We start from the raw sequence: 57,671 nt of genomic DNA on the forward strand, positions 1-57,671 counted from the left end.
CTTGGAGGCGGCGATGCGACGGATGACAGCGTTGGACACGGATGAACCTTCCGCAGGGGACAAGGGCGGTCGCCGCATGTCGAGGACATGCGTGAGCCACTCACGCAGAGGAGAGGGGTTCGTCGGCGGCGGGTGAAGCACCCGTGCCGCCCGGCGACTCATCCAGTTCTACCGACCCCCGGATCCCCTGGCAACGACGCCTCCTACTAGCGGTCCTCGCAGCCGGGGGCGTGCCACCCTGCTGGGCGCCGTGGGTGTCCGCGCAGGTGCCAAGCGGGGGAACGGGGATCCGCGGAACCGTGAGGGCCTACTATCCCGGTTCGTGTGTGACCTGGGCCCCGTGGGGCGGGTCACCCGCGAAACACCCGAATGTCACGCTCCGAAAGCAGTCGATCGCTGTGCCCGCGTGATCGACTCCGCACGACGGGGAGGGCGTGGCGACGGCATCAGACGCACGGGCGGGGCTGAATTCCACCGCTGCCATGCGTTCCCGTGAAACCCGGTCGAGCAGCACCACCGAGACCGCCTCCCGCACCGCAGCCGAGCCGTGCAGGCACAGTGTCCCGAGCAGTCGGCCCAAACCCTGCCGATGTCGCTCGAACACCCGGCCGAGGCCCATCGAGCCCGCGCCTCCTGCCCGGCCAGGGCCTCGGCCGCTCCGACGTCCAACAGGACAACGTGCAGCTCACCGCCACGGAGCCCTGCCAGCCAGGACAGCCACCGCCGCATCCAGGTCCGGCTGCCGCAGTCATGGACCAGCAGCGGCCCCCCGGAGCGGACTTCGGCGCAAACCAACCGGAAGTGCCTGAGCCGAGCCCACGGCCGGTACACCGCGTACGGCAGCCACGCGGGCATCACTGCCTCGCAGGCGACGTGCGAGGCCCGGGGGTCGACGGCGGGCGCCACGCGTGACCAACGGCGGAGCAGGGTGCTCTTGCCGCTGCCGGGCAGTCCGGACACCACCACCACGGCACCGGCCGGGTACGACATCAAGACCGGCCCTCCGCCTTGCCCCCGTAGGTCCACCAACCCGCGCGGGCGTATGTGCACCCGACACGGAGCGATCGCCACGTGCGTCGCAAGCCCCCGCGAAGGAGCGGTCACGCCTTCCTGCGGCGCCGCCGGACGGCGAAGACGATCACGGCGATGACGAGCAGAACGAGGAGCACGGTGCCGACAAGAGCGGCGGTGCCCAGCTTCTTGAAGAAGCTCTTCTTCTTGCCCTTCTTGTCCTTCTTCTTGTCGCCCTTCTTGTCGCCGTCGACGAGGCTGGCGGAGCCGGCTGCCGAGTGCCGGCCCTGCACGGACGCCGCTTGGGCCGGTGCACCCTGGGCCGGAAGCTGCGCCACAGCAGCCGCGACCGGTCGAGCCGTCACCGGCGCGGCCTGAGCCTCCGCCTGCCCACTCAGCAGCAGCCCGGCCAGCGCGAGTGCGGGTATTGCACGGACGATCCAGCGACTGATCATTTGCTTCTTCTCCTTCGGCCCGTTGTTATGTCCACGATCATTGCAGGCCGGTCGGCCGCCTTTTACCGGGTCCGCGCACGGCGCCGACGAGCCCACCTACAAGGTTCGCGCCGGGACGGTCGTCGGCTTCGCGATCTACGGCCCGCATCTGTCCCACTTCGCCCACCTGACGACGTACGAGGAACTCTTGGCCGCGTTCGGCAGACCCGGCCGGGCACGTGAAGACGAGGCGTACGGCGACCTCATGGGCTACGACACCTACTACGAGTGAGTCTGATCGACCTGGGCGACTTCGAGGGAAACGCAGGCCCGTGACCGCCGCATCGGCGAGCAGCGCTGCATCTACACTCTGGGCTGACAGCGGGGACACTCCGGTGGGACCGTCGGCGAGCAGTGGTGGGGGCGGGATGGCACGGAACGGTCCGGCGGAGATAGGCCTGACGCCGGCGGAAGCCGCCGGCCGCCTGCTCGACAAGATCCGGCAGGGCAACGAGTACGCCCACGGGAAGAAGAGGCGCTTCCGCCGGTCCTCGTCGGTGATCAAGATGCTGACACTCACGCTGTCCGCGGCGTCCACAGTGATCCTCGGGCTGCAGAACCTCAATGTATGGGCGGGTTTCGCCTTCGCGCTCGTGGCGCTGGGGACCCTGCTGGCGGCTGTCGAGCCGTTCTTCAACTGGAGATCGCGCTGGGTTCTCATGGAAGAGACGCAGTACCGGTTTCAGCGTCTCGCAGACGACCTCGAACACTTCCTGGCAACGACCGCCGTCGACGACCTCACACACGACGGGCTCCACCCGATGTACCTGGAGTACCAGGAAGTCTGGACGGACCTGAGTCGACGCTGGCTGGAACACCGCAGAGGACCGATGTCGTCCGAGTAGCCTCTCGACGCCCGTCCGCTGACGCGGGCCGGGCAGACCGTGGCGGGCATACCGCGACGATGCGCACAGCCACCGGCCGGAACCAGCACGAGGTCGTCGCACGACAGTGGCCTAGGCGGAGCCGGCCGGAATCGAACCGGCGTCCTCGCGGTTTTGGAGACCGCGCGCGACGACCTCTGCGCTACGACCCCGCCCGGGCCACATCGTACGAGGTCTGGCGGCCACCGGAGGCCCCGGTCAGCCGCGCCAGATCTTCTCGTACGCCGCCTGGTAGCCCTGGGGGTTCCAGGAGGTGGCCCCGCTGCTGTTCGCCGCCGTGGCGATGTGGACGGGAGCCACGTAGCCGCTGGCGGGTTGTCGGGCGAAGGCTCGGTTGAACTCGTCGACGATCTGCCAGCCCTGCTGCGAGAGCGGTTCCGGGACGGTCGCGGACTGGAACTGCTTGTTGTTGATGCGCCGGAACGCGGAGGGGTCGCCGTCGCCGGCGCCGATGTTGAAGGGCGGCCCGGCGCCGGGCCTGCCCGTGGCGCGGAAGGCCGGGGCGGCATCGTCGAAGTACAGGTCGTTGATGGCGACGGAGTGCGTCCAGTCCTTCGGGAAGCGGGACAGCAGCGAGGAGACCTCCTGGGGGGTGCGCCGGCTCGCGTCCGGGATCGGGATGTTCGCGTGCGCCAGGAGCTTCACGCCGGGGCAGGCGGCGAGCCGCCGCTCGATCAGCTGGGACTTCGTACCGGCGAACGGGATCGAGTCGTCCGTGAACACGACGACCCCGGCGTCGCCGTCGGACTGGGCGATGACCCAGTCCGCACTGGCCTTCGCCACCTCCTCCACCTTCGTGGTGATGTTGGTGAAGAGCTTGGGACTCGTGCTCGGGCCGGGGGAGCTGACCGCATGCCAGCCGATGAGCGGGATCCCCGCCTCCTCGGCCCGCGCCACCTGCTGTGAGGTCAGGCGGGGATCGAAGCCGCCGATGACGATGCCCGAGGGCTTGAGGGTGACGGCCTGGCTGAGTGCCGCCTGGATGCCGGCCGGGGTGCCCTCCCCGTCGATCACCCTGACATCCCAGCCGATGGCCTGCGCGGCTTCCCTGACGCCCTTCGCGACTCCGGCGACGCCGGGGTTGGTCATGGTCTGCGCGACGTAGACGATGGTCTTGCCGGGGACCGCCGCGGGCCCGGTGGTGGGGCCGTTCCACGAGGTGTCCTTGCTCTCGGCCCGCTGCACGGCCGCCTTCGCTTCCTGGAGGACGGCCGGGCAACCGGCGGCCGGGGAAGGGCCGGTGGCGTTCGACGAGCCGCTCTCGCAGCCGGTGGCGGCGGTGGCGGCCGTTGCCAGCAGGACGGCGGCCGCGAGGGCGGTCTTGCGGTTCGGGTACACGGTGCTCCTGAGCTGGTGTGCGCTGCGAGGTGTTCTCCGGGAGGTTCAGCGGGCGCCCCCGTCGGCGTCGCCCGCCGCCGCGGCCGGTCGTTTCGCGGGGGGCGGGCCGGTGGCCGTGGCGTCGGCGCGCAGCCGCCGGCGGGCCGAGTAGCCGGCCAGCCCGACCGCGATGAGCAGAGTGCTGCCGTTGAACAGCGGGGTGGCCCAGAAGTCGGCGCCGAGCTGGCCGATCCCGGCGAGGCCGACGGCGAGTACGGTCACGGCCACCAGCGTGCCCAGGGCGTTGGCCCGGCCCGGCTTGATCGTGGTGGAGCCGAGCAGGACGCCGACGAACGCGGGCAGCAGGTAGTCCAGGCCGACACTGGGGTTGCCGATCTGCTGCTGCGCGGCGAGCAGCACACCGGCGAAGCCGACGACCGTGCTCGAAGCGGCGAAGGCGTAGACGCAGTACCGGTGCGTGGGAATGCCGATGATCTCGGCGGCGCGGGGATTGGAGCCGATGACGTACAGGTACCGGCCGAACGGCAGCCGCTCGAGCACCAGCCAGAGGACGACGACGAGGCCGAGTACGTAGAAGGCGGGTAGCGGCAGGCCGAGGAACCGGGAGTCGTAGAGGCCGGTGAAGGCGGCCGGAAGGCCGTCGGGGCCGGGGACGATCCGGCTCCCGTCGGTGATCCAGCCGGTGACGGCGTACATCATGCTGCCGGTGCCGAGCGTGGCGATGAAGGAGTCGATGCGGCCGAACTCGACGACGACACCGTTCACGGCGCCGGCCAGGGTCCCCCCGAGGACCACCGTGAGGCAGGCGAGCGGCCAGGGCCAGCCCGCGTCGACGATGAGGTACAGCACCAGGACGTGCGCCAGGCCCAGGCCGTAGCCGATGGACAGGTCGAACTTGCCGCTCGCGATGGGGATCGTCGCGCCGAGCGCCAGCACGGCCGGGATCGACTGGTTGGAGAGGATCGAGGCGACGTTGTCCCGCGTGGGGAAGGTGTCGGGCAGGACGAGGGAGAAGACGAGGAAGAGCAGGACGGTGAGGACCAGGAGTCCGTACGTGCCGATGAAGTGCCCGTGCAGACGCCTCGACGGGGATCGGCGCGACGCCGAGGAGGGTGCGGGGCTCACCGGCTCCCCGCGCTTCCGGTGATCGCGGGCAGGGCCGAGGCGGTGCGGGTGAGTTCGGTGACGCTCAGGGTCTCACCCGCCAGCTCGGCCACCACGCTCCCGCGCCCGAACACGAGCGCGCGGTGGCACACGTCGGCGACCTCCTCGAAATCGGTGGAGATGAGCAGGACCGCCAGGCCGGCGGCCAGCGCCTCGTCGAGGAGCCGGTGGATCGAGGCCTTGGCGCCGACGTCCACGCCGGCCGTCGGCTCCTCGAGGATCAGCAGGCGCAGCTTCCCGCGGAGCCGGCGGCCGACCATCACCTTCTGCTGGTTGCCGCCGGACAGGGTGGCGATCGGCACCTCGCTGTCGCGGGGGAGTACGTGGAACCGCTCGATCAGGGCGGCGGCCTCGGCGCGCTCGCGCCGCGGGGCGATCCAGTGCCACGCCGGTACCCCGGCTGCCCGGGGATTGGCCAGGAAGTTCTCCCGTACCGTCAGTTCCGCGGCGCAGCCCTCCTCCTGCCGGTTCCCGGCGACGAAACCGACCCCGGCGCGGAGGGCGGCGGCGACCGAGCGCGGGTGGTACGGACGGCCGTCGAGCAGTGCCCGGCCGCCGAGGAGCGGCAGTGCGCCGGCGAGGGCGCGGCCCAGGTGCATGTGGCCGGCCCCGGTCAGCCCCACCACGGCGAGGATCTCGCCTTCGCGCAGCTCCAGACTGACCGGGTCGGTGCGTTCCGTCGTCACGCCGTCGAGGCGCAGTACGGGCGGGCGGACGGGCGCGGAGCGGGGAGCAGGGGCGGAAGGGAACCCGGGGGCGGCTGCGGGGGGTGGTCCGCCGGCCGGTTCGGGGCCCACGATGTCGTGCACCAGACGCACGGGGCTGTACGGGGCGAGGGGGCCGTGGCTGACGAGCCGTCCGTCGCGCAGGACGGCGAACGCATCGGCGACCTCGTACACCTCGTCGAGGCGGTGGCTGACATAGAGGATGCCGTGCCCCCGGTCGCGCAGGGCGTGCAGTACTTCGAAGAGGCGGGCGCAGTCCGCGGCGGGGAGGGTGGCGGTCGGCTCGTCCAGGACGAACAGCTCCGCCTGCCTGGCCAGGGCGCGGGCGATCGCGACCAGTGAGCGTTCGGCGGGGGCGAGGTCGGCGATGCGGGCGTCGGCGTCCAGGTGTCCGGCGACGATCCGCAGGGCCTCGGCGCAGTTCCTCCGGGTCCCGCGCCAGGAGATCAGGCCGCCGCGGCGGGCGTATCCCGTCCCCAGGGCGATGTTCTCGGCGACGGTCATCCACTCGACCAGGCCGAGGTCCTGGTGGATGAAGGACATGGTGCGGCGGGCCGCGTCGGAGCCGAGCGGGTGCCCGGCGACGGTCACTTCGCCCGCGTCGGCACGGAGGACCCCGGCGAGCACCTTGATGAGGGTGGACTTTCCGGCGCCGTTGGGGCCGAGGAGGGCGAGGACGCTGCCGCCGTGGACGTCGAGGCCGACCCCGTCCAGGGCGACGGTGCCGCCGAACCGTTTGCCGAGACCGCGTATGCGGACGAGGGGTTCTCCGCCGGAGCGCGAGGGCGGGCTCGTCGAGGTGACGGGAGTGTCATGCACGGACTTCTCCGGGGCCGCCTGGGGAGGTGGTTCCTGAAGCGATGAGGACATCGCAGAGGGACATCGCTGAGGGACATCGGTGATGCTACTGGTGACTATCGCCATATGGGCGATATGCCGCTTTCTGTGCCTCCGATGGTCGAGTACCGGGAGGACCGAGGGGTGACGATCAGGCCGCTTCCAGGGCGCATTCGGCCCAGATGACCTTGCCGTGGGTGGTGTAGCGGGTGCCCCAGGCGTGGGCGAGCTGCGCGACGAGGAACAGGCCGCGTCCGCCCTCCTCCGTCGTGGCCGCCCGCCGCAGGTGCGGGGCGGTGCTGCTGCCGTCGGCGACCTCGCAGATCAGGGTGCGGTCGTGGACCAGACGTACCTGGATGGGCTCGGTGCCGTAGCGGACCGCGTTGGTGACCAGCTCGCTGAGCATCAGCTCGGCGGCGAACGCGAGCTCGTCCAGCCCCCAGTCGGCCAGCTGGCGGGTGGCGGCGGCGCGGATGCCCGAGACGCGGGCCGGGTCCGCGGCCACCTCCCACGTGGCGATCCGGTCGGCGGGCACGGTCCGGGTACGGGCGACGAGCAGGGCGATGTCGTCCGCGGGGTGGTCGGGCGCAACGGCGTCGATGACCGCCTGGCAGGTGTCCTCCGGCGTGCGGTCCGGGTGGGACAGGACACGGCTCAGCTGGTCGAGGGCGACATCGATATCGCGATGGCGGTCCTCGATGAGCCCGTCGGTGTAGAGGACCAGCGTGCTTCCCTCGGGGAGCTGGATCTCGGCCGTCTCGAAGGGCAGACCGCCCAGGCCCAGCGGCGGTCCGGCGGGCAGGTCGGGGAACGTCACGACGCCGCCGGGGTGGACCAGGGCGGGCGGGGGGTGGCCGGCGCGGGCCATGGTGCACTGCCGCGTCGTGGGGTCGTAGACGGCGTAGAGGCAGGTGGCACCGACGATGCCGGTACTGCCGGAGTCGTTCTCGCCGCCCTCCTCCCGGTCCAGCCGCACCAGGAGGTTGTCCAGGTGGGTGAGGAGCTCGTCCGGGGCGAGTTCCAGTTCGGCGAAATTGCGGGCGGCGGTACGCAGCCGGCCCATGGTGGCGGCGGCGTGCAGGCCGTGGCCCACGACGTCTCCGACGAGCATCGCGACCCGGGTGCCGGAGAGCGGGATGACGTCGAACCAGTCGCCGCCCACCCCGGATTCGGCGGGCAGGTAGCGGTGCGCGACCTCGACGGCGCCCTGCTCGGGAACGCCGTGCGGGAGCAGGCTCTGCTGCAGGGCCAGGGCCAGGGTGTGCTCACGGGTGTAGCGGCGGGCGTTGTCGATGCAGAGCGCGGCGCGGGCCGCGAGTTCCTGGGCGAGCCAGCTGTCGTCGTCCCCGAAGGGGGCGGGGTCCTCCGAGCGGTAGAAGCTGGCGACCCCCAGCAGGACGCCGCGGGCGAGCAGGGGGACGCAGACGAGGGAGTGCACGTTGTGGGCGAAGATCCGCCGAGCGTGCTCGGGTTCCTGGTCGATCCAGCCGATGCCGTGCCTCAGGTCGGCCTCCAGTACCGCCTGCCCGCTCTCCAGACACCGCACGTGGGGAGTGCCCGCGCGCAGCTCCACGCGCTGCCCGACGGGGTAGAAGGGGCAGTCCTCGCGTATGCCGTGGACCACCGTGCGGTGCAGCTCGGTCCGGGGATCGGCGGACTCCTCGCCACGCAGCACGGCCTCGGGCACATCGATGGTGACGTAGTCGGCCAGGCGCGGAACGGCCGTCTCGGCAAGCTCCCAGGCGGTGCGGGCCACGTCCAGCGTGGTGCCGATGCGGGTGCTGGCCTCGGCCAGCAGCTCCAGGCGACGGCGTGCCGCGACGGCGTACTTCCCCACTTCCGGCTCGCCGACCAGCACCAGTCCTCTGACCTTGCCGCGGGTGTGGCCGACGGCGGCCGGAGCGGCGGGAGGCGCGAGGGGGCCGGGCGGCGGACCGGAGGGCGGTCCGGTGCGGGGCAGGAGGGAGAGGTGGTGCACCGGCGCCGCCTCCCCGCTGAGCACGGCCTCGACCACGACGCCCTCCACCCCGGAGCGGCTGACGAGCGGGCTGCTCATGAGGGTGACGCCGCGCCCGTGGGGCAGGGACACCTCTACGGCTGCGCGCTGGGTCGAGGAGATGAGCTCGGTGGCCTTCTCCTTGAGGATCATCTGATCGCTCCGGTCCAGCCCGCTGTCGCCGAGCTCGTCCAGTCCGATCAGATGCCCGTTCCCGGCGGCCGAGCCGGTCCGGGCGAGGTGGCTGGCGTCGAGGTACGTCCGCAGCAGTGCGCGCTCGCGCTCCGAATGCTGCTCCATCAGCCGCCGCTCGATGGTCTCGGCCGCCCGGCGGACCAGGGTCGGCAGTGCCGGGTCCTCGTAGCTGTGCGGGTACCCGAAGCACAGGACGCCGACGACGTGTCCGCTCAGCTGGTCGCGGATCGGGGTGGCGGAGCAGGCGTTCGCCTGGGAGCGCTCGGCGAAGTGCTCGGCCCCGAAGACCTGGACGAGCCGCCGCTCGGCGAGCGCGAGACCGATGCCGTTGGTCCCCGCGAACCGCTCGGCGAAGACGAAGCCGGGGACGCTCTGGATGGGCGGGAGGTCATGGGCAAGGGCGGGCTCCCCGAAGCGGCGCTGCAGCACCGTTCCGTTCCCGTCGGCGAGGGAGACGTTCATCTGGCTGCCCGTGAAACGGGATGCCAGCTGGTCGAGCACGGGCGCGGCCGCACGGACCAGCCGGCTGTCCGGATCGAAATCGTCCCGGTAGGGAAGTTCGGTCTGGTCCGGTGACAGTCCCAGGGACTGGCAGCGCAGCCAGGAGTTCAGGATCGGGCTGCGTACCCCGCTCGCGACCGGCTCGCCCAGCAGGAAACGCTCACGGGAGCGTGCGGGGCCGATCTCGTCTCCCGTGACCCCCATATGCATCACTTCTCCTTACCGGGCCCTCGGCCTCGGCCGTACCGGAGCACTTGCCCCGAGTAAGCGTCTTTCGAGTATATTCCTCCCGGTTTATTAGGATCATTAGGATCATTCGAATCAGAGGATCCCGACCGGATTGACGGGCGAGCCGGTCCCGCCCGGCACGTTCAGCGGCGTCACGACGATCATGAACTCGTACCGCCCCGCCTCGGCGCAGGCGGCGGAGAGCGCCTCGAGGTCCAGGTTGTCCAGCAGCGGCACCCCCATGGCCGCCACGGCGAGGGCGTGGACGGGGGAGTGGACGCCCTCGACCGGCGAGGGCCGCAGGTCACTGTCCCCGTCGCCGCCGAGCAGGGCGATGGCGCGCTCGGCCAGCAGGGGCACGGCGTCCACGTGCAGACCCGCGCTCGCGGCGTCCGAGTCCCAGGGACCGAGTTCCCGGCGGCGCCGGAAGCGGCCGGACCGCAGCAGCACCGCGCAGCCGCCGTCGATCGTCACTCCCAGTGCCCGCTCCGCAGCGGCGACGTCCCGCGCGTGGACCGCATGCCCGGGCTCCAGCCAGTCGACCCCGAGGACGGCCGGCAGGTCGAGGAGTACCCCCTTGGTGACGAGGGGGCCGAGCGCCGCCACCGAGCCGAAGCGCGCCCCTCCGGCGCCGACGGCCTCGCGTGCCGGGCGGCCGTCGTAGAGCCGTCCGCCGTACGCGACGTGCGACAGGGCGTCCAGGTGGCTCACTGCCTTGCCGTGGTAGTCGACGCCGATGAAGTCCTTGTACGTGGCGGGTTCCGCGGGCTCCACGTCACCGAGATCGGACATGTAGTGCAGCGCGGGCTTGCCGTTGTCCGGTCCGGGCCGGGTGTCCCAGGGCAGACCCAGCGGGACCGCCGTGCCGGAGCGGATCAGGGCGGCGGCCCGCCGTACGTGGTCCGGGGTGACCCGGTTCCATGCGCCGCGGTCGGCCTGGGCCCAGCGGCCCCACGTGCGCACCGCGGTGAAGATCGCGTCGAACTCCTGACGGGAGACTGCGGGCTCCCTGCCGGCAGGAGCCGGCGGGGGTGTCGGCGGCGTCGGGTCGTCCGCGGGGCTGCTGCTCATCCGAACTCAGCGCTCCAAGGCTCGGAGGGGCCCTCGCCCTGGGGCGGGACCGGGGGACGAGCGCCCCGACGCCCGCACCGCATCACATGCCCGGCGGCCCCGGTCCCTACGCCTGAGAGGCCCCGCACGGGCGAAAGGTGGCGACAAGCAGCTTCGACGGGGCACGCTGGATCCATGCGGATGCCCTTCCGCTCACCTCCTCGACCGGGAGCGGGCGGTCGTCACCAGGTCCTTTTCGTACTCGCGGAGTGTCTGCCCTTCGTGATCGCGCTCTCGGTGCTGATCATCGAATTCACACCGGCTCACGTCCTCTACACCGGACCCCTCCTGGTCGCGACGCCGGCGCTGGCCGCGGTGGCGATGGGTCCCAAGGGCACCCTTGCGGCGGTGGCGCTGGCCGTGGCGGTGAGCGTGACCACCGCCACCTACAACGGGGCGTGGGGCAGTCAGCAGGTCTACACGAACTTCCTGGCCCTGTTCCTGGTGTCGCTGGCGAGCCTCGCGACGAGCAGCACCGTCCGCAGGCGGCGGGAGGGCGAGCTCGACCAGGTCCGCCGGATCGCCGTCGCGGCGCAGGAGGCCGTCCTGCGGCCCGTCCCGGCCCGGCTGGGCCCCGTACGCGTGGCCGGCATGTACCTCGCGGCCGAGACGGGGGCACAGATCGGAGGCGACCTGTACGAGGCCGTACAGACGAAGTACGGGGTCCGCGTGATCGTCGGTGACGTTCGGGGCAAGGGGCTGCCGGCCGTACGGGCGGCAGCCGCCGTGCTCGGCGCGTTCCGGGAGGCCGTGCACTACGAGGACGAGCTGGTGGGAGTCATTCACCGCTGCGAGGCGGCACTGCTGCGCGATGCCGTGCCGGGCGTGATCGACCCGGACGTACTCCTGGAGGGTTTCGTCACCGCGCTGGTGGCCCAGGTGCCGGACGGGCCCGTCGTCGAGGTCGTCAACCGCGGTCATCCGCCTCCGCTGCTCCTGCGTGACGGAACGGCCGGCGCCCTGATGCCCAGCTGCCCGCTGCCGCCGCTCGGACTGGCGGAGTTCATCACCGGTCCCCCCGGCAGGGCGGACCGCTATTCGTTCGCACCCGGAGACCGTCTGCTCCTGTACACCGACGGCGTCATCGAAGCCCGCAACGGCGGCAACGAATTCTTCGCCCTGCCCGAGGCGATGGAGGCGGTGAACGCGATGCCCGGCAGCGGTCCCCAGGAGTTCCTGGACCAACTGCACCGGGGGCTGCTCCGCCACACCCGGGATCGCCTGGCCGACGACGCGGCCATGTTCCTCGTCGATCGGTGACGATCCGTCAGGTTGCCCCCGACGGGCGGGTGTTCGACCGGGTTCGAACCTCGCCGAAGCGGGCCGTAAACGCCCTGCCGCAAGATCACCGCATCGAGGTAATGGCAGCGGCTTCCTGAGCTGATGTGCCGCTCCGACGGTTAGTGTGCTCCCGGATCCGGATGGAATGCCCGGATTTTCGCCCTCTTTTTCTTCTTTCACCGGTGACGTGTGCCCGCATGCCGTTCACCGCCCTTACGAAGGAGAGCCTGCCCGATGACCGTGGACACCAGCCCGGAGGCGCAGCTTGAGCCTCCGCAGACCAGCCTGGGCACGGCGGCCGCCCGTAACCTTGCCACCACGACCAAGTCCGCCCCGCAGATGCAGGAGATCACCTCCCGCTGGCTGCTGAAGATGCTCCCCTGGGTGGAGACCAAGGGCGGCACGTACCGGGTGAACCGGCGGCTGACCTACACCGTCGGCGACGGGCGCATCGACTTCGTCCAGGACGGTGCCCAGGTCCGGGTGATCCCCCGCGAGCTCGGCGAACTCGCCATGCTGCGCGGCTTCGACGACATGGACGTGCTGACCGCGCTCGCCGGCCGCTGCGTCCAGCGTGACTTCCGCGCCGGTGAGGTGCTGGTCGAGCGCGGCACCCCCGCGAACGACATCCACCTGATCGCCCACGGCCGGGTCGACCAGACCTCCGTCGGCAAGTACGGTGACGAGGTCGCCGTCGCCGTGCTCGCCGACGGCGACCGGTTCGGCGAGCACGCCCTGCTGGACGGTGCCGGGGGCTGGGACTACACCGCCACCGCCGCCACGGCTGGCACGCTGCTCACCCTCTCCCGCTCGGACTTCGCCGCCGTCCTGTCCACGGCGCCGCACCTCCAGGCCCACGTCGAGCGGTTCGGCTCGCTCCCGCACCAGCGGCAGAACAAGCACGGCGAGGCCGAGATCGCGATGTCCGCCGGCCACACCGGCGAACCCGAGCTGCCCGGCACGTTCGTCGACTACGAGCCGCACCCGCGCGAGTACGAACTCTCCATCGCCCAGACGGTACTGCGGGTGCACACGAGGGTCGCCGACCTCTACAACGAGCCGATGAACCAGACGGAGGAGCAGCTCAGGCTCACCATCGAGGCGCTGCGCGAGCGCCAGGAGCACGAGCTGGTCAACAACCGGGAGTTCGGCCTCCTCCACAACGCCGACTTCAAGCAGCGGATCCAGACCCACTCCGGCCCGCCCACCCCGGACGACCTCGACGAGCTGCTCTGCCGCCGCCGCGGGTCCAAGCTCTTCCTCGCCCACCCCAAGGCCATCGCGGCGATCGGGCGTGAGTTCAACGCCCGCGGACTCTACCCGGACCACGTCGACCTCGGCGGACAGCAGGTCCCGGCCTGGCGCGGGGTCCCGATCCTGCCCTGCAACAAGATCCCGATCAGCAAGGAGAACACCAGCTCGATCCTGGTGATGCGAACCGGAGAGGACAACCAGGGCGTCATCGGCCTGCGCCAGACCGGTCTGCCGGAGGAGTACGAGCCGGGCCTGTCGGTGCGCTTCATGGGCATCGACGAGAGGTCGATCATCTCCTACCTGGTCTCCACCTACTACTCCGCCGCAGTCCTGGTGCCCGACGCGCTCGGCGTGCTGGAGAACGTGCAGATCGCCCGCAGGCACGACTAGAGGACCTGCCCCACGGCCACGACCCACGGCCACTTCACGGCCACTTCACGGCCGCCATGGCGGCCACGACAGCCACGCCGGCCACGGCCCGGGCCATCCCGGGCCGGCCGGGCATGCCCGGGATCCGGGACAGCCCAACCACCTCACCAAGGAGTTACGGATGCCCGATCCCGGGCCTTCCCCTCTGCAGTCGAGTCTCCCTGCAGCCGCGGCCCGCTTCGGGGCCCACGGTCACGGCCGCGGCATCGAAGCCGTCGGCTGCGTCCGGCCTGCCCTCTTCGCCCCGCCCGCCCAGCCCTCGGCCCCCGTCGGCGCGCCGGGCCCCGCCCTGGAGCGGATCCTGCGCGGCCCCAGCGGTCTGGGCGCGGCGGGGCTGTCCCTGGCCCGGCGCGAGGAGCCGCCCGCGCCCGAGGAGGAGCCCCCGGCGGCGGCGGGCCGTCCGATCCCGGGTCTCTACTACCACCCGGTGCCGGAACCCGACCCCGTACGGGTCGAGGAGCTCAGCCGAAGGATCAAGGCGTGGGCGGTGGACGAGGTCGAGCTGTACCCCCCGGAGTGGGAGGACCAGTTCGACGGCTTCTCCGTGGGCCGCTACATGGTCGCCTGTCATCCGGACGCGCCCACGGTCGGCCACCTGATGCTCGCCACGCGCCTGATGGTCGCCGAGAACGTCGTCGACGACTGCTACTGCGAGGACCACGGGGGCTCGCCCGTCGGCCTCGGCGGACGCCTGCTGCTGGCGCACACCGCCCTCGACCCCCTCCACACCACGGCGGAGTACCAGCCGGAGTGGGCGCAGTCGCTCCACTCCGACGCCCCGCGGCGCGCCTACCGGTCGGCCATGGAGTACTTCGCCCAGGAGGCCACCGCCTCCCAGGCCGACCGGTTCCGGCACGACATGGCCCGTCTGCACCTGGGGTATCTCGCCGAGGCCGCCTGGGCCGAGACGGACTACGTCCCGGAGGTGTGGGAGTACCTGTCGATGCGCCAGTTCAACAACTTCCGCCCCTGCCCCACCATCACCGACACCGTCGGCGGCTACGAACTGCCGGCAGACCTGCATGCCCAGCCCGCCATGCAACGGGTCATCGCGCTCGCCGCGAACGCGACCACCATCGTCAACGACCTGTACTCCTACACCAAGGAACTCGCCAGCCCCGGCCGGCACCTCAACCTGCCCGTGGTGATCGCCGAACGCGAGGGCTGCTCCGTCCGCGATGCCTATCTGAAGGCGGTCGAGGTCCACAACGACCTCATGCACGCGTTCGAGGCCGCGGCCGCCGACCTGGCAGCCGCCTGCCCCGTCCCGAGCGTGCTGCGCTTCCTGCGGGGCGTGGCCGCGTGGGTCGACGGCAACCACTACTGGCATCAGACCAATACCTACCGCTACAGCCTGCCCGACTTCTGGTAAGGATGGATTTATCTGTGACCAACACCGAGCTCACCATGTCCCCCGCCGCCGCGTTCATCCCTGCACCGGCGACGCCCTACCAGGATGACATCGCCCGTTACTGGGACCACGAGGCCCGGCCGGTGAACCTGCGTCTCGGCGACGTCGACGGCCTCTACCACCACCACTACGGCATCGGTGACGTCGACCACGCAGCCCTCGGGGACACCGGCGACAGCGCGTACGAGAAGAAGCTGATCGCCGAGCTCCACCGGCTGGAGTCGGCGCAGGCCGACGTCCTGCTGGACCACCTCGGCCCCATCGGGCAGGGCGACACGCTCGTGGACGCCGGCTGCGGCCGCGGCGGATCGATGGTCATGGCCCACCAGCGGTTCGGATGCAAGGTCGAGGGCGTCACCCTGTCGGCCAAGCAGGCCGAGTTCGCGAACGAGCGCGCCCGCGAACTCGGCATCGGGGACTCCGTCCGCGCCCGCGTCTGCAACATGCTCGGCACGCCCTTCGAGACCGGGCAGGCGGCCGCCTCGTGGAACAACGAGTCGAGCATGTACGTCGACCTGCACGACCTGTTCGCGGAACACTCGCGGATCCTCGCCGTCGGCGGCCGCTACGTGACCATCACCGGCTGCTGGAACCCCCGTTACGGCCAGCCCTCGAAGTGGGTCTCCCAGATCAACGCGCACTTCGAGTGCAACATCCACTCCCGGCGGCAGTACATGCGGGCCATGGCCGACAACCGTCTCGTACCGCAGGCCGTCATCGACCTGACGCCCGCGACCCTGCCCTACTGGGAGCTGCGGGCCACGTCCTCCCTGGTCACCGGCATTGAAGAGGCGTTCATCAACTCCTACAAGGACGGCTCGTTCCAGTACGTCCTGATCGCAGCCGACCGCGTCTGATCCGAAGGAAGCCCGAAAGGGCGGCCGGGCCCGTGACCCACGGGCCCGGCTTTTGCGTACCTCATGCAGACCGGTGCGGCGCCGCCGCGGGCGGGCCGGTCGAGGCGAGCAGGCTCAGTACCGTGGCCTCCATCGCGTGCCGCGCCTCCTCGGGGCCGAGCCCGGTGGAACGCCAGTGGTGCCAGGCGCCCCACGTGGTCACCGCGTCGAGCCCGTTGACCAGGTCCGTACGCCGCCGGCCCGGCAGTCGGTCGAGTTCCTCGGCCAGCACGGCCTCCATGCGTCGGCGGGCATAGGCGAAGGTCTCCTCGGTCACCTGGCGGATGCGCTCCGAGGGATGGTCCATGCGGATCATCGCCAGGCGGGCCGGGGTGATCCATTCGAGGATCCGGGCCCGCTGTTCGACCAGGGCCGCCACTCGGGCTGCGCGCGGCCCCTCGGTGGGCAACGGCCTTATCTGCTCGGCCAGTTGTTCCAGCCGCCGGGTGATGGCGGTGTCCACGAGCTGGGCCATGTCGTCGAAGTGGTGGAACACCGACCTCCGTGAGACCCCCGCGTACTGGGCCACCCGGTCGGCGGGGAAGTCCGTCATGCCTTCGTCGAGGAGCGCGAGCAGCGCGTCGGCGATCTTCTCGCGGGTCTGCCGGCCGCGCTCGGTCCGGCCGTCCGCGGCGCCGGCGGCCGGCGGGCTGCCTGGATCCGGCCGCCGCGGGGTGTCCTGCTCGGGATGTCGTCCCACCTGGGGCTCCTCTCTCCGGTTGACATTATTGCACTCCGAGTGCAACGGTAAATATGCACTCGGAGTGCAACTTCATTCGTGGAGGGAAGCGCAGCACGATGTTCCTTGCCCTGGGCCGCTGGTGTGCCCTCAGACCGAGACGGATCCTCGCCGTCTGGGCGGCCGTGACGATCGCCGTCGCCGCCGTCGTGATGCTGTACGGCCGGGTCACCAGCGAGGCGGTGGCCATTCCCGGCAGCGACAGCCAGGCGGCCCGGGACGCGGCCGACTCCTTCCACGGGCCCGTCTCCGGCAACCAGCCGCTCGTCCTGCACACGGCCCCGGACGGGCCGGTGCTCACCTCCGCCACCGCGCAGCAGGCGGTCGAGGCGGCGGCCGGGGGCGTGGGCCGGGTGGACCACGTGGTGAGCGTCGCAGCGCCGTACGGGCCTTCGGGCCCGGCGGCCATGAGCCCGGACGGCCACACCGCCTACATATCGGTCGGGCTGGACGTGACCGGGCGCGACATCACGCCGGAGATCAGCGAGGCCGTGCTGTCGGCCACCGAGCCCGCCCGGCAGGCGGGCATCGAGGTCACGGCCGGCGGCGACCTCGCGGCCGCCGCCGACAAGGGGTCCACCGGCCACAGCGAGCTGATCGGTCTCGCAGCGGCCGCGGTCATCCTGTTCCTCGGGCTGCGCAGAGTCCTCGCAGCCGGCCTTCCCCTGCTGGTGGGGGTCGTCGGGCTGGTGATCTCGCTCTCGGCGATCGGGCTGGTCGGGCACGTCCTGGACATGCCCTCGGCGGGTGCCACGATCGCGGCGATGATCGGCCTCGGCGTGGGCATCGACTACACCCTCTTCTGTCTGACGCGCTTCCGTGAGCTCCTGGCCGAGGGCCACGGCGTGGTGGACGCTGCCGGATACACCACGGCGGGCGCAGGCAAGGCCGCCGCCTTCGCCGGCTGCGCGGTGGCGGCCGCGCTGGCGGGTCTGGCGCTCGGCGGGCTGCCACTGCTGTACGCGCTGGCGCTCGCACCGGCGATCGCCGTACTCGTCGCGGTCCTCGCGGCCCTGACCCTGCTGCCGGCCCTGCTCGCGCTGCTCGGCCACCGGCTCGGCCGGAAGGCGGGCCGCCGGCCCGGCCCTGCGAAACCTGCCGAGACGGCCGACGTGGCCGAGACGGCCGACACGGCCGAGACGGCCCGTGCGGCCGACCCCGCGGGCGTGCGCTGGCAGCGGTTCGCCGCGCACGTGGCCGGCCGCCCCTGGCGCTACCTGCTCGCGAGCCTGGCTCTGGTGGGCGTACTGGCCGCGCCGGCCGCCGGGTTGACGTTCGGCCAGCTCGACGCGGGGGACAAGGCGGCCGGCACGTCGAGCCGTACTGCGTACGAACAGCTGGCCGAGGCCTTCGGGCCAGGCGTGAACGGCCCCCTCCAGGTGGCCGAGACCTTGCCCACGGCGGCCGGCGGACCGTCCGACCACCGCATCTCGACGGTCACCGAGACCCTCGGGCAGACCCCCGGCGTGGCCGCTGTGAGCCCGGCCCGGCTCGGCCCGGACGGTCGAACCGTCCTCTGGCAGGTCACCCCCACCACCGGCCCCGGCGATCCGGCCACCGTCGCGCTCGTGGACCGGCTGCGGGACACCGCCCTGCCCGAGGCCACTGCCGGCACCGGGGCCACCACCCACGTCGGCGGCCCGACGGCCGCACAGGCCGACCTGAACGCGCGCCTCGCCGCCCGGATGCCGGCGGTCATCGCCACCGTCGTGCTCGTCGCCGGCCTGCTGCTCCTGCTGGCCTTCCGTGCGCCGGTGGTCGCGGCCAAGGCGGCCGTGATGAACCTGATCTCGGTCGCGGCCTCGTACGGGGTACTGACCGCCGTGTTCCAGTGGGGCTGGGGGGCGGGCCTGCTCGGTCTCGACGGCCCGGTGCCGATACCGGGATACGTCCCGCTGCTGATGTTCGCGGTGCTGTTCGGGCTCTCCATGGACTACGAGGTGTTCCTCCTGAGCGCCGTACGGGACTCCTACCTCCGGCAGCGGGACAACACGCGCGCGGTCGTCGAAGGACTTGCCGGGACGGCCCGGATCATCACCTCGGCGGCGATGATCATGGTCTGCGTGTTCCTCAGCTACCTGCTGTCCGACGACCCCGTGGTGAAGATGTTCGGCATCGGACTGGCCACGGCCGTTGCCCTGGACGCCACCGTCGTCCGCGGACTGCTCGTCCCGACGAGCATGGTGCTGCTCGGCGAGCGCAACTGGTGGCTGCCCGCCCGGCTCGACCGGATCCTCCCCCGGGTGGACATCGAGGGCACCCCGACACCCCCCGTACACGGCCGGTCCCGGGCCGTCGCCACCGCTCCGGTTCCGCCCGCCGCATCCACCGCCGCGCCCGGCCCCGCCCGGCTTCCCGCTCCCTGAGGTAGGTACGCACCCATGCCCCTGAAAGCCCCGCACACCCCGACAACCGAGAAGAACCGGACCCCGCGTACGGCTCCGCCCCGGCGACGGGCCCGGCGACTGGCCCGGCGCGCCGTCGCCGTGGCGGTGCTGGCGGGCGCCGTGCTGCTCACGGTCGACACCGTCGCCCGCCAGGTGGGCGAGGAGAGGTTCGCCGACCGTATCGCCGCCCGCCGGGGCGTCGGCCTGGCGTCGCCGGAGGTCACCATCGAGGGCTACCCCTTCCTGCTCGACGCCGCCCGCGGCCGCCACCCCGAGGTGCGGGTCAAGGGAGACGCCCGTACCGGCGACGGCATCCCGGTGAAGGCCGCGGTCGACCTCCACCAGGTGTCCGAGCACGCCGGTGGCTACGCGGCGCAGTCTTTGGACGCCGCGTTCACGGCCCCCTTCGACTCGCTCGGCTCCCGTGGCGACCGCAGCGTCCGGCTCTCCGATGCGGGCAACGGCCGGGTGCGGATCGAGGCCGCCGTCGTGGGCATGCCGCTGGTCATCACGGCCGAGCTCCGCCTCGACGCGGGCGCCGTCACCCTGAGCGCGGACAGCGCCTCCCTGGGCGGCCGCCCGATCGACCCGGCCGTCCCCGCCATCGGCAGGGCGCTGTCGGAGCGCAGCCGGGAGATCCCGCCCCTCCCGATGGGCCTGGAGCCCACCGCCGTATCGGTGGGCCCCGGCGGGGTGACCGTGCACGCCCGGGCACGGCGCACGGAACTCAGCTGACGTGGTCGGCCGGGCTGCGGCCCCAGGCGATGATCATTCCGGGTGACAGCGCGGCGCAGTCCGGAGAATCGAGGTACCGGATCGCCTCGTCGACCGTCGTGTCGTCGACCAGTCCGGTGGCCACGATCGCCTCCCTGGCCCGGTCCCATGTCCCGGCCCAGAAACGGCTGATGGGACTGTGCGGGACCAGGGGTGGCACCCGTATCTCGGCGGCGACGGACACAAGTCCCGCATCGCGCAAGTGCTGTGGGTAGTCCGGGACCCACGAGACGTCGGTGCCGATGGTGTCCCGCAGCCCTTGCCACATGGCCTGCATGACCCGGGTGTACGGGGTCGGCGGTGCGGTCCGGGTGGTCAGGTCGACGGCGTCGCCGAGGACCAGCACCCCGCCCTCGGCCAGCAGGCCGGCGAGCCCGGCGATCAGGCGCCGCCACGACGGCAGGTGCATCAGGACGAAGCGGGCGTGGACGAGCTGGAAACGGCGGCCGGGGTCGAACCCCGGCCCGCTGATGTCCGCCTCCAGGAGGTCGAGCCCCGGCAGGGGCCGGGTGCTGAGGAAACGCACGTCGCGGTCGACCGCGAGCACGTTCTGCACCCCGGCCTCCTCGATCAGCCGCCGGGCGATGCTGCCGGTGCCGGCCCCCACCTCGAGGCAGTTCCAGCCCGGCCCGGCCCCCAGGGCCAGCAGGCGGTCCATCGTCATGTCGTCGTACGCGAGTGCCCCGAGGTCGATCCGATCGTCCTCGCCCGCCAGCTCGGGCCGGAACACGGCCTCGCCGTAGCGGCCGTGCCTGTCACCTGTGCTCATGCGTCGGTCACCACCTCTGCGCCACCGGGGGACAACCGGTCACCGCCGCGGCGCGTGCCCTGCCATTATCGCCGGGGTGCCCCGGCCGCGCCCGGCGTGTGGACGACGACTCGCACGTGAGGGTCGTGCGTACCCCGTCAGCCCCGGCCACCCTCAACTCCCCGCCGTCCACTCGACGAGGTCATCGCGGGTCGGCGGGTCCGCGCCTTCACGGGTGCAGGTCAGCGCGGCCGCCCGGGCGGCCAGGGAGAGGGCCGAGGCCACGCGCCGGTCGAGGTGTGCCGAGGTCGTGGCCCCGCGCAGTGCCGCACGGGCGCGGGCGGCGCCGGGTGCTCCGGGCAGGCCGGCCGAGGCCAGCAGGCCCGTGTGGAGCAGACCGCTGACCAGGGCCGGGGTGGTCGGGGCGGGGCCCGCCGTCACGGAGTGACCAGGATCTTGCGGCCCTGGCCGGCCCGGAACCGCTGGAGCGCGGCCGCGTAGTCGGTGAGCGGCAGCCGGTCGCTAATGAAGACCTCCGGGTCGAGGACGCCCGCGGCGAAGAGCTCGGCGGCCCGCTCGTAGCTGTGCAGGACCGCCATCGACCCGGTGATGGTGATCTCCCGGTTGTAGATGCGGTACGGCTCGATCGTGGCGCGGGCCGCGTAGTCGGCCACCCCGAACTGGAGGTACGTACCGCCTCGGGCCACCCGGCCGAGGGCGTCCTGGATGGCCCGTTCGCTGCCGGTGGCGTCGATGACGAGGTCCCATCCGCGGGGCCGGTCGATCTCGTCCGGGGAGCCGACGGCGTGGGAGCAGCCGAGGGTGCGGGCGGTCGCCAGGCGCTCGGGGTTGATGTCGACGACGTCGACGGCGATGGCGCCGGTGCGTTTGGCGAGCTCCAGCATCATCAGGCCCATCGTGCCGGAGCCGTAGATCAGGACGCTGCTGGCGAGTTGGGCGCGCAGGACGTCGTACCCGCGCACCGCGCAGGAGAGCGGCTCGATCAGGGCGGCGTCCTCGGGGCGGACGTGGTCGGGAAGTCTGACGCAGTTGGCCGCGGGCGCGACCGCGAACTCGGCCGCGGCTCCCGGGACGGTGACGCCGATCGCCGCGTAGCGCTCGCACAGGTTGTTGCGTCCGATGCGGCAGTAGTGGCACGCATTGCAGTACAGCGACGGGTCCACCGCCACCCGGTCGCCGACGGTCAGCCCGGTCACCCCGGGGCCGTAGGCGACGACGGTACCGGCGAACTCGTGGCCCGGTACGAGCGGCAGGCTGGGCGCGAACTCGCCCTGGAGGATGTGCAGATCGGTTCCGCACAGGCCGCACGCGGCGACCTGGACCACCACCTCCCCGGGGCCGGGCTTCGGGTCGTCGACGGTCTCGATCGTCACGACGCCGGGAGCGCTGATGAGGGCTGCTTTCACTTGACTGCTCCAAGGGAGAGGCCCTGGACGAGCTTGTCCTGGGCGGCGAACCCGGCGACGAGAACCGGTAGCGAGATGCACACGGCGGCGGCGCACACCTTCGCGAGGAAGAGCCCCTGGCTGGTGACGAACCCGGTGAGGAAGACGGGTGCGGTGCCGGCCACGACCCCGGTCAGAACGCGGGCGAAGAGAAGCTCGTTCCAGCTGAAGATGAACGAGATGAGCGCGGTGGCGGCGATACCGGGCGCGGCGACGGGCGCCACGATCCGCACCAGGGTCGTCGGCAGTCCGGCGCCGTCGATCGAAGCCGCTTCCAGGATCTCCCTGGGCACCTCGGCCAGGAAGGAGCGCATCATCCAGACCGCGATCGGCAGGTTCATCGAGGTGTAGAGGATGACCAGGAGCCAGATGTTGTCCAGCATCCCGGTGTTCTGCGCGATGAGGTAGAGCGGCAGCAGCCCGGCTACGGCGGGCAGCATCTTCGTCGAGAGGAAGAAGAACAGCACGTCGGTCCACTTCCGGACCGGCTTGATGGACAGGGCGTACGCGGCGGGCAGGGCCAGCGCCAGGACCAGCAGGGTCGACACGACGCTCGCCGTGGCCGAGTTGAGCAGCGGCGGCCAGGGGCTCGTCCCCGTACTGGCTCCGAAGAACTCCCGGTAGCCGTCCAGGGTGAACCCGGCGCCCACGGCGGGCGGGTTGGCCGCGGCGTCCTGCTCGCCGTGCAGCGAGGTGAGGACCATCCACCCGAACGGGAGGAAGAACAGCAGGCCGCACGACCAGGTCAGCAGGCCCCAGATGCTGCGGCGGACGAGGGCGGTCACAGCGCCTCCTCGCGGAACAGGGACGAGACGGTACGCAGGGCGAAGGTGGCGATGACCATCGAGCAGACGACGACGAGTACGCCCTCGGCGGAGGCCTGGCCGTAGTCGTGGGCCTGGTAGAAGGTCTGGTAGACGGTGTAGGGCAGGTTGGCGGTGCCCAGGCCGCCGGAGGTGAGGGTGAAGACCGCGTCGAAGTTCTGGACGACGTAGATGCTGCCGAGCAGGGCGGCCAGCTCCAGGTAGCGGCGCAGGTGCGGGAACGTGAGGTGACGGAAGACCTGCCAGGTGCCGGCCCCGTCCACCTGCGCGGCCTCGACGATGTCAGGCGGGCGGCTCTGCAGCCCGGCGAGCAGGATCAGCATCATGAACGGCGTCCACTGCCAGATCAGCGACACCTCCACGGCGACCAGGGGGAGGCTGGACATCCAGTTGGGCTGCGGGGCGCTGTCGCTGCCGAACAGGCTCCAGATCCAGGTGAGCGAACCGTTGATCAGCCCGTACGAGGCGTTGTAGAGGGCGTGCTTCCAGAGCAGGGCGGACGCGGCCGGGACGACGAGGAAGGGCGCGATGAGCAGGGTCCGGACGATGCCGCGGCCGGGGAAGTTCCGGTCGAGCAGCAGGGCCAGCCCGAGGCCGAGGAGGAGGCTGGTGAGCACCACCGCCGAGGTGAGGACGACGGTGGTCAGGAGCGAGGACCTCAGCGCGGGGTCGGTCAGGGCGTTGCGGTAGTTGGCGAAGCCGCCGAAGCCGCGGTCGTCCGGCGACAGGGCGTTCCAGCGCATGAACGAGATCACCAGGGTGGCGACGAACGGCAGCTGGGTCACCGCGATCAGGAAGACCAGCGCCGGCAGCAGCGGGGCGCGCCGGGCCCAGGCGCCGCGGGGGCCCGATCCGGTGGGGCGGGCGGCCCGGTGCAGGCCGCCGCGCAACGCGGTGCGAGGGGGTTCGGCTGTCAGAGGGGCGGTCATGGGGTGCCTCCGTCCTGCCGCTCAGTTGCCCGCGTACTTCTTGGCGACGGCCTCGGCGCGGGACTGGCCCGCCTTGAGGGCTTCCGCGACGCCGGTCCGGCCGGCGATGGCGGAGCTGATCTGCTGGGAGACCTCGGTGCCGAGGTCGGTGAACTCGGGGATGCCGACGAACTGGATACCGGGAGCGGGCCGGGGCTGCACGCCCGGATCGGCGGGGTCGGCGGTGGTCAGCGCGGACTTGGTGGCGTCGGCGAAGGCGGACGCGGCGGCGACGTACTGCGGGTTGGCGTACGTGGAGGTGCGCTTGCCGGCTGGGAGACGGGACCAGCCGAGCTGCTCGCCGACGAGGTTCTCGTACTCCTTGCTCGACGCCCAGGAGACGAACCGCCAGGCGTCGTCCTGGTGCTTGCCGGCCTTCTGCAGGCCCCAGGCCCAGGTGTAGAGCCAGCCGGAGCTCTTGGTCCGCTCGACGGGGGCGGGTGCGTAGCCCACCTTGCCCGCCACGGGGGAGGCCTTGTCCTCCAGGGGGCCGGCGGCGGAGGTCGCGTCGTACCACATGGCGACCTTGCCCTGTTCCATCTCGTTGAGGCATTCGGTGAACCCGGCCTGGGGGGCGCCGGCTTCGCCGTGGTCGCGGACCAGGTCTACGTAGAACGTGACGGCCTTGGTGAACTCGGGGCTGTCGAGCCGCGCCTTCCAGTCCTTGTCGAACCAGGTGCCGCCCATGGTGTTCACGACGGTGGTCAGCGGGGCCATCACCTCACCCCAGCCGGGCAGGCCGCGCAGGCAGATCCCCTTCATGCCCGGCCTGGCCCCGTCGGCCTTCGCCGCCAGGTCGGCGACCTGGGCCCAGGTGGGGTTCGCGGGCATGGTCAGGTTCTTCTCGGCGAAGACGTCCTTGCGGTACATGAGGAACGAGGACTCGCCGTAGAACGGCTCGGCGTAGATCTCGCCGGAGGCGGTGAGGGACTGCTGGATCGGGGGAAGGATGTCGCCCTGGTCGAAGGCGGGGTCGGCCTTGGCGCGGGCGGTGAGCGGGGAGAGCCAGCCGTTCCTGGCGTAGATCGGGGTCTCGTAGTTGCTGATGGTGGCGACGTCGTACTGGCCGGCCTGGCTGGCGAAGTCCTGGCTGATCTTGTCCCGTACGTCGTTCTCGGGCAGCGTGGTGAAGTTGACCTTGATACCGGTCGCCTTGGTGAAATGGCCGGCGGTGAGCTTCTGAAGGTCCGCCATCTGAGGGTTGTTGACCATCAGTACGTTGATGGAGCGGGCCCCGGAGCCGCCTGAGGTTGCGCCCGCGCCGGCGCCGGCGCACGCGGCGAGCACGGCGATGCCGAGTCCGACGGCTCCCGCGCGGGCAGCGGTTGCCGCTCCTCTGGTCGTCATGGTGGATCCCCTTTGCGGTAGTGGTTTTCGGGCACGCCGAAGACACGCGTGGCGTGTGTGCGGGGCACTCTCCGTCGCCGGCCGGAATCGGGCCGGAGCCGGGTCAGACGCGGATGACCTGCGGGCCGAGAAGGGTGTACCGGTGGGCCTCGGCGGCGGACAGTCCGGTGTCGGTGACGATCGTCTCGAAGTCGGACACCTCGGCGAAGCGGCAGAAGCTGCTCGCCCCGAACTTGCCGTGGTGTCCCATGAAGATCCGTCTGCGGGAGACCTCCAGCGCCTTCGCCTTGACGTCGGCCACGACCGGATCGGGGGTGGTGAGGCCGGAGTCCCGGGAGATTGCGTTCGATCCCAGGTAGGCCAGGTCGATGACGAAGCCCGAGAGCATCGCACAGGCCCAGGAGCCCACGTTGGCCAGCGTCCGGGCGCGGACCCGGCCGCCCAGGAGCAGGGTGGTGTGGGGCGAGTCGGCCACCGCCGCGGCCGTCGACAGCGAGGCGGTGACCAGGGTGAGCGGTCGGTCGGTGGGCAGCAGGGTCGCGAGCAGCTGCGGGGTGTACCCCTCGTCGATGAAGACGGTCTCCGCTCCGCCGAGCAGTTTGGCACCCTGCGCGGCGATCCGGCGCTTGTTCTCGACGTGCAGCGTGACGCGCTGCGCGAGGTTGGTCTCGAAGCCGGCGCTCTCGACGGGATACGCGCCGCCGTGGGTGCGGCGGACCAGGCCCCGGCGTTCCAGTTCGCTCAGGTCCCGGCGGATCGTCTCCGGCGCCACCCCGAAGTCGGCCGCGACACCCGCGACCTCGAGCCGTCCCTGCTGCCGGGCCAGGGTGAGCAGCCGCTGGTGACGTTCCTCTGACCGCATCGGACGTACCTGCCCTTCCCTCGCCCGTTCGGGCACCGGCGGCCCGAACGGCCCTGCCAAAGATTTATACCGCCGGGCGTGAGCGGCACACCGGCCCGTTCCGGGCAGGACATGGCTTGGATGCGCCCGTTCCGGAATCGGGCCGACAGCACGTCGGAGCCCGCTGTTCGGTCATTCCGGGCGCCGGTGGTGCCCGTTTGGCGGCCTGTGCGTGCCGGATCCCCGTCGGAAAGAAGCGCCCGTACTGGACAGGGGTTCGAAATTCCCCGGGCCGCAATCGGACCGGCGAAACCCGCCGTTCGGGCACCCGGTACGGGCAACAAGCCCTGCGGATCACCTCTGAACTGGGGGTTCGCGCCCGTCCGGGCGGTCGCACCCGGGCGCGATCCGCCCGGTAACGGGCCAGGTCCGGCTGCCCGTTCGGGACTACAACTGGATCAGAGATCAGGTGCGGCAGCCGCCGCTGCCGGCGCCGGACCGGAGGGAACCGCCTTGCACGACTCACTGACATCGACCCCGCAGGCATCGCAGCGTCACTCCGCGGAGCCGAGCGACGCCTTCCTGAGAGCGCTCTACGAGAACCACGGATACGCGCTGATGCGTTTCGCGGCCCGGCTGGCCGGCGGCGACTGGCACCGGGCCGAGGACGTGTTCCAGGAAGCGGCCATCCGCGCCTGGCAGCACGCCGCGGAGCTCGACCCCAGCGCCGGGGCGCTGCGCCCCTGGCTGTTCGCCGTGGTCCGGGATCTGGTGATCGACGGCTACCGGGTCCGCCGGGCGCGCCCGCCCGAGGCCGACGACGAGGGCCTGGGCCGGCTGCCCGTACCGGACGGGGTCGACCGGGCCCTCACCACGCAGGTCGTGGTCGACGCCATGCGCGACCTCGCGCCGTTCCAGCGGGAGGTGCTGCTGCACATGTACTACATGGGGCGCAGCGTGAGCCAGACCGCGAAGGTGCTGGGCGTGCCGCCGGGCACGGTCAAATCGCGTACGCACTACGCGATGCGCGCCCTCCGGGAAGGCCTGAGCAGCCGGGGCCTCAGCGCGGCCTGACCCCGGCCGCCGAGGCGCCGTCGCCCCGCCCGGGCCGGGTGTCCCGGCGGGAGGGCCGATCCCGCTGGTCGTCCCGGTCGTCCGTGTCGACGAATGCGGCGGGCGCACCTCGTCCGGGAACTCGCCGGCGCCCCGGAGGCCCTCGGCGCGTGGCTACCGGAGGACGGGGCCGTCTGCCTGGAGCCTTCTGCGCAAGGGGCGCCCGCCGGCCCGCATCAACCGACCCGGCTGCCCGTCCGGTACGCCGTGCGAGGAGAACTCCCATGGCCGACACTTCCGCCCGCCGCCCCGTACTCGAGCCGGCGGCCGCTCAGCTCGCAGAGGGGTCGGCGAGCCCGCCGTACCTGTTCGAGCTGGGGCCGGCCGAGGGCCGCAAGGCCGTCGACGAGGCCCAGTCCGGCGACATCGCCATGCCCCCCGTCGACGAGGAGTGGATCACCGTCCCCGGCGGTCCCACCGGCCAGGTCAAGGCACGTGTCGTCCGCCCGGCGGGCACGCCCGGCCTGCTGCCGGTCGTCCTCTACGTCCACGGGGCCGGCTGGGTGTTCGGCAACGCCCACACCCACGACCGGCTCGTGCGCGAACTGGCCGTCGGTGCGGGCGCGGCCGTCGTCTTCCCCGAGTACGACCTCGCGCCCGAGGCCCGCTATCCCGTCGCCATCGAGCAGAACTACACGGTCGCCCGCTGGGTCGTCACGGAGGGCGCCGGGCACGGGCTCGACGCCTCCCGCATCGCGGTCGCCGGCGACTCCGTCGGCGGCAACAGGAGCGCAGCGCTCACGCTGATGGCCAAGGAACGCGGCGACGTTCCCCTCGTCCAGCAGGTCCTCTTCTACCCGGTCACCGACGCCTCGTTCGACACGGGCTCCTACCACCAGTTCGCCGAGGGCTACTACCTCCGCCGCGACGCCATGCAGTGGTTCTGGGACCAGCGGGCCGAGATCACCGCATCCCCGCTGCGGGCCACCACCGAACAGCTGAGGGACCTGCCCCCGGCCCTGGTCATCACCGCCGAGGCCGACGTGCTGCGCGACGAGGGCGAGGCCTACGCCGACAAGCTCCGCCAGGCCGGTGTCCCCGTCACCGCCACCCGCTACCCGGGCGCCATCCACGACTTCGTCATGCTCAACGCCCTGCGCGAGACGCACGCCGCCGAGGCCGCGATCCAGCAGGCCGTCGACACCCTTCGCACGGCGCTCCACAACTGACCCTCGGCGCCGCCGAGTACCGGTCAGGGCAGTGTCCAGATCTTCGTCGTCACGACGTAGAAGACGAAGACCCAGAAGAGGTTCGCCACCGCGACGATCCCGAGGCCGATGAGGTTGGTCTTCAGCGCCGGTTGGTGCGGGTCGGGGCGCAGCCACCGCCCCAGCAGCGGGTTCACGTAGAACGGCATCGTGAAGAAGCTCATGATCAAACTCGAGAGGAGGTTTCCCAGGAGCAGCCCGATCCAGAGCGGCAGCTTCAGCGGCGACAGGGCGAGCGCCAGCAGCACGACGGTCGGGTACAGGCCGACCCAGATCGCGATGGCGGTCTTGGTGACCGACGGCGGCGGCGCTTCCCTGCCGTTCTCGTCGAAGGCGAACCAACTGCCGAACGAGTTGTCGATGGTGCGCATCTTGTAGTCGCTGAACTTCTCGCCCTCGGCGAGGACGTCCTGCCGCTCGGCCGACGTCAGCCAGGCGTCGAGGTGCTCGGCGTTGTCGAACCGGTACAGCGTCGTCCATTCGTCCTGGACTCCCTCGACCGGCCTGAAGAGCTCGGTTCCGCGGAATCCCTCGAATCTGCTCTCAGCCTCGCTGATGTGCTGCTGCCACGCGAGGAAGTCGTCGACGGACTCCGGGTGTACCTGGTGGCTGACCACCACGGTCACCAGCGGATCCACCGGCCGGGTGCCACCGGTGAGCACCTGCTGGGTCGCCGGGCCGTCGAAGAACGCGCTGCCGGCATCGAGGAGCCGCTGCCTGGTGGCGCTGTTGATCCACGTCTGCAGATGGGGTATCGAGTCGAAGCGGTACACGGTGACCCAGTCGGGCTGCAGCGCGGTCGGCGGGGAGACCTCGGAGCCGAGGGCCCCGGGGTAGTCCGCGGCCGCGGCGTTGACCTCCTCCTGCCACGTCTCGTACTCCCGGTCCCGGCCGGGCAGGACCTTCTGGCCGATGATCGCGGTCGCCGTGGATTCGTGGTGCCTCTCGGTGTTCATGTTCTCAGGCCGTCTGTACCGACCGGCTCTCGCCCAGCCGGCTGTAGATGCGTTCGGGGGTCAGGGGCAGTGCGCGGAACCGGACGCCGGTGGCGTCGTGGAGTGCATTCGCCAATGCGGGGGCCACCGGGTTGATACAGCATTCCGCCATGCCCTTCGACCGCATGGGCCCCACGGAATCCGAGGAGTTCACCAGGAGCACGTCGGTGCGCGGGACATCGGCATAGGTGGGGATGCGGTAGTTGCGGAGGTTCGGGTTGACCATGACACCGGACGCGTCGACGTGGAAATTCTCGGTCAGCGCGAAGCCGATTCCCTGGGCGACGCCACCCTCCACCTGCCCGCGGACCTGCGCCGGATTGATCACGACGGCGGCGTCGGTCGCCTGGACGCTGTACAGGATGCGGATCTCGCCCGTCACCGGGTGGACGGCGATCCGGAAGCCCTGCGTATTGGAGACGACGCTCCGGGGCGAGCCGTAGGCCTTGCGGGCAGCGGTGAACCGGATGCCGCGGGCCCGGGCCAGGGCGACGAGCTCGGCCAGCGACACACGCTGGTCCCCGCAGACGACTCCGTCGTCGGCCATCGAGCACATCACGAGGTGGACGCCCGTATGGGCGGCGGCGAATTCCAGGATGCGGTCGCGCACCGCGTTGGCTGCGCGAAGGACCGCATTGCCCGATACGAAAAGGCCCGCACTCGCGAAGGCGCCGGTGTCGAATCCCGTGCGGTCGGTGTCGGACTGCACCAGATGGATCCTCGACGGCGTCGTACCCAGCTGGTTGGCCGCGATCTGGACGTGGGCCGTCGAGGTACCCTCGCCGAATTCGACGGTCCCGACGGCCAGTTCGTAGATGAGGTCGTCGCCGAGCGTGACCCAGGCCTCCGAGACGTGTTCGGTCGGGGGCGCGGTCTCGTGCAGGGAACTCGCGATGCCGGCCCCGACGAGCCACCCGGGGCCGGGCGACGGCTGATCGGCTGTCCGGGCCATGGCCCGGTCCACGAGGTCGATGCACTTCGAGAGTCCGTCCTCCGCGAAGATCACGTCGTCCGGGCCGTCGTGCAGGGCGGCGAGCGGTTCACCCGGCCGCACGATGTTGCGCCGACGCAGTTCGAGCGGATCCATGTGCAGCGCGCGTGCCAGTTCGTGCATCGCCGATTCCACGGCGAACGCCGGCTGCGTCATCCCGTACCCGCGCAGGGCCCCGCTCGGCACGGTGTTCGTGTAGACCGAGTACGCGTCGTACTTCTTGTTCGGGCAGCGGTAGATCATGACGGCAGCGCCGCCCGCGTACAGCGTTTCACCGCCGTGGTTGCCGTACGCGCCCGTGTTCGACACATTGCGGACCTGGAACGCCGTGAGCCTGCCGTCCGCCTTCGCACCGAGCTTGACCGTCAGCTTCATCGGGTGCCGCGGCGACGCCGTGGTGAACTCCTCCTCGCGGGTGTACTCGAAGCAGACGGGCCGCCCGGTGTCCAGGGTGGCGAGCGCGGCCAGATCCTCCGAGATCACTTCCTGTTTGCCGCCGAAGCCGCCGCCCACACGCTTGCAGAACACCCGGAGCTGGTCGGGGCGCAGCGCGAACAGATAGGCGATCTTGACCTTGGCGATCGACGGCGACTGCGAACTGGTGCGGATGTTCAGGCGGCCGTTCTCCATCCACGCGATCGAGCCGTGGGTCTCGAGGTGCGCGTGCTGTACGCGCGGGGAGAAGTAGGTGCCCTCGTGGATCACATCGGCCTCGGCGAAGCCGGCGTCGACATCGCCGATGCGGGAGTGGATTTCGAGCAGGATGTTGTGGGCGGGATCGCGGGCGAACGGATCGTCCGTGCCGTGCAGCTGTGGTGCGCCCTCGGCCATCGCCTCTTCCGGATCGAACACCGCCGGCAGCACCTCGTACTCGACGTGAACCCTGCGGCAGCCCTCCTCGGCCGCCGCGACCGTGTCGGCCAGGACCGCAACGACGCGTTGGCCGACGAAGCGGACCGTGTCGTCGAGGATGAAGGTGTCGTCCGGATCGACCAGGTGGTCGGTGTGGATCGCCGTGGTGAAGCGCCTGCGCGGCACGTCCTCCCAGGTGTAGACGCGTTGCACGCCGGGAACGGCGAGTGCGCCGGTCTTGTCGATCGAGACGATCCGGGCGTGCGCGTGCGGGGAGTGCAGCACCTTGAGGTGCAGCATGCCTTCGATGTGGGTGTCCATCGTGAACTCGGCGCGACCGGTCACCACGTCGTCGGCGGCCGGCGCGCCGACGCTCGTCCCGACGGCCTTCCCCGGCGCGGCGCTCTCCACGCCGACGACGCCGTTCACGGCGTCCTCGATCCCCCGGTAGCCGGTGCAGCGGCAGAGGTTGCCCTTCAGCGCCCGCGGCAGGTCCGCCTTCTGGGCCTCGGTGAACGTCGCCGAGGTCATGATCATCCCTGCGGTGCAGAAACCGCACTGGAACCCGGGGGCGTCGCGGAACCGGCGCTGCATCGGATGCAGGTGGCCCGGTGATCCGAGCCCCTCGATCGTGGTCACCGCACGACCGTCCGCGCGGAACGCGGGGGTGATGCAGCTGTGGACGGGGCTGCCGTCCAACCAGACGGTGCAAGCGCCGCAATCGCCCGCGTCGCAGCCCTTCTTGACACCGTAGTGACCGAGGGAGCGGAGGAACGTACGCAGGCACTGCCCGGGTTCCGGTTCCTCGTCGAAGCTCTTGCCGTTGACGGTGTACGTCATGCCGGGCCCCCGATCATGAGTTCGCGGCGCATCTCTTCGGCGAAGTGCTTCGTCAGGTGGCGACGGTGGTCGGGGGTTCCGTTGGGGTCTGCGAACCAGGCGTCGGCGGGGATGACGTCGATGCTCTGCTGCAGGGTTGCGGCATCGGGCATGCTGTCGAACGCCATGCGCACCGGGCGTGTGGTGCCGGCCGTGACGGTGAGCAGCAGGTCGTCCGTCCCCGGCGTCTGCGTGCCGATGAGGAACACCGTCGAACGGCCGAGCCGGGTCAGTGTGAAGCGGCGGTGCGTGGTGCGTTTGCGCAGGGCGTGCGCCGGAATCTCGATGCGCCGCAGGATTTCCCCGGGCGCGAGGATGTTCCGATGGTCGCCGGTCACGAAATCGAGCGCATCGACGATGCGGGCGGACCCGTCAGGGGCCCACAGCTCGTACGTCGCCTCGAGGGCGACCGTCAGCGTGATCATGGGGCCGGCCGGCAGGGACATGCAGATGTTGCCGCCGACGGTCGCCGCGTTCCAGACCTTGAAGGAGGAGAGGAACGCCTCGCAGCTCGTCGCGAAAAGGCCACCCGCGATCCAATCGGCGGGCGCCGCAAAGGCATGCAGGTCGCAGATGGTGCACGTCGCGCCGATCTCGAGGCCCCTGTCGTGCGGGACGAGCGGATCCCAGTGCAATGCCGTCAGGTCGATGAGGCGGCGCAGGTCCGGCTGCTCCGCCGAGAACAGCCACGTGCCCCCGGCGAGCCAGGCGTCGCCTTCGCGCCAGTCCACGCCCGGACGCTCGGACGGCCGCCGGACGACTTCGGTAACGGTGTTTAGATCCATGGGAACTGATCTCCCTCGGCGCTCTTCAAAGGATATCCCGGTACGTGTCAAGCTGGCCAAGCGAGCGTGAGGGCCGGCCCACGCAGCCCGGCCTGCGCTCATATGAGCATGGATTGCGGCTCTTCCCGGCCACTGATCGGTTCGGCCAATGCCCCCACCAGCATTGGATAGTTGAACTATCCTTCTCCCCGTGGATCAGCTGATCGCCGAAGACCCGCCGCGCATTGGCCCGTACCGATTGATCGCCCGGCTGGGCGCAGGCGGCATGGGCCTGGTCTATCTGGGCCGCTCCGAGGGCGGCCGTACCGTCGCCGTGAAAGTCGTCCAGGCCGAGTACGCCGGGCACCCCGAGTTCCGCAGGCGCTTCGCCCGCGAGGTGGCCGCTGCGCGCAGGGTGGGCGGGAGTTGTACGGCGGCCGTGCTCGATGCCGATCCCGAGGCCGCCATCCCCTGGGTGGCGACCCAGTACATCCCGGGGCCCGACCTGCACGCCGTGGTCGCCAAGCACTTCGGGCCGCTGCCCGAGCCCTCGGTGCACACCCTCGCCAACCGCCTGGCCCTCGCCCTCCAGGCCGTGCACGGGGCGGGCCTGATCCATCGTGACCTCAAGCCGTCCAACGTCCTCGTCACCGTCGACGGCCCCCGCGTCATCGACTTCGGCATCGCAAGGGCGATGGACAGCCTCGCCGAGGACCACAGCCTGCACACCCGTACCGGCATGCTCATCGGTTCCCCCGGCTTCATGTCGCCGGAACAGGTCCGCGGCCTCGAACTCACCCCCGCCAGCGACGTCTTCTGCCTGGGCGCCGTTCTCGTCTACGCCGCCACCGGGCGACTCCTCTTCGGCGCCACCGACACCGGGCTCAACGCCCACCTCTTCCGGGTCGCCGAGGAGGAGGCGGACCTGACCGGCATGCCCGAGACACTGGTCGACCTCGTACGCGCATGCCTGCACAAGGATCCGGCCCGCCGGCCCACCCCCCAGGAGGTGGCCGAGCGTACGGCGACGGACCAGGCTTCGGAGTGGCTGCCGGGCGCGGTCCTGGCGCAACTCGGTCGCCATGCCGCCGAGTTGCTGGACTTCGCCCCAGCGGTGCATGCCCAGGCTCCCGCCGAAACCGCCGAAACCGCCGCGCCGCAGCCCGCGCCGCTGCCGCCCCCGCCGCCCGAGTACGCCCCGACGGCCCCCGGGCACTTCGATCCCGCGCAGGGATTCGGACCGCCCCCGGGCGCGCCCGCGAGCGACTGGACCGTACCCCCGCCCCGGTCCGCCCTCCCGGACCCGGCGTCTGCGCACCCCAGGCGCTGGTGGGGCCTGGCGGCGATCGCCCTGGCGCAGCTGATGGTGCTGTTCCAAGCGGCGAACTTCAACATGGCGATCCCTGCCATCCAGGCCGACCTGGGCCTCTCCGGCGACGGCCTCGAGCCGATGACCAACGCCTATTTCATCGCCTTCGCCGCGGTGCTGCTGGCCGGAGGGCACATCGCGGACCTCGTGGGACGCAAACAGACCGTGATCGTCGGCCTGCTCGGCTGCGCAGCCGCCTCGGCGCTCGGCGGATCGGCCGGCGAGTCCGGCACGCTGGTCTGGGCCCGCGGCCTGCAGGGCGTCTTCGGCGCGCTGCTGACGGCCGCCGCGCTGTCCCTGGTGGCCACCGGTTTCACCGACCCGAAGGAACGCGGCAGGGCCTTCGGGATCTACGCCGCGGTCACCGGCGGCGGCTGGGCGCTCGGGCTGGCCGCGGACGGCTGGCTCCTGGAGGTCCTGTCCTGGCGCGGGTCCCTGTACGCCGCCGTCCCCGTCGCCGTGATCGCTCTGATCGGCGCGCTCACCCTGCTCCCCGACCGCGCGGTCCGCACCTCCGGCCACTTCGACCTGCTCGGCGTGCTGCTCGGCTCCGGCGGAGTCGCCGTGCTCGTCTACGGCCTCGGCGAGGGCCGGCCGAGCGGCTGGACCACCCCCCTGGTCCTGGCGCTGCTCGCGGCGGGCGTCCTCCTGCTCGTGGCCTTCGTGTGGTGGCAGACGGCGACATCGACCCCGCTCCTGCCGCCGTACGTCTTCAAGGACCCGGACCGCGCCGGCAGCATCCTCAGCATGACCCTGGCCGGCGCCGGCATCCTCGCCCTGTACCCGGCCGTCGGGTACTACCTCCAGAGCATCTGCGGATACGGCCCCCTCATGGCCGGGCTGGCCTACCTGCCCATGGTCGCCGCCCTCGTCATCGCCTCCACCCAGGTCTCCGCCCGGCTGCTGCGCCGCGCCGCGCCGCGCGTCCTGATCCTGGCGGGCATGGTGCTCACGGCCGTCGGGCTGCTCCTGCTGACCGGCCTGAGCGGCGACGGCTCCTACGCGACCGAGGTACTGCCCGGCACGCTCCTGGCCGGCTTCGGCATCGGACTGGCCTTCGTACCGATCTTCGCCACCGCGACCGGGGGAGTCGCCGCCGAGCACCGCGGTGGTGCCTCGGGAGCGATCAGCACGGCCCAGGAGGTGGGTGCGGCGATCGGCGCGGCACTGCTCAGCAGCGTCCTCTCCAGCCACCTGCGCGATGCGGAGACGTCCGACTCGGTCGGCGACGAACTGCTGGGCGGCTACACCGCCACGCTCTGGTGGGCGGCGGCCAGCGTGCTGCTCGCGGGCCTGGTCGCCGGCCTGATGGTCAGGGGCCGGGCACCACGGGACGACGCCCGCCTGCCGCTGTGATTCCCACAGTGGCGGGCGGGCGTCGTCCGGCCGTCAGACTCCCAGGGCCCGGCGCAGACCGAGCCGGTCCGTGCCCAGCTTGGTGAAGACCGCCGACAGCAGCTCGGACACCGCTTGGGCGTCGGTGTGCATCTTCGCCGCGATCGCCGTGTTGTCGAGGCCGAGGGCCGCATGTCCGGCCGCCGTGTTCTCGGCGACCGTCAAGGTGTCCTGTTCGAACGTGTGCAGCCGGCGGGGGCGCAGCCCGGCCGACGCGAGCTGGGAACGGGCGCGGCGTGCAAGGGCATCGGCGCCGCAGGCGGCGGCCGTTTCCATGCCCCGGTAGAGCTGCTGCGCCGCCCGGTGCGGGTCACCGAGGGTGTGCAGGGCGGTGCCGTGATCGACGAGCGCATGGGCGAGTTCGCCGGCGGCCGGGGACTGTTCGAGATGGTCCACCGCCTCCTGCAGCAAGGCGGCCGCCTGAGCCGGGTCCGTGGCGGCCGCCGACACCCGCAGGGCGTGGCCGATCACGCTCGACGTGCCGAACGCACGTGCCCGGGACACCGCTTCGGCCGCCGTGGCGCGCGCCTGCTCGGGGTCGCGGGCCACCTGTGCCAGCGCCAGGTCGAGTTGCCAGGGGCTCCACGACGGATTGCGGGTGCCGCGCAGGTCCAGGCGCTTGCCCGCCGCGGCGAGGTGCTGCACCGCCTCCTCCATCCTGCCCTGGGCCAGGAGGAGCTTGCCCCACACGGCTTGGGGGTCGGGGTAGACGACGGCCTGCGGGAAGCCGTCCCCCAGCTTGTACGTGTGGGCGACCCGCTGGGCCTCCTCGGTGTTCCCGCGGGCGAGCAGCGTCTCGATGAGGGTGCCGATCGCGTACCACTGCGCCGGGGTCCCGTGTCCGATGCGGTCGGCGATCTGCAGGCCGTTGCGTACGAAGTCCTCGGCTTCGGCGAGGCGCCCGCGCCGGTACCGGACGTATCCGAGCAGGGTGTACACGAACGACAGGTGCGCGCCGCGCCAGCCCTTCGCCTCGAACTCCACGATGCCGGTGTTGAACAGGTCCTCGGCGCGGCCCGGCTGGTCGCAGTACATGAGGGTGACGGCGACGGAGGCCGGCACCTCGAATCCGAAGTCCTGGTCGGTCCAGCTCATGCCGCCGTCCAGCGCCTGTTCCGCGTACTCCAGGGCCGTGGTGGCGGGTTCGCCGCGCATGGCGGCGTCCCAGGCCCGCAGGCCCAGGATGTGCCGCTCGGCCAGGCCGCGGCCGGTGAGCCGCTTGGCGAACTGGGCGAGGAGCCGGGAGCGGGCGGGCGAGTTCTCCTCGTCGACCCGGACCGAGTTCCACTTGAACTGTTCGGCCTGCATGCGCAGCCGGGTACGGGAGCTCGTGGCGCGTTTGGCCTCCTCCGAGAGGAGCTCGGCGGCGTCCGCCAGCTGACCCGTGTGGGCCAGGGCCTGGGCGAGCCGGTACGTGATCGCCTCCCGCAGGCCCTGTTCGGCCTTGGGCTCTTCCAGCGCGGCCCTGAGCTGGTTGATGGTCGTCACCGGATCGTGCAGGAGGTTGGCGGAGCCGAGTTCGAACAGCACCTCGGCCCGGTCCTCGACGTCCGGCGGCTCGCGCAGCGCCCGGGCCAGATAGCGCCGTGCGGCATCGGGCGCTCCCGCGGAGAAGCTGTCGCGTGCGGCCTGGCGCAGCTGCTGCACCACCCAGGGATCGCCGTCGGGGTGCATCTCGAGCAGGTGGCGGGCCGCGGCGGCGGCACCCTGCCCGTCGTCGACGAGGGCCTGCGCGGCCATACCGTGCATGGCCACGCGGACACTGGGCGGGATCGAACGGTAGACGGCGGTGGCGATGAGCGGATGGAAGAACTCCACGACCTCCTTGCGCCGCAGGCTCGTGAGGACGGTCAGGATGCGGGCGTTGCGCAGTTGGTCGATGGCCTCGGAGAGCTGGGCCTCACCGAGCGCCGCCACACTGCCGACGATGCTGGTCGGTACCGCGGTGCCGAGCACCGCGGCGGCCCAGGCGAACCGGACGGTGGACGGTCCGAGCTGTTCGAGGCGGGTGATCAGACCGCTGCCCTTGACGGCGGAGGCCAGATCGCGGAGCTCGGGGATGCTGTCCTGGTGCGGCTTCAGCTCGCGGTCGCGGCCCTTCATGGCCAGCTCGACGACCTCGAAGGGGTTTCCGCCGGTGATGGCCCAGCACTCCCGGCAGAACACGTCGTCGGCGCTCTGGCCGAGGGCGTCGCGCACTATCCGGGCCACCGCGCTCGTGGTGAGGGGAGCCAGTTCGTGCGGACGCGTCCCCTGGCGCCCCATCAGCGCGCGCAGGGCGCCGGCGCCGGCGGGGATCTCGTCCGGCCTGCAGGCCACCATGATCAGCATGGCCAGTTCCTCGGCCCGCGCCGTGAACGCGGTCAGCCACGCCAGGGACTCGGCGTCCGCCCAGTGCGCATCGTCGAGGACCAGGACGACGGGTGCGCTGCGCACCGTCAGATGGGTGACGACCCAGTCCAGGCCGTCGCGCACGCCTTGCGGGTCGGGCGCGGTGGGGACTTCCGGGGCGGCCGTCAGGCCGAGCGCCGGGGCGACGATGTTGTACCAGGTGCCGAGGACCTCGTGCCGTTCGGCCTCGGTCATGGCGGCGAACGCCGGCTGGATGAGCTGCCGCATCACGTGGAACGGCACCTGCTTCTCCTGCTCGCCGCCGCGGGCGAACAGTACGGTGCAGTTGCGCTCGGCGGCGTGCCGGCGGGCCTCGGCGAGCAGCGTGGTCTTGCCGATGCCGGCCGACCCCGCGAAGGTCAGCACACCCCCGCGGCGGGCGGCCGGACCGGTGTCCGTGATGCCGCAGAGATCGTCCACCGCGCGGTGGATCGCGAGAATCTCGGACTCCCGTTCGAGCAGGGGCTGGGACGCCCACCCTCGCGGTTCCGTGACATGTGACATTCCTGCCCCCTCCTGCGCGTGCGGCCGAGTGTACGACCCGGGGGACGAGAAATTGCTGCTTAAGCACATTATTGCGGGATCACGTCACTCTTACGGGAGCGACGCTGTATCCTCCGCTGACGTCGGGAGCGGTGTGGCGTCAGCGGTTCGGTGAAATCACCCTGAAATGAACCGGATCGACCGGCTCCCGTCAATGGCGTGAAACAGGGATCATGGGCAGCTCGCTGGGCTGGGGTATCCCCGCCGGGAGTTCACGTACCGTCACTCCCGGGGCGGGGACCAGCTTCCACCGGGACGCCACGGTCGCCACCGCGGTCAGGATCTCCGCCACGGCGAACGCATCACCGATGCACTTGTGCTGGCCCGCCCCGAACGGGATGAACCGGTGGGGCCGGGGCGACTCGTCCCCGTGCTCCTGCCAGCGGTCCGGGTCGAAGGCCGTGGGATTGCGGAACAGTGCGGGGTCCCGGTGCAACGCGTACGGGCTGTAGGCCAGTTCGGCCCCGGCCGGGATGGAGACACCGCCCAGGGTGAGGGGCTCCAGGGACCGCCGGGTGAAGAGCAGCGGCGAGTGCAGGCGCAGCGCCTCCTGGAACACGTTGTTCGTGTACGTCAGCCGGGGCAGGTCGTCGGGGCGGACGGGGCGCGCACCCACCACCGCGTCGACCTCGGCGTGGAGGCGCCTCTCCACCTCCGGGTGCCGGCCGAGTTCATGGAAGATCCAGGCCAGGGTGGTGGCCGGGGTCTCCGTCCCCGCGAACATGATCGCGATGACCTCGTCCCGTACCTGCTGGGGGCTCATCGCGGCGCCCGTCTCGGCGTCCACGCTGGACAGCAGCAGGGAGAGGAGGTCGTGCCGGTCTTCCTGCTCGACGCCGTACTGCGCGATCACCTGGTCGATGACGCGGCGCAGGCGAGCGGCCGCCGCGTCGAACCTCCGGTTGGGCGGGATGGGCAGCCGGTCCAGGGATTTGGGCATGACGACGCGCAGCAGCATGCCCTCCAGGACGATGGGCAGCGACCGGTGCACCTCTGCGATCGCGGCCCCGCTCAGGCCTCCCGAGAAGGTCATCTCGGCGACCGAGGACAGGGCGTACCGGCGCGTCTCCATGAGCATCGAGACCTCGCGGCCCGCCGTCCACGAGGCGCACATCGCCTCTGCCGCCCGTCCCATCACCTCGGCGTAGCCGGCGATGTGGTTGCGGTGGAAGGCCGGTTGCACCATCCGGCGCTGTTTGCGGTGGAAGTCCCCGTCGGTCGTCACGATGCCGTTGCCGAACATCGGACGGAGCCGCTCGAAGATCCTGCCGCGGCCGAACTGCTGTGCCTGCTGGACCAGTACGGAGTGGACGTGGTCCGGGCTCGTGAGTACGTGGACGGGCCAGGTGCCGATGTCGAGGCGCACGATGTCACCGTGCTCGCGCAGTGATTCGAGGAAGGCGATCGGCCCGCGCCACAGGGGGAGTGCGTGGCCCAGCAGCGGTAACCGTCCCGGGGCCGCGGGGGCGTGGACCACAGGGCCGGGTTGCTCCGCGTGGGTCATCGACCACTCCCTGTCATGCCACCGAGACCAGGTCCGGGCGGGTGTACGCAGACTCCAGCCCGGCTGCGAACCGTTCGTCGCTGTACCGTGTGCACTCGTAACGCTGCCACAGATCCGTGCCGATCATCCAGTCCTCGTAACTCCGCACGCACCGGGTGACCGCTTCACGTACGGCCGGGTCCATCTCGCCCTGGGCGCCAATGACTTGAAACAGTCGTCGTTCCGCTGCCACGTAGTCCTCTATGCGGACCTGGATGCGGCCCCACGCCGCATGGACGGCGTCCTGGAGGGAGCGTCCCTCCCAGGAGGAGATGAGGGAGACGAGGTTGTTGTTGTCCCCGCAGGCGTGCTCCTTCGGCAGGGAGAACACGTCGTTGCCCCACGAGATGATGTCGACGGCGCTCTCCACGACCGCCTGGAAAGCGGGGAGGTCGTGGATGTGCTGCGGCACATCGATTCCCAGCCCGGCCTCGACCATGTCCATCATCGGCAGCAACTGGGAACTGTGCCGGCGCATCAGGACGTAGTCATGGATCGAAGGACGCCCGCCGGCCCCGCGATTGCCCGCCTCCTGGTCCAACGACCGCAGCATCAGCGGGACATGGGCCCGGTATCGGGCCGCGGTTCCCGGGGACATCCCGGCGAGGATGCGGTCGCACAGGTCGATGAATCCGTTCACCAACGGATTGCGGCGTGCTGAGGACCTGCTGGTCCTGCCCGTGTCCAGATACTGGGTGACGGCATCGGTGACGGGCCGCCAGGCCGCAAGTTCACCCGTCCTGATGAGATGATCGTGCTGATCGTCGAGGACGAACGACCAGGCCATCCACTCGGCGAGCAGAACGATGGTGTCGTACGGCACCTCGCCGCTCACCCGGCCCGCAAGGTGGCCGCAGCCAATGCCGGCGAACTGCTCCGCGGCATCGGTGACGAGCTCGTGGCGCAACGCCCATGACGTGGCCTCGGCGTTGGCCCGGGCGGCCAGTGGATGCTTGGAGTTCCCGAACGGGAGATGGAAATCGGGAACAGGGAATGGGTCGAGCCGGGCCATTGATCCCCCCACGGAAGAGTCGGATTCGCCAATACCCGCTCAATGTACGATCGTCATGGCACGTGCGATTTCAGAGCGCCCCGCTGCTGCGGCGCCGCCACGGCTCCACAACCGTGACTGTTCGGAATGAACCGGTCGCCAAGTGACCAGATCCCGCCCACACACGACTACATCAGGCCACCCGTGAACTAATTAACTCGCAGGGCGCAGCGCACTGTCAATGTAGGAAGTGGGGAGATACCGAATTCGCCGTGAAATTACCGAAGGAATATTCGTGGCGGATGTGCGGGCGGCATAGTCGCCCCGATCGGAGGTTCGCGCGAGGGGTATGGGGGAATCCGCGGACCGGGACTCGACCGACGCACGCTCGGCCCCGGAGCTGCTCAGGGGTCTCTTCCGGCCACTGACGCGCGCACGGCAGCACCGACCCCGGAGCGCAGGTGCGCGGCGCGGGGTGGATGCTGTGGACGAGGCGCCCGACTCCTGCGTGACCGGGCCCGGACCGCATCGAACGGACCTGAACTCCCCTGGGATCAACGGTCGTTGCGTACCCCCGTGACGTGCCCGGCGGAGGCAAGTGGAGGGAGGCGGCGGCGGGTTGGCGGATGGCCGAAGAACGCCGTGCACCCACCGCGAGCTCCCTACACTGCGAAGGGACGCGGCCGTCCGGGAAAGGGCGGGGAACATGATCGAGCACCATGCGGCAGACCCGGGGGACGGCCAGGAGGGCGATGTTCTGGGCCTCTACCTCGAGGTCCTGCGAGCGCGCCTGAACGGGGACCGGTTCGAGCTGCTCATCAGGGCCGTCCAGGCCACCTGCGCACTGCTGGCCGACGGACGGGAGGCAGTCCTGGAGGTGCCGGGCGACACCGATCTCGCCCCCGATCTCCAGCGCGAGTACCTGTCCCTCATGGCGGTCATGATCACGGGCCACCTCGACCACCGCCTCGTCGAACTGGCCGCCCCCGACGGCGGCAAGGGCTGGGCGGTCGTGGACAACACCCGCCCCCACCAGCAGCACGCGCCGTCGGTGGCCTTACCGCCCTGCGATGCGGCCGAGCAGGCCTGGATCGCCCAGGAGCTCGAAGGCATCGCCCGCGCCACCGACGACCCGGACGGCACACGCGGCGGCTGACGCACGTCCGGACCCCCGGCCGGGGCCGTCCGTAACGGCAGCGCACCAACGGCTCGTCAGTGTTCAGGCGTTCCGTCCGGTCAGCCGCCCAGCCGGTCGTGCAGGAACGCCGTGACGTCCGCCCGGGCCTTCAAAGCGGGGTGGTCCGCCGGGGTTTCGCGGACCTCCAGGGTCAGGACCGCGTGGGCCAGGCGGCCGAAGCCGTCGCCGTTGTCCGGGGCGGAGCTGAGCCGGATGACCTTGAAGGCGTCTCCGAGCCGGGAGCGCAGGGTGTCGAAGCGCTCCTCAGGCGCCATCCAGTCCCCGCTGAAGCGAAGCCCCATGACGCAGAGGCCGTTGTTGCGCGTACGGTCGACGACGCGCTGGAGCTCGTCCTCGGAGACACCGGCGTCCGCGCGCTGCGCGGCGGTCAGGGCGATCGGGGCCGAGGGCTGGCTCATGACGGGGGCCAGGACGGAGTCGTCCACGGCGGCGGCCAGGGCGAAACCGCCCGTGAAGCAGAGGCCGATGACGCCGACCCCCGCGGCGGGGGTACGGGCCGCGAGGTCGCGGGTGAGGGCCCGGAGGTAGTCGGCGACGGGCCGGCGGGCGTTCGTGGCGAAGGCCCGGAACTCCGCGGACACGCAGATGCGGGCGAATACGGCCGCGGTCCGGGCGACGGAGACGGGCTTGCCCGGCGTGCCGAACAGCGACGGCATCACGACGGTGAACCCCTCGCCCACCAGGTGCTCGGCGAGGCCGAGCACCTCGGGCGTGATGCCGGGCAGCTCCGGAAGGAGCACCACGCCGGGGCCCTCGCCCTTCTCGAAGCAGTCGTACGTGAGCCCCTCGGCGGAGAAGGGAGCCCGGCGCCATCCGGCGAGGGTGGCGGTCGGTGCGGTGCCTGTCATTGCTCCTGCTTTCGGTCGGCGTCGAGGGGTGGCCGGGTCCTGGCGTCGGCAGCCGACTGTACGCCGCGTCCATGCCAAGCAAGTCGCCGGAGGTCGGACCCGTCCGGGTGCTCTCCGGCGGATCCGCCCCGGCGGCAGGCCGGTTCACCGCTACGGTCCCCCCGTCGACACCCCGACCGCATCGGCCCGGTGGCCGGTCCCGACCCCCGGAGGAGACACGGTGACGCCGCATGCAGAGGAACGTAAGGCAGCCGGCCGGGCCGCCGACGAGGACCGGTACGGCACGCTCGTGGTCGTCACCAACGACGCCGGGCACGTGCTGATGCACCTGCGGGACGACCTGCCCGGCATCTGGGCGCCTGGCACCTGGGCCCCGCTGGGCGGCGGCGCCGAGCCGCAGGACGCCGACCCGCGGGCCACGGGCCTGCGGGAGCTGGGCGAAGAGGTCGGCCTCACCGACGTGGAGTTGACGCACATGTTCTGCGTCGACCCCGACGGCTACCCCGTCCACGTCTTCCACGGTCACTGGGACGGCGACCCGGCCGGCCTGACCCTCACCGAGGGGCAGGCCCTCGCGTTCATCGCGCCGGGCGACTTCGGCAGGATCCCGATGAGTCCCTCCGTGCTGGCCGACACCGAGCGTGTCCTCGAGCTCATCGCGCCGCCCCTCACCTGACCTGTGGCGGAGGCCGCTGGCAGGGTGCGTCAACAGGGCGGGGGCGGTGTCATCCTTCCGTGCGCGGCCAACCCCGTCGGGTGAACCGGGCGCCTGCCGGATCCGCCGTCGCCCCCGCGGACAGGGGCCCGCGAGGGGGTCCGGGCCGTCGGCCGCACGGCGGCTGACGGGCGGAAACGAGGGTCCGGACGCGCGGAAGGGATCACATTCGGTGCCACCATTCCCCCGCACACAGCGGGCAAGGCTGCGAAGCCGTTGCACAGGGATGAGAGGTAGGAAAGTGGCGCCTCAGGTGGTCGACGAAACGGCTCAGCGTCTCCCCACGCGGCAGGGTCCGGATGCCGCCGACCAGAGCGTGCCCCCGGCCGCACCCGCTCCGGCCGCTCCGGGACCGGCCCCGGAGCGGATCGACTCCGAGCTCCTCATCGCGGCGTCGGTCCTGCTCGCGGACGCGGCCCTGACGGCCAAGCAGTCCGGCGCGGAGCTGACCGGAGCCCTGTTCAGCTGGCGGTTCGGGCTGGAGGCGCTGCGGCGCCCCGGCTGGGCGCTCGGTACGGCCGCCTCCTGCGCCCAGGCGCTGACCGCTCCCACCGGGCTCGGATTCGGGGCCAACGGCGGCCTGATCGGCGAACTCGCCCGGATGGCCGGGAGCATGACGTACCGCCGCCCCGCCAAGGTGGCCATGGCCGTCGACGCCTTCGCCCTGCGGATCAAGGCGGCCGCGGCCGATCATCCGGGCCTCGACTCGCCGGCCGCACGCCGCTTCACCGACGCCATGGTGGCCGGGAACCGGCTGGAGGCACTGCGGGCGATGTACGGGCTGATCGAGCTGCTGGGCGTGACCCGCGCCCTGACCACGGTGAGCCCCGTGATCATGGAGCTGATGGCCCTGCTCGGCATGCTCGACGAGAACCCGGTCAACGACGACTTCTCGTGGGTGACGCTCGCCGGGGGCGTGCCGACCACCGACCCGTTCCTGGGACTGCCGAGTTCGGTCCTCAGGTTCCTCAACCCCGGCCCCGGCCGCGCCGAACGCACCGAGCCCGACCCGATCCTCGCGAAGGTGCTCGCCACCTCCCGCAACGACATCGTCAGCTACGTGGGCGACATCGGGGCCCTCGGCAACCACGGGCTGGTGCTGCTGCGCCGCGTCGCGTGCGCCGACGGCGCCGTACGGTACGTGCTCCTGCTGCCCGGCACGAGCTTCGGCCTGCTGAGCAACAGCACCCCGCAGGACCTCGTCGGCGCGTTCGACGGACTGCTGCGCACCGACACGACGTACACCCGGGCCGCGAAGAAGCTGCTCCGGCGGGCCGGGCTGCCCACCGGCGCGGACCTGATGATCGTCGGGCACAGTCTGGGCGGGATGACCGCCATGAACCTCGCGAGCGACGTGGAGGTCTCCTCCACCTACCGGGTCACGCACGTGGTCGCGATCGGCTCCCCGATCGACAGCAAGCGGCCCGCCGACCACACCACGCAGGTGATCAGCCTCGTCAACAAACACGACGTGATCCCGGGGCTGGACGGGCGCGGACCGGCCTCGCCCCACGACGTCCCCGGCACCTGGGTCGAACTGGCCTGGCTCGACGAGTCGTACGACTACCCGCTGTCGCACGCCCCGCAGGCGTACTCCGACGCGCTGCGCGGGGAGTTCACCCACTACCGGGAGCAGGTCAACAAGCTGATCGGCGCATACGACGGCGAAGTCGTCGGCAACCAGCCGTACATGCTGCGCGACAAGTGACGGCAAGTGACCTCAGTGATCACAAGTGACCCAAGGGACCACAAGGGAGACCGACCGATGACCACTGCCGACCACCCGGCCACCACGGCACGACGTCCCGCGACGGCCTGGCCCCTGGAGAACGCCGTGTTCAGCGCGGCGATGGTCGCCCAGCGCCTGCCGTGGGTGGACGCCCCGGCCCGCGCCCTGGGGCTGGACGCACTGACCCGGGAAGGGGTGACGCGCCGGCTGCTGGCGTTCCTGCGGCACACCCGATCCGGACGGCCGGTGCAGCTGCGCACCCCGTTCGGGCCCTTCCTGCTGCCGCTGGCCGCGGCAGACGCCGCGGGCCTGCTCGCCGGGGCGGACGAGGCGGGTGCGCTCGCACCCGCGGTCGGCCTCACGGCCGGCGGGCAGCGGTACGGGCTGTCGCCGCACGTGCCGCTGCCCCGGGACGCGGCGGTTCCCGCCGCCGAGCTGGGCGCCCTGCTGGCCGAGGACGTGGACCGGGTGATCGGGGCCCGGCGCGGGGACGGCACGCTGGAGTGGCACGACTGGCAGCGCGGCATGCAGCGGCTGAGCCGGCGCGTGGTGGCGGGCGCCGCAGCCGTCGAGGACACGCTGCTCGGCGAGGTGCTCGCGGCGGCGACCGCGGCTGCGGGCAGCAGGTCGTACGAGCGCCGGGCCGAGGCGCTGCGGCGCCGGCTGGCCCCGTACCTGGCCGACCCGGACCCCGCCTCGCTGGCGGGCCGGATGACGGCGCAGGGCGCGGGCCACAAGGGCACCGAGCCGGAGGCCGCCGTACCGGCCGTCGCCCACGCGCTCGCGCTGGTGTCGGAGGCCGCCGCCGGGACGGTGCTCCAGGCGCTGGCCCTGATCGCCGTGGGCGCCGCGGCATCCCCGGAGGCGGCCGTGGGCGAGGCGCTCCGCCGCTGGCCGCCGGTGGCCGCGGCCGTCTACCCCGTACGGGCCGACTTCGTATGGCAGGACCTCGCGGTCGAGGCCGGGACCGAGATCCTGCGGGTGCCCGGCTGGCTGCGCCGCCTGGACGGCGAGGGCAGCCCGGAGCCGGGGACGCCGGCGACGGCGCTGGCCTCGGGGATGCCGCCGCTGTGCGGGGCACCGACCGGATGCGCGGCGACGCGGTTCGCGGCGCTCGTCGCCGAGCAGATCGTACGGGCCGTCACGGAGGCGGCCCGCCCGGTGGTCATCGCCCCGCAGTTCACCGCGGACCGGCTGCCGGACACGCTCGATCCGCGGACGCTGGTCGTGGCGCTCGAGGACCTCGCCGCCCGGCCGGGCGACGGGCGAGTGACGGTCGGCATGCCGACGGCGGTGCCGGTCTCGGCGTTCGGCTACGCCCCGGCGGCGTACGGAGTCCTGGCGCACGCCAGCGCCGACCGGCTGGAGCGCCACGCGGAGAGCCTCGCGGCCTGCGCCGGGAACAGCGGTTGGAGCACCGACGAGGAGGGGGAGCGGTTCCGCATGACCCTGCTGGGCCACGCCGAGCGCTGTGCGACGGCGGCGGACGGGGTACGGCGGGCTGCCAGGCGGCTGACGGACTGAGGCGGATCTCCGAGCCGCCGCCACCCCGCGCCCCCGGCCACGCCGGGAAGCGGTCCCGGGCCGCCAGGGCGACCATGGGGGTGTGGAGGCCGGATGAACGAGCAGACGCCGATCGAGGATCTGATCAGCGGCGCCGCCCAGGACGCCGGCGGGTGGCTCGGCTCGCTGACCGTGGCGCAGCTCGCCACCAGCGCGGACGGCACGATCGTCCGCTGGAACCGCGCGGCGCAGGAACTGCTCGGCTACACCCCGCCACAGATCGTCGGCCGGCACATCGCCGACCTCCTCCACCCCGGAGCCGACCGCAGCCTCGGCCGTGCGCTGTGGGAGACCGCGGTCACCGGGCGCGGGGTGATGGGTACCGTGACGGCCTGGCACCAGGACGGGCACCCGCTGGAGCTGGAGATCTGGGCCAGCCCGGTGCCCGGCCGGCGCCACGGGGCCTCCGCGGTCCTGGTCTTCGCCGCCGACGCCCACGCGGCCCGCCGGATCCGGGGATCGTCGGCGGTCTGGGACGGGCTGTTCGCCCGCTCGCCCGTCGGCATCGCCATCCTCGACACGCAACTGCGATTCCTCCAGGTCAACCCGGCGCTGGAGGCGATGAACGGCCTCTCGGAGTCCTCGCACGTGGGACGCCGCCTCGCACAGGTCCTGCCAGAGGTGAACGCGGAGGACATGGAGGACGCGATGCGGCTGGTCCTGGCCACCGGGGAGCCGATGCTGGACCGCCGCCGCACCGGCCGTACCCCGGCCGACCCGGTCCACGACCGGGTGTGGTCGTGCTCGTACGTCCGGGTGGAGGACCCCGGCGGCCGGCCGATCGGCGTGATCGCCTCCCTGCTCGACATCACCGAGCAGCAGCACGACCACGTCGAGGCCGAGGCGGGCCGCCGCAGGCTGGCCCTGCTCAGCGAGGCCAGCGTCCGCATCGGCGCCAGCCTCGAGCTGGAGCGCACCGCGCAGGAGCTGGCGGACCTCGCCGTACCGCAGCTCGCCGACGCCGCCACCGTGGACGTACTGGACACCCTCGCCCGCGGTGACGAGCCCGGCCCGGGGCTGGCCGGGGGCGTGGCGCTGCGGCGCCTGGGCAAGGCCCCGCTGACCGGCTCCGCCGTGATCGGCATCCTCGCCCCCCTGGGCAGGACCCTCGTCTTCCCGGTGGCCGCCCCCTACACCCAGGCCCTCGCCGCCCGCCGGCCCTTCCTGATCGCCCACCTCGACGAGCAGGTCATCGCCTCCGCCGCCCGGCACACGAGCAGACCCGCACAGCTCCTGCCCATCGGAGTGCACTCGTTCATGATGGCGCCGCTGATCGCCCGGGACCTCGTACTCGGCGTCGCCACCTTCTACCGCACCAGCCCCGTCGGCCCCTTCGGGCCCGACGACGTCACCCTCGCCGGCGAGCTCACCGCCCGCGCGGCCATCAGCATCGACAATGCGCGCCTCTACCACCGCGAACACGAGACCGCCGTCATCCTGCAACGCAGCATGCTGCCCCAGCACATCACCCCGCCGCCCGGCATCGAGGTCGCCCACCGCTACCTGCCGGCCAGCGACGTCAACGAGATCGGCGGCGACTGGTACGACGTCCTGCACCTTCCCGGGGGCAAGGCCGCCCTCCTCATCGGCGACGTCATGGGCCACGGCATCGCGGCCGCGGCGGTCATGGGACGGCTCTCCGCCAGTGTGCGCGCCCTGGCCCGGCTCGACCTCGCCCCCGAGGCCCTGATGCACCAGCTGGAGGCGACCCTTGACGACCTCGCCGAGCCGATGATCGCCACCTTCCTGTACGCCGTGGTCGATCCGGAGACCGGCCACTGCCGGATCACCCGCGCCGGGCATCCGCCGCCCGTGGCCGTGGATCCCGACGGCACGGTCCACCTCCTCGACCTGCCGCCGGGCACCCCGCTGGGGGTCGGCGGCACCACCTTCACCACCACCGACCTGACCCTCGCGCCGGGCAGCCTGCTCGTCCTGTACACCGACGGCCTCGTCGAAGCCCGCGGCAGCGACATCGACGAGCGCCTGGCCGAACTCACCCGCCTGCTCGCCGAACCCCAGCGCTCGCTGGACCACCTGTGCGACTCGCTGATCACCCACCTGGTCCCGGCCTCCGCCGACGACGACATCGCCCTGCTCGTCGCCCGGATCGGTACCGACCCCCACACGCCCCCGCACCAGACTCCGCCTCCGCCTCCGGCCGGAGCCTGAGCGGCACCCGGCACCCGGCACCCGCCACCCGCAAGGCCCGGGCAGGATGGGCGGATGGATTTCACCGAACTGGAGCGGCGCGCCCGCGCGCTCGCGGCGTCGGGCACCCGTCGGATCCTCGGCATCGCCGGGCCGCCCGGAGCCGGCAAGTCGACCCTGGCGGCCCGCCTCGCGGACGTGCTGGGCCCCGAACTGGCCGTGGTCGTACCGATGGACGGGTTCCACCTCGCCCAGGCCGAACTGGAGCGGCTGGGCCGGGCCGACCGCAAGGGAGCGCCGGACACCTTCGACGCCGCCGGGTACGCGGCGCTGCTCAGCCGGCTGCGCACACCCGCGGCCACCGCCGTCTACGCACCGGCTTTCGACCGCTCGCTGGAGGAGCCGGTCGCGGGGAGCATCCCGGTGGACCCGGCGGCGCGCCTGGTGATCACCGAGGGCAACTACCTGCTGTACGAGGCGGGGGAGTGGGCGGCGGTACGGGCGCTCCTCGACGAGGTCTGGTTCCTCGCACCCGACGACACCGTGCGCGTCCGGCGGCTGGTCGACCGTCACGTCCGCCACGGGAAGGCACCGGCCCACGCCGAGGAGTGGGTGACGCGCTCGGACGAGGCGAACGCCCGGCTGATCGCCGCGGGGCGGACCCGGGCCGACCTGGTGGTGGAGTAGGGGCGTACACGGCGGCAAGGGGGGCGCGCAGCGGAGCAGATGCGCCATTTCCCGAAAGATTTCCGTCGACAGCCGTGCACATTCGGGCGTCTTTTCCGATGGGGTGGTGTTGGGGGAGCAGCCGGTCCGGCCGGCTGCTGGATGTGGGGGGCAGGCATGCCCGTTCCGTTCTTTTCACCGGAAGGCTTCCCGCCGACGTGAATCCTGTCCAGACCGTCACTCCCGTGCTGATACTCGTCGCTTTCGATGCCGTCAGGAGACACCCACTCCACCCGGGTGCGAGGACCCGGGCCGCGACCGCTCGTACCGGCCACGACCGGCATCCCTGGAGGAGCGCATGAGCGAGGGCGAGTTCGACCCGTCCGGGGACCGGGCGGTCTCCAGCGAGCTGGCCGGCGTCCTGCCGGTGGAGTTCAGCGCGTTCCACTCCCAGCACCACCGCGCCTACCTGCGCTACGCACATCTGCAACTGGGCTCCCGCGAGGACGCCGAGGACGTCGTCGACGACGTGTTCACGTTCCTGCTGAAGGTGTGGCGCCAGGCGCTCAAGGAGGCGAGCCTGCACGGCTTCGCCTGGGCGGTGCTGCGGGAACACGTCGCTCGCAGGCTGGCGGTTCTGGGCCGGCCCGCGGCGATGGTGGAAACGGCCTGGTTCGCCGCCCTGCGCCGCGCCTCCCGGCAGCGCATGGAACTGCTGGAGTCCAAGCTCGGCCTGTACGCGGCGATCGCGTGCCTGCCCGAACGGCACTACGACGTGGTCCTGCTGGCCTTCCTGCTGGGGTACGACAGCGGAGCCGTGGGCCGGATGATGGGGATCTCCCCCGCGACGGTCCGTTCGCACATTCGAGGTGCAAGCCGAATCCTGTCCCAGAAACTCGGGGCGGACTGGGCTCCTGGAGAGGAGAAGGGCCAGTGAGCGACATGACCGCCGACGGCGACGCCGTGCCGGGGGAGGAGCTGGCGGCGGCACTGGAGCAGGCACAGGTGCTGATGGAGGAGTACGCCGGCTACGACGAGGACGCCGCCCGGCGGCGCATCGCCCGCAGAATCGCGGCGGACCGGGCCCGCTCGGCGACCGGTGCCGCCCGCCGGGGCGGCTTCCCGGCACCGGCCTCCCCCGCCGGACCCGCGCCCCTGCCCACGCCGGTGCCCACCCCGGCGGACGACCTCGTACTGGACGCGGCCTGCCACGCGCGGGCGGCACGGATGCTGGACGACCTGGCCTGGTCCCTCGCGGAGAGCCGGTCCTTCGCCGAACTCGCCCTGGCCGCCGGAACCTGGCCCCACGGTGCGGAACCGGCGCTGCTGTTCGGCTGCCTCCTGCACCTGGCCGACCGGATGGAGGGCGCCCAGTTCTGGTTCCAGTACGCGGCGGGAGCCGGCTCGAGGACCGCTGCCCGCCTGCTCCACCTCCACCACCTCGCACGCGCCGAGGTGGCCACCGCCCGGCACTGGAAGGCGCTGGCCGAGGTACTGCCGCCGGACGAGGGTCTGCCGCACCTGCCGGAGATCCCGGAGAACCTGGAAGAGGCCCTCGACGCCTCGGTCATCTGGACCTCGCCGCCGATCACCACCCAGGACCTCACCGCCCTCACGGCGGTACGGGGCCACGGCGGGCGGCCCCCCTACCGGATCCCCGCCCGGCTGCGCCGTGCCGTGACCGCCCGGAGCTGGACCGACGACCACGATCTGGGCGAGGTGTTCCTCCTCGGCCCGCAGGTGGCGGTGGCGGTGGCCCAGCACGCACGGCTGAACCTCCTGCACCTGACGGACGAGGCGAACGCCTGGGCGTTCGAGGCCCTCAGGCAGCCGCAGCCGGCGCAGTCCGGCCGCAGCCGCGCCGAAGCGCGGCCGGCTCCGGTCGCGATGGAGGCCGTCCACCGGGCGCTGCGCGTCCTGGAGGTCGTCAACCGCTACTCGGGGGGTGTGAGCCTCGCGCAGATCGCCCGGGAGACGCGGTTGCCGCAGCTGGTGCTGGCCCGGGTGATGGAGCAGCTGGTACGGGCGAACCTGGCGGCCCCGACCGGCCCCGGCGCGTACATCGCGGGCCGCGCGCTCTTACTGACCGAGGCGGCGTCCGGTGACGGGCGCGGACACCTGCAGGAGACGCTCGCCTGGGTGCGGGACGCCGTCGGCGCCGCCGTCTACGTGGCCCGCTACACCGACGGCGAGGTGTGCATCACCCAGTACGCCGACGGTCCCGCGACACCGCTCGTGGAGGAGTGGGTCGACTTCCGGGCCGCCGCCCACGCCTCGGCCGTCGGCAAGGCCCTGCTGGCCCAGCTCGGTCCCGACGGCCGCAAGGACCACCTGTCACGGCACCGGGCGGAGCGGTTCACCGCCCACACCCTCACCCGTCAGGAGGACCTCTTCCGGCAGCTCGACACCCGCCGGCCGGGCGCCCCCCTCCTGGACCTGCAGGAGTACGCCCTGGGCACGGTCTGCGCGGCCGTCCCGATCACCTCGGGCCCCAACGCGGAATGCCTGGCCCTGTCCATTCCGGCCCCTGACCCGCACCGCCTGGTGCAGGCCGCCCGGATCCTGCAGAGCGAGGCCGCGGCCGTCCTGCTCGCGCTCATCGTGGCCGGCACCGGCCCGGGCGCACCCCGGACGGCGCCGCAGCAGGAGGAGGGAACGGGCGAGCCGGAGAGCATCCTGATCACGGCCACGTAGCCGGCCGTCCGGGACCCGGGGCAGGTGCCGCTGCACACCTGGGGCGGCCCCCGCCCCGGATCCCGCAGGCCGGGACCGCTCCGTCACCCGACCGCGCCGTCCCGCTGGCACGCGGGCCCGGCGGGCGGCTTGCTGGAGCCATGACACAGGGAGCACCCGGGGTGACCGGGGAGAAGAACCTGAGCACCCCCAAGGCCGCAGGCCTTGCCGGGGTCGTCTTCGCCGTCCTGCTCGCGGCGGCGATGGTGCTCGCACGGCTGGCACTGCCCGAAGGCGCCGGCGGCGACCAGGTGGAGATCGCCCCGGGCCGACGGGGGGAGCTGAGCTGGGCGATGGAGCTCGTCCCGTTCGCCGGCATCGCCTTCCTGTGGTTCATGGGCGCGCTGCGCGAGCACACCGGGGACGCCGAGGACCGGTTCATCGCCACCGTCTTCCTCGGCAGCGGACTGGTCTTCGTCGCCTGCCTCTTCGCTGCCGTCGCGGCCGCCGGAACCGTGCTCGACGCCGAAGACCCCACGGGCTTCGGCCGGCATTTCGCGTACACGCTGCTCACGACGTACGGGATGCGGATGGCGGCCGTCTTCGTCCTCGCGACCTCGGCCATCGGACGCAAGCTCGGGGTCTTCCCCAGGCCGCTCGTCATGATCGGGACCCTGACGGGACTGCTCCTGCTGGTGGTCGGCTCCAGCCTGCCCTGGTCCGAGCTCGTCTTCCCGGCCTGGGCCCTGCTCGTGAGCCTGTACATCCTGCGCGCCGCCCGCCGCCGCACCCCGTGACACCTGTCCGGCCGTCACTCCAACGGCCTCGCCGGACGGGCCCTCCCGGCTCGTGCGCCGCACGCTGGCCGGGGAGTCGGAGGGCCAACGAAAGGACTGGACCTTGCTGAGGCTTGTCGTCGATCTCAACCGGTGCCAGGGATACGCGCAGTGCGCCTTCCTCGCACCCGACGTCTTCGCGATGCACGGAGACGAGGGCCTGCTCTACGACCCGCAGGCGGAGGACGCCCACCGCGAGCGGGTGGCCCAGGCGGTCGCCGCCTGTCCCGTCCAGGCCATCCTCGTGGACGAACTGGACATGGCCGCGGCCGCGCCCGGCGCCCCCGGCGCCGGCAGCGGGGAGGCATCCGATGGCTGACGCAGCTCTGGACCGCCTCAAGGCGGACGGCCGGATCGTCGTCGTCGGAGCCTCGCTCGCCGGTCTGCGCGGCGCCGAGACCCTGCGCGACAAGGGCTTCAAGGGCTCGCTGACCATGATCGGCGACGAGCCGTACGAGCCGTACGACCGACCGCCCCTGTCGAAGCAGGCCCTGCTCGGCAAGGGCACGGCAGAGCGCACCGCGCTGCCCCGCCGCCGCGAGATCGACGCGGAGTGGCGCCTCGGCGTACCGGCCGGCGGCCTGGACATGGCGGCCAAGCGGGTCAAGCTGGCCGACGGCGACGAGGTGCCGTACGACCGGCTGCTGATCGCCACCGGTGTACGGGCCCGGCCCTGGCCGAACCCGGCCGAGGCAGAGCTCGACGGCGTCTTCGTCCTGCGGACCCGTGACGACGGCGCGGCCCTGGCCCGGCGGCTCGACGCCGGCCCCCGCCGGGTCCTGGTCATCGGCGCCGGGTTCACCGGCTCCGAGATCGCCTCGGCCTGCCGCGAGCGCGGACTCGAGGTCACCGTGGCCGAACGCGGCGACGCGCCCCTCGTCGGCGCCCTGGGCGGGGTCATCGGCGCGGTCGCCGCCGAACTGCAGCGGGAGAACGGCGTCGACCTGCGCACCGGCGTCATGGTCACCGGTCTCGAAGGCGACACCACCGGACGGGTCCGCGCCGCGCACTTCTCCGACGGCACGTCCCTGGAGTGCGACGTCGTGGTCGTCTCGCTCGGCGCCCAGCGCAACACCGAGTGGCTGACCGGCTCGGGGCTCGGCGCCGGCCCGCGCGGCATCGCCTGCGACGCCGGCTGCCGGGCCTTCGACATCCGCGGCATCGTCACCGACGACATCTTCGTGGCGGGCGACGTCGCCCGCTCCCCGCACCCGCTGTTCGGCTACCAGTTCCTGTCGCTGGAGCACTGGGGCAACGCCGTCTCCCAGGCCGAGACCGCGGCCCACAACATGCTCAGCGAGAGCACCGAGCGCCGCCCCCACATCTGGGTGCCGGCCTTCTGGTCCACCCAGTTCGGGGTGAACATCAAGTCGGTCGGCGTGCCCTCGATGGGGACCGAGATCCTGATCGCCCAGGGCTCGCGAGCCGAGCGCCGCTTCACCGGCGTCTACGGCTACCAGGGCCGCGTCATCGGGGCGGTCACCTTCGACAACTCGCGCTGGCTGCAGTTCTACGAGCAGCAGATCGAGGCCACGGCCCCGTTCCCGCCGCCGTTCCCCACGGTCGACCGGCGCCCGGAAGGGCAGAAGCCCCTCCCCGCGGACTTCCCCGACCCGTCCGTCCCCACGCACGGACCGACCATCACCCTCAGCGGATATTCGCCGACCGACCGGCGGATGACGTTCACCCCCGCCGGGCACTGACCCGCACGCCCTCCGGAGGACCCGGCATGAAGCAAGGCATCCTGAGCGACATCCTCGACTACTCGAACCGCGCGAACCCGTACCCGCTGTACGCGGAACTGCGCAAGACCCCGGTGTTCCACGACGGGGACGGCCCGTACGTCATCAGCACCTACCACGACATCCAGAGCCTGCTGCACGACCCGCGGCTCAGCTCCGAGGCCCGCAACCTCGCCGCGACGGCGGGGGATCCCCTGGCCGAGGGCGAAGGCGAGGGGGCGGCGACCCTGCCGCCGAGCTTTCTGAAGCTGGACCCCCCGGAGCACGACCGGCTGCGCCGGATGACCAACCGGCCCTTCGGTCCGCCGCACTCCCCGCACCGCATCGACGGCATGCGGGACGACCTCAAGGGCATCGTCACCGGTCTCATCGACAACCTCGGCGACCCGGCCGGGATCGACCTGGTCGACCAGTTCGCCTACCCGTTCCCCGTCACCATGATCTGCCGGCTGCTCGGTGTGCCGCGCGAGGACGAGGCACGGTTCCACGTCTGGGCCGACACCCTGGCCGCGAGCCTGGACCCCGATCCGGGCGCCGACCCGACGGAACGCGACAAGATCACCCACGACGCCCGGATGGAACTGGGCATGTACCTGGCCGGGCTGATCGAGGAGCGCCGCAAGAACCCCGGCGACGACATGCTCTCCCAACTGGCCGTCGGGCACGGCCAGGACGAGTCGATGAGCACGATGGAGCTGCTCAGCACGGCCGCCCTGCTGCTGATCGCGGGCCACGAGACCACCGTCAACCTGATCACCAACGGGATGCTCACGCTGCTGCGCAACCCGGACGTCCTGAAGCAGCTGCGCGAGACGCCCGGGCTCGCGGTACCGCTGGTGGAGGAGCTGTTGCGGTTCGAGCCGCCGGTGCAGCTGCTGCCGCAGCGCACCCCGCTCGCCGACATCGAGGTCCGCGGGGTCACCATCCCCAAGGGCTCCTCGATGTGGCTGATCCTCGCCTCCGGCAACCGGGACCCGGACCGCTTCGAGAACCCGGACCGCTTCGACCCGTACCGCAAGGACATCCAGCACCTGGGCCTCGGCAGCGGGATCCACAGCTGTTTCGGCGCCCCGCTGGCCCGGCTGGAGGCACAGCTCGCGCTGAGCGAGCTGGCCCGCCGCCTGGAGAACCCGCGCCTGGTCGAGGACCCGCCGCCCTACCGGCAGAACGCGGTCCTGCGCGGCCCCCGCCACCTCCAGGTCACCTGCGACGGGATCCGTCCCTGAAGGCCAGCGCCGGAATCACACAGGCTTCCCCCAGCTGCGCACGCATTCGGTTGTGGCTCCGGTCCGCGGGACGGACCGGAGCGCAGGCACCGTACGGGCAGTCAGGACCGGTCAGGGTGCGGTGAGTTCACCGCGGACCGCGTGGGCCGCCGCCACCAGGCTCGCCAGGGAGGCACGGGTCTCGGGCCAGCCGCGGGTCTTCAGACCGCAGTCGGGGTTGACCCACAGCCGCTCGGCCGCAATGGCCTCGAGCCCCTTGCGCAGCAGCGCAGCCGCCTCCTCGGCGGACGGGATGCGCGGCGAGTGGATGTCCCAGACACCCGGACCTACTTCCCGCCGGTATCCGGCGCCGGCGAGCTCGTCGGCCACCTGCATGTGGGAACGAGCGGCCTCGAGGCTGATCACGTCGGCGTCGAGGTCGTCGATGGCCCCGAGGATGTCGCCGAACTCGGCGTAGCACATGTGCGTGTGGATCTGCGTGTCCGGCCGCACCCCGGAGACGGTGAGCCGGAACGCCTCGGTGGCCCACGCCAGATATCCGGCACGGTCGGCGGCGCGCAGCGGCAGAGTCTCCCGCAGCGCGGGCTCGTCCACCTGGATCACCGAAGTGCCCGCGGCCTCCAGGTCCTCGACCTCGTCGCGCAGGGCGAGCGCCACCTGCCGTGCCGTGTCCCCGAGCGGCTGGTCGTCCCGTACGAAGGACCACGCGAGCATGGTCACCGGGCCGGTCAGCATGCCCTTGACCGGCCGGTCCGTCTGCGCCTGGGCGTACGTGGTCCAGCGCACGGTCATCGGATCCGGACGGGAGATGTCCCCGGCCAGGACGGGCGGGCGGACGTAGCGGGTGCCGTACGACTGGACCCAGCCGTGCCGGGTGGCCAGGTACCCGGTGAGCTGCTCCGCGAAGTACTGCACCATGTCGTTGCGCTCGGGTTCGCCGTGCACGAGGACGTCGATGCCGGCCTTCTCCTGGAAGGCGATGACCTCGCGGATCTCGTCCTCGATGCGCTCCTCGTAGCCGGCCGTGTCGATCCGGCCGGTGCGCAGATCGGCGCGGGCGGTGCGCAGTTCGGCGGTCTGCGGGAAGGAGCCGATGGTCGTGGTCGGCAGCAGCGGCAGGCCCAGGAGGGCGCGCTGGGCGGCGGCGCGTTCGGCGTACGGCTGGGCACGTCGGGCATCGGCTTCGCCGATCGCCGCGGTACGGGCGCGTACCGCGGGGTCGCGGGTGAGCGGGGAGTTCGTACGGGAGGCCAGGTCGGCGCGGTTGGCGGCGAGTTCGGCCGTGATCGCGGCGGGTCCCTGGCCGAGACCGCGGGCGAGGGTGGCGATCTCGGCGGTCTTCTGCCGGGCGAAGGCCAGCCAGCGGCGGATCTGCAGGTCGATGTCACGCTCGACGCCGGCGTCCAGCGGGACGTGCAGCAGCGAGCAGGACGCCGCGACGT

The 57,671-nt window shown here is 71.9% G+C and carries 45 protein-coding genes and 1 tRNA gene (1 of these 46 running past the window's edge); 23 read left to right on the forward strand and 23 right to left on the reverse strand.

Annotation, left to right across the window (positions count from 1 at the left end):
- Positions 1-1,100 precede the first annotated feature (1,100 nt).
- On the reverse strand, positions 1,101-1,466 hold the full coding sequence (locus tag ACZ5WG_RS37980) for a hypothetical protein (RefSeq protein WP_468729216.1): 366 nt from the start codon (positions 1,464-1,466) through the stop codon (positions 1,101-1,103).
- Positions 1,467-1,506: 40 nt separating this feature from the next.
- Between ACZ5WG_RS37980 and ACZ5WG_RS37985 the strand changes: the two genes are divergently transcribed.
- Complete coding sequence (locus tag ACZ5WG_RS37985) at positions 1,507-1,737, forward strand: hypothetical protein (RefSeq protein WP_468729217.1); 231 nt, start codon at positions 1,507-1,509, stop codon at positions 1,735-1,737.
- A gap of 40 nt (positions 1,738-1,777) precedes the next feature.
- Complete coding sequence (locus tag ACZ5WG_RS37990) at positions 1,778-2,350, forward strand: DUF4231 domain-containing protein (protein WP_468729218.1); 573 nt, start codon at positions 1,778-1,780, stop codon at positions 2,348-2,350.
- A gap of 116 nt (positions 2,351-2,466) precedes the next feature.
- On the opposite strand, the gene ACZ5WG_RS37995 is transcribed toward ACZ5WG_RS37990, so the two are convergent.
- The 6 genes from ACZ5WG_RS37995 to ACZ5WG_RS38020 form a co-directional block, all read right to left on the reverse strand.
- Positions 2,467-2,541, reverse strand: a tRNA-Trp gene (locus ACZ5WG_RS37995).
- A 46-nt stretch (positions 2,542-2,587) separates the two neighbouring features.
- On the reverse strand, positions 2,588-3,727 hold the full coding sequence (locus ACZ5WG_RS38000) for a substrate-binding domain-containing protein (protein WP_468729219.1): 1,140 nt from the start codon (positions 3,725-3,727) through the stop codon (positions 2,588-2,590).
- A gap of 45 nt (positions 3,728-3,772) precedes the next feature.
- Positions 3,773-4,852 carry an ABC transporter permease gene (locus ACZ5WG_RS38005; RefSeq protein WP_468729220.1) on the reverse strand — a complete coding sequence of 360 codons (1,080 nt, stop codon included), beginning with the start codon at positions 4,850-4,852 and terminating at the stop codon, positions 3,773-3,775.
- Positions 4,849-6,435, reverse strand: a complete 1,587-nt coding sequence (locus ACZ5WG_RS38010) for a sugar ABC transporter ATP-binding protein (RefSeq protein WP_468729221.1) — start codon at positions 6,433-6,435, stop codon at positions 4,849-4,851. Before ACZ5WG_RS38010 ends, ACZ5WG_RS38005 begins: the two co-directional genes overlap by 4 nt.
- 169 nt (positions 6,436-6,604) lie before the next feature.
- Positions 6,605-9,349, reverse strand: a complete 2,745-nt coding sequence (locus ACZ5WG_RS38015; RefSeq protein ID WP_468729222.1) for a SpoIIE family protein phosphatase — start codon at positions 9,347-9,349, stop codon at positions 6,605-6,607.
- A gap of 117 nt (positions 9,350-9,466) precedes the next feature.
- Complete coding sequence (locus tag ACZ5WG_RS38020) at positions 9,467-10,444, reverse strand: cyclase family protein (RefSeq protein ID WP_468729223.1); 978 nt, start codon at positions 10,442-10,444, stop codon at positions 9,467-9,469.
- A gap of 174 nt (positions 10,445-10,618) precedes the next feature.
- Here ACZ5WG_RS38020 and ACZ5WG_RS38025 point away from each other — a divergent pair, with 174 nt between their 5' ends.
- The 4 genes from ACZ5WG_RS38025 (at position 10,619) to ACZ5WG_RS38040 (ending at position 15,715) form a co-directional block, all read left to right on the forward strand.
- Positions 10,619-11,743, forward strand: a complete 1,125-nt coding sequence (locus tag ACZ5WG_RS38025) for a PP2C family protein-serine/threonine phosphatase (RefSeq protein WP_468729224.1) — start codon at positions 10,619-10,621, stop codon at positions 11,741-11,743.
- 255 nt (positions 11,744-11,998) lie between these two features.
- A complete protein-coding gene (locus ACZ5WG_RS38030; RefSeq protein ID WP_468729225.1) occupies positions 11,999-13,408 on the forward strand; it encodes a family 2B encapsulin nanocompartment shell protein in 1,410 nt (469 codons plus the stop codon).
- A gap of 160 nt (positions 13,409-13,568) precedes the next feature.
- Positions 13,569-14,819, forward strand: coding sequence for a family 2 encapsulin nanocompartment cargo protein terpene cyclase (locus ACZ5WG_RS38035; RefSeq protein WP_468729226.1), 1,251 nt, complete (start codon positions 13,569-13,571; stop codon positions 14,817-14,819).
- A 14-nt stretch (positions 14,820-14,833) separates the two neighbouring features.
- A complete protein-coding gene (locus tag ACZ5WG_RS38040) occupies positions 14,834-15,715 on the forward strand; it encodes a geranyl diphosphate 2-C-methyltransferase (protein WP_468729227.1) in 882 nt (293 codons plus the stop codon).
- Positions 15,716-15,776: 61 nt separating this feature from the next.
- Here the strand turns inward: ACZ5WG_RS38040 and ACZ5WG_RS38045 are convergent, their stop codons facing one another.
- A complete protein-coding gene (locus tag ACZ5WG_RS38045) occupies positions 15,777-16,454 on the reverse strand; it encodes a TetR/AcrR family transcriptional regulator (RefSeq protein ID WP_468729228.1) in 678 nt (225 codons plus the stop codon).
- Between the two features lie 98 nt (positions 16,455-16,552).
- Between ACZ5WG_RS38045 and ACZ5WG_RS38050 the strand changes: the two genes are divergently transcribed.
- Positions 16,553-18,859 (forward strand): MMPL family transporter, encoded by a 2,307-nt coding sequence (locus tag ACZ5WG_RS38050; protein WP_468729229.1) that lies wholly within the window; start codon positions 16,553-16,555, stop codon positions 18,857-18,859.
- 15 nt (positions 18,860-18,874) lie between these two features.
- The gene (locus ACZ5WG_RS38055; RefSeq protein WP_468729230.1) at positions 18,875-19,615 is read left to right on the forward strand and encodes an LmeA family phospholipid-binding protein; all 741 of its coding nucleotides are present in this window, start codon (positions 18,875-18,877) and stop codon (positions 19,613-19,615) included.
- Here the strand turns inward: ACZ5WG_RS38055 and ACZ5WG_RS38060 are convergent.
- From ACZ5WG_RS38060 to ACZ5WG_RS38090, 7 genes are all read right to left on the reverse strand, one after another.
- Entirely contained in the window at positions 19,608-20,423 is an 816-nt protein-coding gene (locus ACZ5WG_RS38060) for a methyltransferase domain-containing protein (RefSeq protein ID WP_468729231.1), read from the reverse strand. The two genes, ACZ5WG_RS38055 and ACZ5WG_RS38060, sit on opposite strands and share 8 nt — an antisense overlap.
- 153 nt (positions 20,424-20,576) lie before the next feature.
- The gene (locus ACZ5WG_RS38065) at positions 20,577-20,843 is read right to left on the reverse strand and encodes a hypothetical protein (protein ID WP_468729232.1); all 267 of its coding nucleotides are present in this window, start codon (positions 20,841-20,843) and stop codon (positions 20,577-20,579) included.
- Positions 20,840-21,829: a zinc-dependent alcohol dehydrogenase family protein gene (locus ACZ5WG_RS38070; RefSeq protein WP_468729233.1), complete on the reverse strand. Its 990-nt coding sequence runs from the start codon at positions 21,827-21,829 to the stop codon at positions 20,840-20,842. The genes ACZ5WG_RS38065 and ACZ5WG_RS38070 overlap by 4 nt, the downstream gene beginning before the upstream one ends.
- A complete protein-coding gene (locus ACZ5WG_RS38075; RefSeq protein WP_468729234.1) occupies positions 21,826-22,653 on the reverse strand; it encodes a carbohydrate ABC transporter permease in 828 nt (275 codons plus the stop codon). Before ACZ5WG_RS38075 ends, ACZ5WG_RS38070 begins: the two co-directional genes overlap by 4 nt.
- A complete protein-coding gene (locus ACZ5WG_RS38080; RefSeq protein WP_468729235.1) occupies positions 22,650-23,621 on the reverse strand; it encodes a carbohydrate ABC transporter permease in 972 nt (323 codons plus the stop codon). The genes ACZ5WG_RS38075 and ACZ5WG_RS38080 overlap by 4 nt, the downstream gene beginning before the upstream one ends.
- A 21-nt stretch (positions 23,622-23,642) precedes the next feature.
- Entirely contained in the window at positions 23,643-25,007 is a 1,365-nt protein-coding gene (locus tag ACZ5WG_RS38085) for an ABC transporter substrate-binding protein (protein WP_468729236.1), read from the reverse strand.
- Between the two features lie 103 nt (positions 25,008-25,110).
- On the reverse strand, positions 25,111-25,869 hold the full coding sequence (locus ACZ5WG_RS38090) for a DeoR/GlpR family DNA-binding transcription regulator (protein WP_468729237.1): 759 nt from the start codon (positions 25,867-25,869) through the stop codon (positions 25,111-25,113).
- Between the two features lie 492 nt (positions 25,870-26,361).
- Here ACZ5WG_RS38090 and ACZ5WG_RS38095 point away from each other — a divergent pair, with 492 nt between their 5' ends.
- Together ACZ5WG_RS38095 and ACZ5WG_RS38100 are read left to right on the forward strand one after the other, a co-directional pair.
- Complete coding sequence (locus ACZ5WG_RS38095) at positions 26,362-26,922, forward strand: sigma-70 family RNA polymerase sigma factor (protein ID WP_468729238.1); 561 nt, start codon at positions 26,362-26,364, stop codon at positions 26,920-26,922.
- A gap of 263 nt (positions 26,923-27,185) precedes the next feature.
- Complete coding sequence (locus tag ACZ5WG_RS38100; RefSeq protein WP_468729239.1) at positions 27,186-28,130, forward strand: alpha/beta hydrolase; 945 nt, start codon at positions 27,186-27,188, stop codon at positions 28,128-28,130.
- Positions 28,131-28,153: 23 nt separating this feature from the next.
- Here ACZ5WG_RS38100 and ACZ5WG_RS38105 read toward each other — a convergent pair whose 3' ends face one another.
- The 3 genes from ACZ5WG_RS38105 to ACZ5WG_RS38115 are packed head-to-tail and all read right to left on the reverse strand — an operon-like array spanning position 28,154 to position 32,671.
- Complete coding sequence (locus ACZ5WG_RS38105; protein ID WP_468729240.1) at positions 28,154-29,125, reverse strand: antibiotic biosynthesis monooxygenase; 972 nt, start codon at positions 29,123-29,125, stop codon at positions 28,154-28,156.
- Positions 29,126-29,129: 4 nt separating this feature from the next.
- Positions 29,130-31,847 (reverse strand): molybdopterin-dependent oxidoreductase, encoded by a 2,718-nt coding sequence (locus ACZ5WG_RS38110; protein ID WP_468729241.1) that lies wholly within the window; start codon positions 31,845-31,847, stop codon positions 29,130-29,132.
- Positions 31,844-32,671 carry an FAD binding domain-containing protein gene (locus tag ACZ5WG_RS38115; RefSeq protein WP_468729296.1) on the reverse strand — a complete coding sequence of 276 codons (828 nt, stop codon included), beginning with the start codon at positions 32,669-32,671 and terminating at the stop codon, positions 31,844-31,846. Before ACZ5WG_RS38115 ends, ACZ5WG_RS38110 begins: the two co-directional genes overlap by 4 nt.
- A gap of 190 nt (positions 32,672-32,861) precedes the next feature.
- Here ACZ5WG_RS38115 and ACZ5WG_RS38120 point away from each other — a divergent pair, with 190 nt between their 5' ends.
- Entirely contained in the window at positions 32,862-35,375 is a 2,514-nt protein-coding gene (locus ACZ5WG_RS38120; protein WP_468729242.1) for an MDR family MFS transporter, read from the forward strand.
- A gap of 33 nt (positions 35,376-35,408) precedes the next feature.
- Here ACZ5WG_RS38120 and ACZ5WG_RS38125 read toward each other — a convergent pair whose 3' ends face one another.
- From ACZ5WG_RS38125 to ACZ5WG_RS38135, 3 genes are all read right to left on the reverse strand, one after another.
- A complete protein-coding gene (locus ACZ5WG_RS38125) occupies positions 35,409-38,309 on the reverse strand; it encodes an ATP-binding protein (RefSeq protein ID WP_468729243.1) in 2,901 nt (966 codons plus the stop codon).
- 190 nt (positions 38,310-38,499) lie between these two features.
- Positions 38,500-39,852, reverse strand: a complete 1,353-nt coding sequence (locus ACZ5WG_RS38130) for a cytochrome P450 (protein WP_468729244.1) — start codon at positions 39,850-39,852, stop codon at positions 38,500-38,502.
- Positions 39,853-39,865: 13 nt separating this feature from the next.
- Positions 39,866-40,903 carry a terpene synthase family protein gene (locus tag ACZ5WG_RS38135; RefSeq protein ID WP_468729245.1) on the reverse strand — a complete coding sequence of 346 codons (1,038 nt, stop codon included), beginning with the start codon at positions 40,901-40,903 and terminating at the stop codon, positions 39,866-39,868.
- Between the two features lie 685 nt (positions 40,904-41,588).
- Between ACZ5WG_RS38135 and ACZ5WG_RS38140 the strand changes: the two genes are divergently transcribed.
- Positions 41,589-42,038 (forward strand): hypothetical protein, encoded by a 450-nt coding sequence (locus tag ACZ5WG_RS38140; RefSeq protein ID WP_468729246.1) that lies wholly within the window; start codon positions 41,589-41,591, stop codon positions 42,036-42,038.
- 80 nt (positions 42,039-42,118) lie between these two features.
- Here the strand turns inward: ACZ5WG_RS38140 and ACZ5WG_RS38145 are convergent, their stop codons facing one another.
- Positions 42,119-42,928, reverse strand: coding sequence for a dienelactone hydrolase family protein (locus ACZ5WG_RS38145; RefSeq protein WP_468729247.1), 810 nt, complete (start codon positions 42,926-42,928; stop codon positions 42,119-42,121).
- Positions 42,929-43,148: 220 nt separating this feature from the next.
- Here ACZ5WG_RS38145 and ACZ5WG_RS38150 point away from each other — a divergent pair, with 220 nt between their 5' ends.
- The 11 genes from ACZ5WG_RS38150 to ACZ5WG_RS38200 all read left to right on the forward strand — a co-directional run bounded on the left by ACZ5WG_RS38150 (position 43,149) and on the right by ACZ5WG_RS38200 (position 56,229).
- Positions 43,149-43,604 (forward strand): NUDIX domain-containing protein, encoded by a 456-nt coding sequence (locus ACZ5WG_RS38150; protein ID WP_468729248.1) that lies wholly within the window; start codon positions 43,149-43,151, stop codon positions 43,602-43,604.
- A 280-nt stretch (positions 43,605-43,884) separates the two neighbouring features.
- The gene (locus ACZ5WG_RS38155) at positions 43,885-45,351 is read left to right on the forward strand and encodes a lipase family protein (protein WP_468729249.1); all 1,467 of its coding nucleotides are present in this window, start codon (positions 43,885-43,887) and stop codon (positions 45,349-45,351) included.
- A 57-nt stretch (positions 45,352-45,408) separates the two neighbouring features.
- Complete coding sequence (locus tag ACZ5WG_RS38160) at positions 45,409-46,896, forward strand: cytochrome P450 family protein (protein ID WP_468729250.1); 1,488 nt, start codon at positions 45,409-45,411, stop codon at positions 46,894-46,896.
- 93 nt (positions 46,897-46,989) lie between these two features.
- Positions 46,990-49,107 carry a SpoIIE family protein phosphatase gene (locus tag ACZ5WG_RS38165; RefSeq protein WP_468729251.1) on the forward strand — a complete coding sequence of 706 codons (2,118 nt, stop codon included), beginning with the start codon at positions 46,990-46,992 and terminating at the stop codon, positions 49,105-49,107.
- A gap of 54 nt (positions 49,108-49,161) precedes the next feature.
- The gene (locus tag ACZ5WG_RS38170) at positions 49,162-49,773 is read left to right on the forward strand and encodes a nucleoside/nucleotide kinase family protein (RefSeq protein WP_468729252.1); all 612 of its coding nucleotides are present in this window, start codon (positions 49,162-49,164) and stop codon (positions 49,771-49,773) included.
- 337 nt (positions 49,774-50,110) lie between these two features.
- Positions 50,111-50,689 (forward strand): RNA polymerase sigma factor, encoded by a 579-nt coding sequence (locus tag ACZ5WG_RS38175; protein WP_468729253.1) that lies wholly within the window; start codon positions 50,111-50,113, stop codon positions 50,687-50,689.
- Between the two features lie 950 nt (positions 50,690-51,639).
- On the forward strand, positions 51,640-52,446 hold the full coding sequence (locus ACZ5WG_RS38180; RefSeq protein WP_468729297.1) for an IclR family transcriptional regulator: 807 nt from the start codon (positions 51,640-51,642) through the stop codon (positions 52,444-52,446).
- Between the two features lie 140 nt (positions 52,447-52,586).
- The gene (locus ACZ5WG_RS38185; protein ID WP_468729254.1) at positions 52,587-53,222 is read left to right on the forward strand and encodes a hypothetical protein; all 636 of its coding nucleotides are present in this window, start codon (positions 52,587-52,589) and stop codon (positions 53,220-53,222) included.
- A gap of 106 nt (positions 53,223-53,328) precedes the next feature.
- The gene (locus ACZ5WG_RS38190) at positions 53,329-53,580 is read left to right on the forward strand and encodes a ferredoxin (RefSeq protein WP_468729298.1); all 252 of its coding nucleotides are present in this window, start codon (positions 53,329-53,331) and stop codon (positions 53,578-53,580) included.
- Complete coding sequence (locus ACZ5WG_RS38195; RefSeq protein WP_468729255.1) at positions 53,573-54,964, forward strand: NAD(P)/FAD-dependent oxidoreductase; 1,392 nt, start codon at positions 53,573-53,575, stop codon at positions 54,962-54,964. The genes ACZ5WG_RS38190 and ACZ5WG_RS38195 overlap by 8 nt, the downstream gene beginning before the upstream one ends.
- Positions 54,965-54,990: 26 nt before the next feature.
- Positions 54,991-56,229, forward strand: coding sequence for a cytochrome P450 (locus ACZ5WG_RS38200; protein WP_468729256.1), 1,239 nt, complete (start codon positions 54,991-54,993; stop codon positions 56,227-56,229).
- Between the two features lie 111 nt (positions 56,230-56,340).
- Here ACZ5WG_RS38200 and metE read toward each other — a convergent pair whose 3' ends face one another.
- On the reverse strand, positions 56,341-57,671 hold the 3' portion of the coding sequence (metE, locus tag ACZ5WG_RS38205; RefSeq protein ID WP_468729257.1) for a 5-methyltetrahydropteroyltriglutamate--homocysteine S-methyltransferase. The gene runs 988 nt beyond the window's last position; 1,331 of the gene's 2,319 nt are visible here — the last part of the coding sequence; its start codon lies beyond the right edge, outside the window; its stop codon occupies positions 56,341-56,343.

The organism is Streptomyces sp. NPDC032745, from assembly GCF_055579465.1.

What these genes read in the sequence shown, in the direction of transcription:
- ACZ5WG_RS38055 (WP_468729230.1), top strand. Translation starts at nt 18,875, where the DNA reads ATGCCCCTGAAAGCCCCGCACACCCCGACAACCGAGAAGAACCGGACC.
- ACZ5WG_RS38130 (WP_468729244.1), bottom strand. Translation starts at nt 39,852, where the DNA reads ATGACCCACGCGGAGCAACCCGGCCCTGTGGTCCACGCCCCCGCGGCC.
- ACZ5WG_RS38020 (WP_468729223.1), bottom strand. Translation starts at nt 10,444, where the DNA reads ATGAGCAGCAGCCCCGCGGACGACCCGACGCCGCCGACACCCCCGCCG.
- ACZ5WG_RS38170 (WP_468729252.1), top strand. Translation starts at nt 49,162, where the DNA reads ATGGATTTCACCGAACTGGAGCGGCGCGCCCGCGCGCTCGCGGCGTCG.
- ACZ5WG_RS38175 (WP_468729253.1), top strand. Translation starts at nt 50,111, where the DNA reads ATGAGCGAGGGCGAGTTCGACCCGTCCGGGGACCGGGCGGTCTCCAGC.
- ACZ5WG_RS38030 (WP_468729225.1), top strand. Translation starts at nt 11,999, where the DNA reads ATGACCGTGGACACCAGCCCGGAGGCGCAGCTTGAGCCTCCGCAGACC.
- ACZ5WG_RS38185 (WP_468729254.1), top strand. Translation starts at nt 52,587, where the DNA reads ATGACACAGGGAGCACCCGGGGTGACCGGGGAGAAGAACCTGAGCACC.
- ACZ5WG_RS38200 (WP_468729256.1), top strand. Translation starts at nt 54,991, where the DNA reads ATGAAGCAAGGCATCCTGAGCGACATCCTCGACTACTCGAACCGCGCG.
- ACZ5WG_RS38140 (WP_468729246.1), top strand. Translation starts at nt 41,589, where the DNA reads ATGATCGAGCACCATGCGGCAGACCCGGGGGACGGCCAGGAGGGCGAT.
- ACZ5WG_RS38125 (WP_468729243.1), bottom strand. Translation starts at nt 38,309, where the DNA reads ATGTCACATGTCACGGAACCGCGAGGGTGGGCGTCCCAGCCCCTGCTC.
- ACZ5WG_RS38035 (WP_468729226.1), top strand. Translation starts at nt 13,569, where the DNA reads ATGCCCGATCCCGGGCCTTCCCCTCTGCAGTCGAGTCTCCCTGCAGCC.
- ACZ5WG_RS38105 (WP_468729240.1), bottom strand. Translation starts at nt 29,125, where the DNA reads ATGAACACCGAGAGGCACCACGAATCCACGGCGACCGCGATCATCGGC.
- ACZ5WG_RS38085 (WP_468729236.1), bottom strand. Translation starts at nt 25,007, where the DNA reads ATGACGACCAGAGGAGCGGCAACCGCTGCCCGCGCGGGAGCCGTCGGA.
- ACZ5WG_RS38135 (WP_468729245.1), bottom strand. Translation starts at nt 40,903, where the DNA reads ATGGCCCGGCTCGACCCATTCCCTGTTCCCGATTTCCATCTCCCGTTC.
- ACZ5WG_RS38115 (WP_468729296.1), bottom strand. Translation starts at nt 32,671, where the DNA reads ATGGATCTAAACACCGTTACCGAAGTCGTCCGGCGGCCGTCCGAGCGT.
- ACZ5WG_RS38160 (WP_468729250.1), top strand. Translation starts at nt 45,409, where the DNA reads ATGACCACTGCCGACCACCCGGCCACCACGGCACGACGTCCCGCGACG.
- ACZ5WG_RS38050 (WP_468729229.1), top strand. Translation starts at nt 16,553, where the DNA reads ATGTTCCTTGCCCTGGGCCGCTGGTGTGCCCTCAGACCGAGACGGATC.
- ACZ5WG_RS38145 (WP_468729247.1), bottom strand. Translation starts at nt 42,928, where the DNA reads ATGACAGGCACCGCACCGACCGCCACCCTCGCCGGATGGCGCCGGGCT.
- ACZ5WG_RS38090 (WP_468729237.1), bottom strand. Translation starts at nt 25,869, where the DNA reads ATGCGGTCAGAGGAACGTCACCAGCGGCTGCTCACCCTGGCCCGGCAG.
- ACZ5WG_RS37980 (WP_468729216.1), bottom strand. Translation starts at nt 1,466, where the DNA reads ATGATCAGTCGCTGGATCGTCCGTGCAATACCCGCACTCGCGCTGGCC.
- ACZ5WG_RS38165 (WP_468729251.1), top strand. Translation starts at nt 46,990, where the DNA reads ATGAACGAGCAGACGCCGATCGAGGATCTGATCAGCGGCGCCGCCCAG.
- ACZ5WG_RS38060 (WP_468729231.1), bottom strand. Translation starts at nt 20,423, where the DNA reads ATGAGCACAGGTGACAGGCACGGCCGCTACGGCGAGGCCGTGTTCCGG.
- ACZ5WG_RS38195 (WP_468729255.1), top strand. Translation starts at nt 53,573, where the DNA reads ATGGCTGACGCAGCTCTGGACCGCCTCAAGGCGGACGGCCGGATCGTC.
- ACZ5WG_RS38025 (WP_468729224.1), top strand. Translation starts at nt 10,619, where the DNA reads ATGCGGATGCCCTTCCGCTCACCTCCTCGACCGGGAGCGGGCGGTCGT.
- ACZ5WG_RS38015 (WP_468729222.1), bottom strand. Translation starts at nt 9,349, where the DNA reads ATGGGGGTCACGGGAGACGAGATCGGCCCCGCACGCTCCCGTGAGCGT.
- ACZ5WG_RS38180 (WP_468729297.1), top strand. Translation starts at nt 51,640, where the DNA reads ATGGAGGCCGTCCACCGGGCGCTGCGCGTCCTGGAGGTCGTCAACCGC.
- ACZ5WG_RS38100 (WP_468729239.1), top strand. Translation starts at nt 27,186, where the DNA reads ATGGCCGACACTTCCGCCCGCCGCCCCGTACTCGAGCCGGCGGCCGCT.
- ACZ5WG_RS38080 (WP_468729235.1), bottom strand. Translation starts at nt 23,621, where the DNA reads ATGACCGCCCCTCTGACAGCCGAACCCCCTCGCACCGCGTTGCGCGGC.
- ACZ5WG_RS38110 (WP_468729241.1), bottom strand. Translation starts at nt 31,847, where the DNA reads ATGACGTACACCGTCAACGGCAAGAGCTTCGACGAGGAACCGGAACCC.